At 41.5% G+C, this 57,671-nt stretch carries 43 protein-coding genes (1 of these 43 running past the window's edge); 20 read left to right on the top strand and 23 right to left on the bottom strand.

The genetic code is table 11. The annotated features are described in order from the left end of the window. The coding region (locus AB669_RS09575) for an S-layer family protein (protein ID WP_197082388.1) at positions 1 to 3,280 on the bottom strand (3,280 nt) is incomplete at its 3' end. A gap of 584 nt (positions 3,281 to 3,864) precedes the next feature. Next, complete coding sequence (locus AB669_RS09580) at positions 3,865 to 6,624, bottom strand: DUF5695 domain-containing protein (RefSeq protein WP_047799105.1); 2,760 nt, start codon at positions 6,622 to 6,624, stop codon at positions 3,865 to 3,867. Between the two features lie 528 nt (positions 6,625 to 7,152). On the opposite strand from AB669_RS09580, the gene AB669_RS09585 reads away from it, so the two are divergent. From AB669_RS09585 to AB669_RS09595, 3 genes are all read left to right on the top strand, one after another. Continuing rightward, positions 7,153 to 8,277, top strand: a complete 1,125-nt coding sequence (locus AB669_RS09585; RefSeq protein WP_047799535.1) for an AI-2E family transporter — start codon at positions 7,153 to 7,155, stop codon at positions 8,275 to 8,277. Between the two features lie 17 nt (positions 8,278 to 8,294). Further along, complete coding sequence (locus AB669_RS09590) at positions 8,295 to 8,816, top strand: hypothetical protein (RefSeq protein WP_047799106.1); 522 nt, start codon at positions 8,295 to 8,297, stop codon at positions 8,814 to 8,816. Positions 8,817 to 8,885: 69 nt separating this feature from the next. Next, positions 8,886 to 9,086, top strand: a complete 201-nt coding sequence (locus tag AB669_RS09595) for a hypothetical protein (protein ID WP_047799107.1) — start codon at positions 8,886 to 8,888, stop codon at positions 9,084 to 9,086. A gap of 98 nt (positions 9,087 to 9,184) precedes the next feature. Here the strand turns inward: AB669_RS09595 and argS are convergent, their stop codons facing one another. Beyond that, positions 9,185 to 10,957 (bottom strand): arginine--tRNA ligase, encoded by a 1,773-nt coding sequence (gene argS, locus AB669_RS09600; RefSeq protein WP_047799108.1) that lies wholly within the window; start codon positions 10,955 to 10,957, stop codon positions 9,185 to 9,187. Positions 10,958 to 11,102: 145 nt separating this feature from the next. Here argS and AB669_RS09605 point away from each other — a divergent pair, with 145 nt between their 5' ends. The 3 genes from AB669_RS09605 to AB669_RS09615 all read left to right on the top strand — a co-directional run bounded on the left by AB669_RS09605 (position 11,103) and on the right by AB669_RS09615 (position 14,114). Next, positions 11,103 to 12,551, top strand: coding sequence for an arginine deiminase family protein (locus AB669_RS09605; RefSeq protein ID WP_047799109.1), 1,449 nt, complete (start codon positions 11,103 to 11,105; stop codon positions 12,549 to 12,551). Positions 12,552 to 12,561: 10 nt separating this feature from the next. Further along, positions 12,562 to 13,473 carry a citrulline utilization hydrolase CtlX gene (ctlX, locus tag AB669_RS09610; protein WP_047799110.1) on the top strand — a complete coding sequence of 304 codons (912 nt, stop codon included), beginning with the start codon at positions 12,562 to 12,564 and terminating at the stop codon, positions 13,471 to 13,473. 62 nt (positions 13,474 to 13,535) lie between these two features. Further along, on the top strand, positions 13,536 to 14,114 hold the full coding sequence (locus tag AB669_RS09615) for an alkylphosphonate utilization protein (protein ID WP_047799111.1): 579 nt from the start codon (positions 13,536 to 13,538) through the stop codon (positions 14,112 to 14,114). A 101-nt stretch (positions 14,115 to 14,215) separates the two neighbouring features. Here AB669_RS09615 and AB669_RS09620 read toward each other — a convergent pair whose 3' ends face one another. Then, positions 14,216 to 14,449 carry a hypothetical protein gene (locus tag AB669_RS09620; protein ID WP_047799112.1) on the bottom strand — a complete coding sequence of 78 codons (234 nt, stop codon included), beginning with the start codon at positions 14,447 to 14,449 and terminating at the stop codon, positions 14,216 to 14,218. A gap of 190 nt (positions 14,450 to 14,639) precedes the next feature. Here AB669_RS09620 and AB669_RS09625 point away from each other — a divergent pair, with 190 nt between their 5' ends. Then, the gene (locus AB669_RS09625; protein WP_047799113.1) at positions 14,640 to 16,028 is read left to right on the top strand and encodes an arginine decarboxylase; all 1,389 of its coding nucleotides are present in this window, start codon (positions 14,640 to 14,642) and stop codon (positions 16,026 to 16,028) included. Positions 16,029 to 16,171: 143 nt separating this feature from the next. Beyond that, positions 16,172 to 17,068: a DUF72 domain-containing protein gene (locus AB669_RS09630; RefSeq protein WP_047799114.1), complete on the top strand. Its 897-nt coding sequence runs from the start codon at positions 16,172 to 16,174 to the stop codon at positions 17,066 to 17,068. Between the two features lie 45 nt (positions 17,069 to 17,113). On the opposite strand, the gene AB669_RS09635 is transcribed toward AB669_RS09630, so the two are convergent. Continuing rightward, positions 17,114 to 18,316 (bottom strand): MFS transporter, encoded by a 1,203-nt coding sequence (locus AB669_RS09635; protein WP_047799536.1) that lies wholly within the window; start codon positions 18,314 to 18,316, stop codon positions 17,114 to 17,116. 109 nt (positions 18,317 to 18,425) lie between these two features. Beyond that, positions 18,426 to 18,923: a DUF1579 domain-containing protein gene (locus tag AB669_RS09640; RefSeq protein ID WP_047799115.1), complete on the bottom strand. Its 498-nt coding sequence runs from the start codon at positions 18,921 to 18,923 to the stop codon at positions 18,426 to 18,428. Positions 18,924 to 19,048: 125 nt separating this feature from the next. Here AB669_RS09640 and AB669_RS09645 point away from each other — a divergent pair, with 125 nt between their 5' ends. The 4 genes from AB669_RS09645 (at position 19,049) to AB669_RS09660 (ending at position 25,032) form a co-directional block, all read left to right on the top strand. After that, the gene (locus tag AB669_RS09645; protein ID WP_047799116.1) at positions 19,049 to 20,752 is read left to right on the top strand and encodes an ABC transporter ATP-binding protein; all 1,704 of its coding nucleotides are present in this window, start codon (positions 19,049 to 19,051) and stop codon (positions 20,750 to 20,752) included. Beyond that, a complete protein-coding gene (locus AB669_RS09650) occupies positions 20,733 to 21,785 on the top strand; it encodes an exo-alpha-sialidase (protein ID WP_082120642.1) in 1,053 nt (350 codons plus the stop codon). Before AB669_RS09645 ends, AB669_RS09650 begins: the two co-directional genes overlap by 20 nt. A gap of 95 nt (positions 21,786 to 21,880) precedes the next feature. Then, positions 21,881 to 24,013 (top strand): ribonuclease R, encoded by a 2,133-nt coding sequence (gene rnr, locus AB669_RS09655; protein WP_047799117.1) that lies wholly within the window; start codon positions 21,881 to 21,883, stop codon positions 24,011 to 24,013. A 44-nt stretch (positions 24,014 to 24,057) separates the two neighbouring features. Next, on the top strand, positions 24,058 to 25,032 hold the full coding sequence (locus tag AB669_RS09660; RefSeq protein WP_047799538.1) for a polyprenyl synthetase family protein: 975 nt from the start codon (positions 24,058 to 24,060) through the stop codon (positions 25,030 to 25,032). Positions 25,033 to 25,353: 321 nt separating this feature from the next. On the opposite strand, the gene rpmA is transcribed toward AB669_RS09660, so the two are convergent. Then, positions 25,354 to 25,767 (bottom strand): 50S ribosomal protein L27, encoded by a 414-nt coding sequence (gene rpmA / locus AB669_RS21790; protein WP_082120644.1) that lies wholly within the window; start codon positions 25,765 to 25,767, stop codon positions 25,354 to 25,356. A 54-nt stretch (positions 25,768 to 25,821) separates the two neighbouring features. After that, complete coding sequence (gene rplU, locus AB669_RS09670; RefSeq protein WP_039476071.1) at positions 25,822 to 26,133, bottom strand: 50S ribosomal protein L21; 312 nt, start codon at positions 26,131 to 26,133, stop codon at positions 25,822 to 25,824. A 540-nt stretch (positions 26,134 to 26,673) separates the two neighbouring features. On the opposite strand from rplU, the gene AB669_RS09675 reads away from it, so the two are divergent. The 6 genes from AB669_RS09675 to AB669_RS09700 all read left to right on the top strand — a co-directional run bounded on the left by AB669_RS09675 (position 26,674) and on the right by AB669_RS09700 (position 32,689). Then, positions 26,674 to 27,507, top strand: a complete 834-nt coding sequence (locus tag AB669_RS09675; protein WP_047799118.1) for a prephenate dehydratase — start codon at positions 26,674 to 26,676, stop codon at positions 27,505 to 27,507. Between the two features lie 30 nt (positions 27,508 to 27,537). After that, on the top strand, positions 27,538 to 28,677 hold the full coding sequence (locus tag AB669_RS09680; RefSeq protein ID WP_047799119.1) for a chorismate mutase: 1,140 nt from the start codon (positions 27,538 to 27,540) through the stop codon (positions 28,675 to 28,677). Between the two features lie 71 nt (positions 28,678 to 28,748). Beyond that, a complete protein-coding gene (gene aroA, locus AB669_RS09685) occupies positions 28,749 to 30,017 on the top strand; it encodes a 3-phosphoshikimate 1-carboxyvinyltransferase (protein WP_047799120.1) in 1,269 nt (422 codons plus the stop codon). Positions 30,018 to 30,086: 69 nt separating this feature from the next. Next, positions 30,087 to 31,184, top strand: a complete 1,098-nt coding sequence (gene aroC / locus AB669_RS09690) for a chorismate synthase (protein ID WP_047799121.1) — start codon at positions 30,087 to 30,089, stop codon at positions 31,182 to 31,184. 28 nt (positions 31,185 to 31,212) lie between these two features. Then, positions 31,213 to 31,821: a DUF1684 domain-containing protein gene (locus AB669_RS09695; protein ID WP_047799122.1), complete on the top strand. Its 609-nt coding sequence runs from the start codon at positions 31,213 to 31,215 to the stop codon at positions 31,819 to 31,821. 115 nt (positions 31,822 to 31,936) lie between these two features. Then, positions 31,937 to 32,689: a LytTR family DNA-binding domain-containing protein gene (locus AB669_RS09700; protein ID WP_053058353.1), complete on the top strand. Its 753-nt coding sequence runs from the start codon at positions 31,937 to 31,939 to the stop codon at positions 32,687 to 32,689. Between the two features lies 1 nt (position 32,690). On the opposite strand, the gene AB669_RS09705 is transcribed toward AB669_RS09700, so the two are convergent. Together AB669_RS09705 and AB669_RS09710 are read right to left on the bottom strand one after the other, a co-directional pair. Next, entirely contained in the window at positions 32,691 to 35,012 is a 2,322-nt protein-coding gene (locus tag AB669_RS09705; protein WP_047799123.1) for a tetratricopeptide repeat protein, read from the bottom strand. Positions 35,013 to 35,202: 190 nt separating this feature from the next. Next, complete coding sequence (locus AB669_RS09710) at positions 35,203 to 37,623, bottom strand: thiamine pyrophosphate-dependent enzyme (protein WP_047799124.1); 2,421 nt, start codon at positions 37,621 to 37,623, stop codon at positions 35,203 to 35,205. 170 nt (positions 37,624 to 37,793) lie between these two features. Between AB669_RS09710 and AB669_RS09715 the strand changes: the two genes are divergently transcribed. Beyond that, entirely contained in the window at positions 37,794 to 38,195 is a 402-nt protein-coding gene (locus AB669_RS09715; RefSeq protein ID WP_047799125.1) for a DUF1573 domain-containing protein, read from the top strand. 62 nt (positions 38,196 to 38,257) lie between these two features. Further along, positions 38,258 to 39,457: a pyridoxal phosphate-dependent aminotransferase gene (locus AB669_RS09720; RefSeq protein ID WP_047799126.1), complete on the top strand. Its 1,200-nt coding sequence runs from the start codon at positions 38,258 to 38,260 to the stop codon at positions 39,455 to 39,457. Between the two features lie 109 nt (positions 39,458 to 39,566). On the opposite strand, the gene AB669_RS09725 is transcribed toward AB669_RS09720, so the two are convergent. The 13 genes from AB669_RS09725 to AB669_RS09785 all read right to left on the bottom strand — a co-directional run. Then, the gene (locus AB669_RS09725; RefSeq protein ID WP_047799127.1) at positions 39,567 to 40,061 is read right to left on the bottom strand and encodes an SRPBCC domain-containing protein; all 495 of its coding nucleotides are present in this window, start codon (positions 40,059 to 40,061) and stop codon (positions 39,567 to 39,569) included. Positions 40,062 to 40,065: 4 nt separating this feature from the next. Continuing rightward, on the bottom strand, positions 40,066 to 40,389 hold the full coding sequence (locus AB669_RS09730; RefSeq protein WP_047799128.1) for a helix-turn-helix transcriptional regulator: 324 nt from the start codon (positions 40,387 to 40,389) through the stop codon (positions 40,066 to 40,068). Positions 40,390 to 40,955: 566 nt separating this feature from the next. Further along, positions 40,956 to 42,890: a sialate O-acetylesterase gene (locus tag AB669_RS09735; protein ID WP_047799129.1), complete on the bottom strand. Its 1,935-nt coding sequence runs from the start codon at positions 42,888 to 42,890 to the stop codon at positions 40,956 to 40,958. Continuing rightward, on the bottom strand, positions 42,887 to 45,091 hold the full coding sequence (locus AB669_RS09740) for an alpha-galactosidase (protein ID WP_047799130.1): 2,205 nt from the start codon (positions 45,089 to 45,091) through the stop codon (positions 42,887 to 42,889). Before AB669_RS09740 ends, AB669_RS09735 begins: the two co-directional genes overlap by 4 nt. A 10-nt stretch (positions 45,092 to 45,101) precedes the next feature. After that, the gene (locus tag AB669_RS09745; protein WP_047799131.1) at positions 45,102 to 47,114 is read right to left on the bottom strand and encodes a hypothetical protein; all 2,013 of its coding nucleotides are present in this window, start codon (positions 47,112 to 47,114) and stop codon (positions 45,102 to 45,104) included. 5 nt (positions 47,115 to 47,119) lie between these two features. Continuing rightward, positions 47,120 to 49,453, bottom strand: a complete 2,334-nt coding sequence (locus tag AB669_RS09750) for a glycoside hydrolase N-terminal domain-containing protein (RefSeq protein WP_047799132.1) — start codon at positions 49,451 to 49,453, stop codon at positions 47,120 to 47,122. A 2-nt stretch (positions 49,454 to 49,455) separates the two neighbouring features. After that, positions 49,456 to 50,241, bottom strand: a complete 786-nt coding sequence (locus AB669_RS09755) for an SDR family NAD(P)-dependent oxidoreductase (RefSeq protein WP_047799133.1) — start codon at positions 50,239 to 50,241, stop codon at positions 49,456 to 49,458. A gap of 17 nt (positions 50,242 to 50,258) precedes the next feature. Then, the gene (locus tag AB669_RS09760) at positions 50,259 to 51,911 is read right to left on the bottom strand and encodes a sodium:solute symporter (protein ID WP_047799134.1); all 1,653 of its coding nucleotides are present in this window, start codon (positions 51,909 to 51,911) and stop codon (positions 50,259 to 50,261) included. Positions 51,912 to 51,936: 25 nt separating this feature from the next. Beyond that, positions 51,937 to 53,160, bottom strand: coding sequence for an enolase C-terminal domain-like protein (locus AB669_RS09765; protein ID WP_047799135.1), 1,224 nt, complete (start codon positions 53,158 to 53,160; stop codon positions 51,937 to 51,939). 2 nt (positions 53,161 to 53,162) lie between these two features. Further along, positions 53,163 to 54,374: a DUF4998 domain-containing protein gene (locus AB669_RS09770; protein ID WP_047799136.1), complete on the bottom strand. Its 1,212-nt coding sequence runs from the start codon at positions 54,372 to 54,374 to the stop codon at positions 53,163 to 53,165. A 30-nt stretch (positions 54,375 to 54,404) separates the two neighbouring features. Continuing rightward, a complete protein-coding gene (locus AB669_RS09775; protein ID WP_047799137.1) occupies positions 54,405 to 55,631 on the bottom strand; it encodes a DUF5000 domain-containing lipoprotein in 1,227 nt (408 codons plus the stop codon). Between the two features lie 33 nt (positions 55,632 to 55,664). Next, the gene (locus AB669_RS09780) at positions 55,665 to 57,596 is read right to left on the bottom strand and encodes a RagB/SusD family nutrient uptake outer membrane protein (RefSeq protein WP_047799138.1); all 1,932 of its coding nucleotides are present in this window, start codon (positions 57,594 to 57,596) and stop codon (positions 55,665 to 55,667) included. Beyond that, on the bottom strand, positions 57,596 to 57,671 hold the final stretch of the coding sequence (locus AB669_RS09785) for a TonB-dependent receptor (RefSeq protein WP_047799139.1). It continues 3,215 nt past the right edge of the window; the window shows 76 of its 3,291 coding nt (coding positions 3,216-3,291); its start codon lies off the right edge, out of view; it ends in the stop codon at positions 57,596 to 57,598. Before AB669_RS09785 ends, AB669_RS09780 begins: the two co-directional genes overlap by 1 nt.

Consider the following 57,671-nt stretch of genomic DNA (forward strand, 5'->3'; position numbering starts at 1 on the left):
CTTGAGTTAAAGTATGGGATGCGGTAAGTGTAATGCTCGCACCCGGAGCCAGACTAGAAACAGGAGAACCCGCAACAATTGCATTGGCATCGGTAACTACCAAATTGCTTAAGGTGACATTACCGGTATTTTTAATAACCAGGTTATATTTTAAAACACCTCCTGCAACCGACGGAATGGCTCCATCAATCGTTTTGACTAATGTTACACCCGGTAAAATAGAAATATTAACATTTGCGCTTGCAGTTTGAGCAGTTGGAAGTTCAGTAGTGTTAACACTGGCCACATTACTAATTTGTCCGCTTGCAGCAGTCGGGTTGCCATTGCTATTCAGATCACTTTGGAGCACTGTATAAGAACCTGTGTAAGTCCAGACTTCGTTCTTTTCCAGAATCTGATCTGTATTGCCGCCTGTTTTCGCAGGATTTGACAAAACACCACCAAGTAAAGCATCTGTAACGACAACATTATTTTGATTTGAATTCCCGGTATTTTTAACAACTATCGTATAAGGAATTACATCTCCAGCCTGGCTAACAGAAACCAACGGTGTTGTTTTGGTGATATTCAACGAAGAACAAACAGGTATAGTTGTGGTGATCGTAAATGCATTACCAACGCACCCTCCGGCAGCCGTGGAAGTTGGAGTAACAGTATAAATAATAGTCTGAATGGCATTGCTCTTATTTATCAGCGTCTGACTAATGCTGTTGCCTGAACCGGCAGATGCACCTGCTACTTCTGCATTGTTGTTTACCGTCCATGTGAAAGCTGAAGGCACACTGTTTCCACCTTTACCTGTGTTATTCAGATTTGATGTTTGGATATTATAGTTAAGAACGCCATCACATGCTAAAGTAACGGCATCGCTGAAACCTTGCGGGCTTGGATAAATGGTTGCTTTTACTGCGGTTCTTACTGCACTTTCACAGCCATTTAACGTTTGCGTAGCATAATAGGTCGAACCATTTACCAGGGTGGTAGATGAAGCCAAAGCTGTTCCGTTAGCTGATGCAGAATACCATTTAACTGCTGTACCTGCCGCAACAAGATTAGCCACAGTAGCATGCTCAATCTCACAGAAAGTCTGATCTGATGCCGTTGGCGCTGCCGTTTTAGTGACCATTATTGTTACTTGCGATGTAGCCGGCAAACATGGGGTAATTTGTCCGACACTACTCACTGTAAAAGTTCCTGAGGCGGTAGGCGTTCCACTTATGATCAGCTTTTTGGCTACAACATCATTAACAGCAATCAATCCAGCCGGAAGAGTCGTGTAACTCACATCCGTGGCCGATCCTCCCCACGCAAATTCAATAGGCGTAATCGCGGTAGTCTCGCAAACTGTCTGGTTAACGTTTCCTGTCGTTGTTAATGTAGCCGAAGGATTGATATTTACACTTGCACTAACTGATGCCGGAGAACAGGTTGAGGATTGACCAAGAGTTGATACGGAATAGGTTCCACTGGTTGTTGGTGTACCACTAACAGTTAACACTTTGCCGTTTTTAGATGCAGTTAAACCCGCAGGTAATGTAGTATAGGAAACATCAGTTGCACTACCACCCCAGGTATAGGTTGAGCTTATCGATGTGCCTGCACAAACCGTTTGATTTTCGCCCGATGCCACTAATGTTGGCGCTTCATTTATTGTTATCGCTCCTGCTAAACTCACAGCATTACAGGGTGAAGTTTGTCCCGTTGTAGAAACCGTATAAGTTCCACTTGCAGTTGGGATACCGCTTACAGTTAAAACCTTCCCACTTTTTGTTGCACTTAGCCCAGCAGGCAAAGCTGAATAAGAAACATCAGTTGCTCCGCCACCCCACGTAAAGGTTGAACTAATTGCCATTCCGGCACATACATTCTGTGTATTTCCACTTGCTGTAAGTGTTGGCGCCTGATTTACCGTTACATTATAAGTGGAGGATTTCGGACCATTGGACCCATGGGCTATCGCAGTCACCGTCGCTGTTCCATAGAAGTCAGATGCCCAGGTTACTGTGGCCGTCGCTGTGCCCACATTTGACGCAGTTGTCATTGGCGAGGTGACTACCGTTCCTGCAGTATTTGGACTTACTGCAAAAGCCATAGAGGTGGCAAAAGCAGAACTTGCGGTATATGTATTCGCACCTGCTCCCTGACAGCGGATATTGTTTCCTGAAGTAAAAACAGGAGCCGCAACATCAGGGGCTATATTGATGGTTACGATAGCATCGTCGCACGTAAGCGTGCCATTAATAGTAGTACAAATGGAGTAAGTAAATGTATCCTGTCCGTAATATCCGGCGGCCGGCGTATAGGTTAACGTTCCATTAGCGTTCTTCACAATTGTACCGTGTGCTGATGAGGTAGGTACTGTATAAGACGACAATGAGGCTTGATTGTTAGGAATGTCATTATTTAGCACATCAATAACTATTGGCACGCCTAATGTTGTGGCCGCCAGATCGTCATTTGCCGTCACCAGCGTAATGAACTTTGTATTAAACGCCAGAAAAGCTGGATCGCTGCTGCCCCCTAGCTTATAACGCAGAACAAGCGGTTTCTGATAATTAAAGGAAGTGATCCCAAAAGCACTGGCATCGGCAGCCCATATCCGAATAGGTCTGTCTGTCTTAATAAATCCTGGCTGTATAACGCCAGTATTGGGGTTATAAAAATCCGGAAGCCAGTTACCCATGGATGATATTGCAGATTGATCTATACTAATTTTGTTCCCAACCAAAACACCATTAGCATCCTCAAAATACACTTCATCCAAAGCACCGGTCGCCTGAGCAACCTGCGTAATTACAATATCAGGAATACCGTCCCCTATCTGAGAATCATCAGCAATCGCACCGAAATTGAAACTCAAAGGCTGTGCAGTAGAAGGAATGTTTGTGATACATGAGCCCATATCCAATCCCCTGATTCCTCTTGTCAATATCTGGGATACTGTGACAGGAACAGAATATGGGTACACTCCTCCGTTATCTACGCCATCTTCCAGCTGACCTAGCCCTACAAAGTTCGATGCTGTACCTGGCAAGGGAATGTCTTTCACAGGAAATGCCTGATAGCTTCCAGCTGTAAAACTTATTTTTGTTGCAAGTAGTAAATCGTTAACTCCGGTAGAATAATTTACACCATTCCACTTAAAGCCCAGCAGGTTATGCTTATTATCCGGTTGCACTGAATTAATCGCACCAACCGCAGACGTCCAGTACCCTTTGTAATCTGTGTATAAAGCAGTTGCACCATATTGCGCAGCAACTTCCGACCGCTCGAATACCATGAGCGATAAAAACAAGGTGATAACTTTAAAAAAATTGGATGATTGGTTTTTACAGCGTTTAAATTTATTCATTACTTCCTACCGGAAAGATTCCTTATATATAAAAAAAAAGACGTTACTAATAATACCAGATCAACTCATATGCATGCCAGACCATAAGTTTTGCCAGATTTCAACCATTCTACTATACACTGATAGTGAATATGTTCAGACAAGACATGGATTCAGGGGCTACATATAGGGGGACAAAAGTATATTTTACAATCAGGCAATGAATATCTCTTAACAAGCATTTCAAAAGCACATAAATACACTCTTTTCTGTATTACCAATACTACAAAGTAAATAAATAATGGTCTTATTTTTAAACGTGGTGGTGGGCACTGCGGACTTGCAACGTAATTATTTGATAATAATCAACAACTTTTAGTTCACAACTCATGTCCGTGGACAAAACAAACAGTTAAATGGTATTGCTTCGGAGTGAAGCGAATCACCTGATAATTTCAAAACCGTTCACGATGTTGCCGGTTCATCGTGTACATTTTGATGCAAGGCAGTATAGTTGGAAGTCGCGCGCTCTGCTAGGGCTTTCCTATAGTTACAGTTAAACTACCACTTGAATTTAGCGGGACATCATAAGCACCACGAGCAGATAGCTTTTGATTAAAGATCATGTAACGATCTGACGAATTCTCATCAACCGCCTGTTTAATCCTCAAGAGTGCCTTTGGGGTATTTTTTGTAGCGATGCCCAATTTTAAACTGACAGTTTTGGTTACCGCATTGTAGGTCGCCATTTCAATAGTACCTGCATCGGATGTAATCCATAATCCGACAGGAGCAATAAATACCGCAGATTTAGCTGATGTAGTAAGAACGACACTGATGTCGTTGTCCTTCTGTATAATATTTCCTCCAAATGATAACCAGCCGAATTCATCGTGATTGATGAGGTAGGTTGCGGTGTTAACGGCATAACCAAAAAATCCGGATCCATAATCTCCTGAAATGCCATCATTCTCTAAAGTAGACGGGTAAGCATGAAATGCAGCAGGCGCGAAACCTTCTTGTGTTATATTCGAGATAGCCCCCAGCAAGCCTGCATAGCCTGCTCGTAAGAGATAAAAATCAGCGGGATTTTTTCGGTAATCGGTTAATACAGGAATCGCATTAAGTGCCGATCCATAGTGATGGATCATCCGCTCCACCCGTTGTAATTTTCCGCCATAAAGAAAATCCCAATACCTCCGGGCATTTCCATTGTAAGCCCAGTGTGGCACAACAGGCATATAGGCCAATATTGCATCTAGTGTAACTTTCGCCTTATCCTGGTAGCCAAAATAATCCGACCACATGTACACTTCCTCCTGCCCTGTCGAATCCCAGGGCATTTCACTACCAAACGGATATTCCAACGACCGCCAGTGATCGGCCCTTGCTTTCATTACTTTCTCAAGCTTTGCTGCCTCTTCCAGCATCCCCTCATTTTTCAGGTCATTCAGAATCAGGTAAAATACCGTTCCTTCCATTTGGCCAAACTGTGCATAGTAAGGTGCAATAGTTACCATAGCCAAACCTGTTTCTGCAGCATCAATTAAATGTTGCTTCCAGCTGTTTGCATCCACCAAACCTTGATAGTTTCTGGCCAGGCGATACATTACCCAATGGGCAGCCGCGACATGCGGGTAGTTATAAGATCGCTCCAGGTTGTCCGCTTCCTTTTTAGGCCATGCCGACCAGGTTTTGAAATTCAATGAATTTGAATACGTTCCTTTAGGAAGAGAGTCTGGCGCATAATAAAATAAGCTTTTCCGTACCCCATATTTTTTAGGCCCTTCTTTAAGCTGAATTCTGCCAAACATTACCGTGTCCACAAAAGTCTTCAGTTTGTCAACCTCCGTTTGATCAGGCCTAACCAATTGTTTCATGATTGCGCCTAACCACGATCCCGCACCGCCTTCATCACTTAGGCCAGCAATCCATGCCCGGTTATCTTGTCTAACCTGTTCCTTTTTTTCATTGTCATAGGTAATTACAGATGGGCTACGTTTAAAAATTGAATCTGGTTCACTAAACCATTGTTTCGTAGTCAAAAAATGGCCATAGCTATTGATCACATCCTCTTCAGATTCGATAACCTTATAGCTGATCGTCTGTGTCAAACCGTCCCGATAGGTAACCGATAATCTTGCTCTGCCCCATGTCAACCCTTTCAACTGATAAGCTTTCCATCCGCTTTTGGTGGTTGGCAATGCTTTGATCTCAATAGCTTTATCAGGAAAAACGCTGATGGCTCGTACCTCCTTGGGGTATTTCAGAAAAAGCTTTCCATTTACATTTTTAGGCAGCACATAACCTGGTACAGAAATCGCTACCGGCTTATGAAGCTGAATCAATCGTGGCTCGGTGTCCTTTGCACTTCCTGAAACCACAAGCTGCAACGCATAATTTTTGGTTTCACCTGGCTTGATTACGGCTGATGTAGGGATGTTCCACGGGTTTGCATTTTTCCACTCATTTTCCGCAAATGCTTTACTGTGTACCATCCATTCGTAAAATCCTTCAAAGGCAATGCCCCGGGGTGTTTTATCGTCGTTTAATGGATTATAGGCTTCAAAGGGAGTATTCTTTACCGGAATTACCAACAATGAAGGGGCTTGTCCGCTCAACCGGGTAACTTGCAAATAGCCGGCATCGTTTCCGATGTAAGGATCATAAAATACATTATTGGCATGGGTCTGCTCCAGCGTTCTCCCTTCCAGGATATTGTCAAAGATCATCGGAATACCAAGCGCACCGATCTCTACAAAACGTTCTGTTTTATTTTTGATCTGAAAGCGGAGCACCAGCTGGCCACTTTTCATCTCCCAAATTCTGGTGATCTGCAGGGGAATATCGGCTGGAAGCGTTGCATCTAAATTAGCCGCAACGATTGTCTTTGGAAGTACAACATTTCTTACCGGATGTCTTTTAGCTGCCGTACTATAACTTTTCCAGGCGCTCTCGCCCGAAAAACGTAATCTTAAGTTAATATCGCCGAGATGATAAAGTCCATCGCTACTTCGCACCTTTAAACTATCAGCAGGTATAAAATCGAAATTCCTGGTCGATTTAGGTTGCAAACCCGCCACAGTCTGTGAAGAATTTACCAATCTTAACGTTAAAGCGCCAGCATCAAATGTCGAAATGCCCTTCTCCAAACCTAACGTTGATGGCTGTTTAGATAGTTTTTGCCAGGGTGATTGAGCAAAAGCCATTGCGCTAAACAATCCGCTGATGAATAAGATTAAGGCAATATTTCTATTCAATCTGATTACGCAGGGTAAATAAATGTTCTTCATAAATCATGGTTTGCAGTGCCGCACCTTCCATAAAAGTAGGCTTAAAATATCAAATGCGCCAATTTCGTAATCTACGGGTGAAAAAATGAGAAGAATGGGATTATATCAGATCAAATTCAACATCAAAAAAATAGAATAAGGGAGCAACCGAACATGGAATCATGCCCGCCGCTGGAAATTAACTGATAAGGAATGACGACTATTCCACTTTGTTATCTTGTGGCAACGATACAAAAACCTTTTCAGATCCTTTATTTGCAGGTGCCATTTGATAGAACAGAAACCAATAAGTAAATATCATGATCAGCAAACCTAAAAGCAGATTATAAATATCTTTATTTTTCATAACAGCTTCGTTACAAAAACGATGCCGATAAAAGCATTGAATTGAAATTGTTTTAAAAAAATGTAAATGATTTTATTCCTGTAAATAATAGAGGGTTTCATCTATCCAAAATGTGTGCAAACACCCATATTAAAAACATTTCTGAGCATAATGTGTTTACAACGAATCAGAATAAGCTTTTTATGAATAACAATTTACCCCTTACCGTTAAGCGCACAATAGAACTTATCGGGCTAATGGCACTGGTGACTGTACTCGTTATAGGTCGAGACATTATCATGCCTATGTTGATGGCTTTTTTCATCAGCATCATGCTGCTCCCGATCTACCGGTTTCTGAAAAAAAGAAAATTTCCCGAGTCTCTGTCTATTATACTGCCTATTTTGCTGGTTGCAATTTTTGTAGCACTAATCGTGTGGTTTTTTTCAAATCAGATTGGTGTACTGGTGAAAGATTTCCCACAAATCAAGGCAAATGTAACCCAGCATATCAATTCGCTAAGTGATTGGATCAGCAGGATTACCAAATACAATAGTGCCGACCAAAAAGCCTTTATACAAGATAAAAGTGATGACCTGATGAACATGGGAACCTCGCTTGCTGGTGGTGCAGCCGTTACATTAAGCGGAATTTTTGTTTTCATCGGTCTTTTACCGATTTACATTTATCTAATGCTGTTCTATAAAGACATTCTTTTGAGGTTCATATTTATGTGGTTCAAAACCGATCATCACCCGAAAGTGAAAGAAGCAATCTTTGAAACCGAATCAATCATTAAAAGTTACCTTCTGGGACTTTTGATTCAAATCACATATATGACTATTCTTCTTGGTGGAATTCTGATGCTGATTGGTATTGAACATGCATTATTAATTGGAGTGATCTTCGCTATGCTCAACCTGATCCCTTATGTGGGTGCGTTAATTGGCAATATAATCGGCGTATTATTAACCCTCGCATCGTCACAGGAAATTGCACCTGTCCTGTATGTACTGGGCGTAATTGCTTTGGTTCAGTTTCTCGACAACAATATTCTAATGCCGAGGATTGTCGGATCTAAAGTTAAAATCAACGCCTTGTTCGCCATCCTTGGTGTGTTTATTGGCGGAACTGTTGCAGGCGTTTCAGGAATGTTCCTTGCATTACCAGTTATTGCTGTTTTGAAGATTATCTTCGATCGTACAGATATGTTCAAACAATGGGGTGTTCTGCTGGGCGATGAAAGACCGGCGAAAAGTCCGATGACATTTTCCAGCTTCAGGAAAAAGAAGCCGGTACCTGTTAAAAGCGGTATTGAAAACGAATAATTAACAAGTTATATATTATGAAAAAAACATATCTAATTTTAAGCACCATTGCAATTTTGCTTTCCGCATGCGGCTCAGATGATAAAAACAAAGTTAACGAAAGTGATACTACGCTTTTATCTGAAAAAACCAGCGCGGCAATAAAAGCTGATCCGGTTACCGGTAAACTCAGATTAAACGGTGAAGCTAAACTTGGTCAGCCCATTAGCATAAAATTCTCAGTATATAATAATACTGATACTGTGGTCAAATTCTGTAAATGGCATACGCCTTTCGAGAAATTGTTAAGTAAATACCTTGATGTTGCATTTGAAGACCATACTGACATTAGTTACCTGGGGCCGATGGCCAAGAGAATGATGCCCCCACCTGCTGAAAGCTACACATCTTTGAAAAAAGGTGACAGTACAAGCACAGATTTCAATCTTGCAGATGGATATGCCATTACAAAAGCTGGTTCCTATACCATCAAATATAACGCAGCAACTGTTAGCGGCATAGTAGTGCCTGACAGCTTGAAAATCAATGTAGTAAATTAATCTTTATGTAATGTAATTAAAACCATTTACATGCATCCAATGTTGAGTTAATATATAAAAACGAAAAACATGGGACTATTAAAAACAGCTATATTAGGTGCTGCAGTATATGCAGGGTTTAAATACGTAACCAAAAAAGATCCGGTTACTGGAAAATCAATCGTTGATGATCTCAAAGATAAAGCTCCGGAATGGAAGGAAAAAGCTAACAATTACAAACGTGAATTCGAGACTAAGATTTCGTACGCAAAAGATGATCTGGGTATTTAAACCGCTCGCATGGGAATAAAAAAGGTCGCCGTTGTAAAAACCAACGGCGACCTTTATATTTTTATTCAGGCATGGCAAACCTTAAATATCCAGCTGGCCTACATCCGTTCCGGCGATATGATTCCCAATATCAACATACCGGAATTAATGATATCAGCAGTTTTTTTGCAAAGGTTTAAACGAAACTGTTTTGCTTCACCTGCCTCAGTTTTCACAATTGGTGGAACTTCATGGTAGAATTTATTGAACAATTTAGCAAGTTCGTATAAATAATTTGCCAAACTTGCAGGACTATAAGCCTTCGCAGCGATGGCAATCTCAGCCGGATATTTGGCCAATTGCAAAATCATTTCAAGCTCCACATCAGAAATACCAGCAAAGCCAGAATCATTAACAGAAAACCGGTAATCCGCTTTTGCTAATAAAGATTTTATCCTGGCATGCGTATACTGAATAAATGGACCAGTATTGCCTTGAAAATCAATACTCTCCGCCGGATTAAACAATAACCGCTTTTTAGGTTCCACCTTTAAAAGGAAATACTTCAAAGCACCTAAACCAATATTCTTATAAAGTGCTTCCTTATCTTCTTCTGCAAAATCATTTGTTTTACCCAATTCCTCAGTTTTTTCCCTGGCAGTAGCAACCATGCTTTCAATCAGCTCATCAGCATCCACTACAGTTCCTTCACGGCTTTTCATTTTACCATTTGGCAAATCAACCATGCCATAAGATAAGTGATATAAACCTTTAGCCCAACTTTTACCCAGCTTCTCCAGAATGAGGAACAATACCTTAAAGTGGTAATCCTGCTCGTTACCTACCACATAAATCGACTCGTCCATATTGAAATCATCGTGTTTCATTTCTGCAGTACCTAAATCCTGCGTAATGTAAACCGACGTTCCGTCTGCACGTAACACCAGCTTCTGGTCTAAGCCATCTTCAGTTAAATCTATCCAAACAGAACCATCTTCTTTTTTAAAGAAAACACCTTTTGCCAAACCTTCTTCAACGGTACCTTTCCCAAGTAAATAAGTGTTACTCTCATAGTAAAACTTATCAAAATCAACACCGAGGTTTTTATACGTCACATTGAAACCAGCATAAACCCATTCATTCATGGTTTTCCAAAGGGAAACCACTTCTTCATCCCCCTGCTCCCATTTCAAAAGCATTTGCTGAGCCTCTTTAATCAGTGGTGCATTCTTTTTTGCTTCTTCCTCTGTTTGTCCTTCAGCTTTTAATCCGTCAATTTCTTTTTTGTATTCTTTATCGAAGATTACATAGTATTTACCAACCAGATGGTCGCCTTTTAAGCCTGAGCTATCAGGTGTTTCACCATTGCCCCATTTCTGCCAGGCTAGCATAGACTTGCAGATATGGATTCCCCGGTCGTTTACCAGATTAACTTTAACAACATCATATCCGTAAGCTTTTAACAATTCTGACACCGAATAACCCAGAAGGTTATTCCTAACATGCCCCAAATGCAGCGGTTTGTTGGTATTTGGCGAAGAATACTCAACCATTACCTTTTTACCATTTGAAGGATAAACGCCGAAATCCGGAGACAGAACTTGTTCGTTGAATTGTTTAAGAAAGTAGCTTTCAGCAATACTTAAGTTGAGAAAACCTTTGACCACATTAAACCCGGTAATGTTCTCTACGTTAGTTACCAGATATTCCCCAATTTCGGTTGCCGTTTGCTCAGGCGATTTCTTAGATATTTTAGTAAAGGGGAATACAACAATTGTTGCCTGTCCTTCAAATTCTTTGCGGGTTTCCTGTATATTGATTACACTTTCAGCAACTTCTTCATTATATAGTTCAAAGATTGCCTTCTGTGCTTCAGTAATAATAAAATTCATGGGGTAAAAATAGGGATTAAAGCGGAAAGCTGAAAGACCAAAGCTGAAAGACTCGGGCAATAAAACAATCCCCGTACTTGCTACCTGTTATCCGCCACTTGATACTACATAAAATTCTAATAGCTTTGTAACAACTAACTTATTTATGAGCGAGCAGAATACAGATTTTAAAGTAGGCGTAAACACCGAAATTGGCCGGTTACGTAAATTATTGATTCATAGTCCCGATAGCGGCCTTGGAAAGGTAGTACCTTCTAAGGCGCAAGACTGGCTGTTTGAAGATATTGTACATTTAGATACCATCCGAAAAGGCGAATACGACTACTATATCAAACTGTTAATGTATTTCCTTGATCCCGAAAAAATAAAAGGAAAGCTTGCAAATATCGATTCGGAAGAGGGAAACCGGAATTTCTTCAAACCCAATCATCCTGATTTCCATCATTCGAAATCTGTCATAGAAATTCAGAATCTATTAAGCGAAATGTTGGAAAATGAATCGATCCGGAAAAAATTAGTTGCTGCTGTTTGTGCCATTGAAGGCTGTACCTATAAGGTTCAGATACAGCTTACAAACACAGATCCTAAAGAGCTTGCTGAAATCTTTATATCCGGCACGCTGGCCAATGATACCATGATCTTTGCACCAATTCCAAATCTGATATTTACCCGTGACGTAGGTACAACCATAAATAACCATATTCTTTTAAATAAACCTGCAAAAAAAGCACGGGTCCGCGAAACACTTTTGATGCGTTATATTTTCTTTAATCATCCCCTGTTTGCAAATTATCAGGATAAGGTGCTGGAAATCCCCGACGTAACCATGCATTTCCTGCGCCCGGGTGATGAACCCGCTTTCAGTACCACTTTGGAAGGTGGTGATGTGATGATGGTAAGTCCGAATCATGTGCTCATTGGCTGCAGTGAGCGTACCTCTGAACATGGCGCTAATGAAGCGATAAAACTGCTTTTTGAAAACGATGTGGTAGAAAAGGTCACCGTAGTTAAAATACCGAGTAAACGTGACTATATGCACCTGGATACTGTATTTACACAGGTGAAACGCAATACCTGGGTAATACTGAATTCAATTGCGCACTCACCGAAATATAATCCTTTTGAACCCATTAATTTCTTAAAAGAACCTGAAAAGCTCGAAGCGACCACAGCAATTCAGTTTACCAAAGCTAATCCTCAGGCACCCAAACATTTTGAGCATGTAGAAGCTTTATTGAATGACATCAGTCAGAATGACCTGAAAAGCAATGAGCCAACCAAAATCATCTACAGTGGAAACAATACCTTTCCATATGATTCCAGGGAACAATGGACCGATTCGTGTAACCTTCTCGCAATAAAAGAAGGAGTTGTATTAGGATACGATAGAAACGACAAAACGGTAGAAGCTTTCAAAGCCGCCGGCTTTAATGTTGTTGATGTGAAAGATTTGATCCAGGACTTAGAAGCTGGTAAAGTAGATATCGAAACCATTACGGATACATTAATTTTAATGCCATCAGCAGAACTCTCCCGCGCACGCGGAGGCTTTCACTGTATGAGCTTACCAATATTGAGGGATAATTTAAGTTAAAGAAAACATAATGCAAACAACAAGCCACCTCCTAATGATTCGCCCTGTTGATTTTAAGTTCAACGAGCAAACTGCAGAAAACAATAAATTCCAGGTAGCCTCTCAACACGCTAATGTGCAGGCACAAGCGCTAAAGGAATTTGACAATTTTGCAGAATTATTGAGAAATAACAACGTTGATGTGAAGGTAATTGATGACACGCTCGAACCGGAGACACCTGACTCAATTTTTCCAAATAACTGGGTTTCATTTCACGAAGACGGATCGGTTTATCTTTACCCTATGTTTTCCGAAAACAGAAGACAGGAGCGCAGGCGGGACATCCTGGATGAGTTAAGTAAACAATTTGACATCAAACACGTCAACGATTTAAGTTTTTATGAATTTCAGGAGTCCTATCTTGAAGGAACAGGCAGTATGGTGTTGGATCGGGTAAACAAAATTGCCTACGCCTGCCTAAGCATCAGAACAGATGTAAGTGCGCTGAATAACTTCTGCCAGCTGGCTGAATATAAATCGGTGATTTTCCATGCTGTTGATGGAAGTGGATTTCCGATCTACCATACCAATGTGATGATGTGTCTCGGAGATCGCTTTGCCGTGATCTGCCTTGAATCGATTCCCAATCAGCACGAAAAAAGCTTCTTGAAACAGGTACTGAGCAGTTCAGGTAAAGAAATTATTGAAATTAGCCTTGACCAGATGAATCGTTTTGCAGGCAATATGCTACAGGTTTCGAACAAAGACGGGGAAAGCTTACTGGTGATGTCGGCCCAGGCCTACAATTCACTAAATAATGAAAAGATCCATGCACTTGAAAAATACAGCCGCATCATTTATTCAGCAATAGATACAATCGAAACAAATGGCGGCGGAAGTGCCAGGTGCATGCTAGCAGAGATCCATTTGCCTCAGATGTAAGCAGGATCATTTGCGCTATTCCGATAAGTTTTGCTACTTTCGCCGAAAATCTGAATAGCAATATGTCTTTAGCACAACAACTACAAACACGGTCTGGCAATAAATGCGAGTTGTGTACTTCAACTAATCACTTATCTATTTATGAAGTACCGCCAACGAGCAATCCAAACGCCGACAATAGCATTCTGGTTTGTAATATCTGTTTAAATCAGATTGAAAAAAGAGAACAACTTGATGCCAGTCATTGGAAAGCCTTAACTGAAACGATGTGGTCGGAATTTACGCCCGTACAAGTGGCAGCATGGAGAATGTTAAGTCGTTTAAGAAACGAAGGCTGGGCAGCTGATAGTTTAGATATTCTGTACCTGGATGATGAAACTTTAGAATGGGCAAAGAAAACAGGCGACCACGAGCAGGATGGTACAGTAGAATTCCACCAGGATAGTAATGGAACCCGGTTATACGAGGGAGATACCGTTGTGTTAGTCAAAACACTGGATGTAAAAGGCTCTACCCTCAGTGCGAAGCTGGGTACAGTGGTCAAAAACATCCGACTGGTTCACGATAATACGGAACAAATTGAAGGTAAAGTAGAAGGCCAAACCATCGTAATCCTCACCAAATATTTAAGGAAAGGTTAAAATTCTTAGCTCATTGCGGGTTACAAAACAATCTGTATTAAAAGAGAGATTGCTTCGTACCTCGCAATGATAAACAGTTATTTAACGACACTCGTGTAAATTTACCAAACCGGCGGTGCATAAAAATTCTGGAGGTTTTCACAGTTAAAACCATATCTGGTTAACAGGGAAACCGCATCACCAATTTTATCAACACTCGAGTCGATTCTTAAAATTTTATCTGAATCAGTCAGATCGACACTCCAGGTAGCGCCGGAAAGTAAATTATTCAGGTGCTGAGCAATCTTATTCAGTTCAACTCCTGTTTGAATGTTCGTTTTGAAAATTGAGATCATGATGTAGAATTTAATCGTTTTTGTTAAGGTTTAGAGGGGTAGACGGTTGAGTAGCGGAATTACTTTAAAAAAAATGAAAATAATTAGCAACGCATTTTCCTATGCTCCGTTTCCTTACCGTAAAAATATTTTCAATAAAGATTAATTCTCGATTTAAAATTACATTTTTGCAAAAATTATTAATAACTAAATGCAGAGTTACTCAGAATTTCTCGATCTAAGCGTTGGCTTTCCGCAGGAAGGCTTTGATGTGTTGGATGATGAATTATATTTTCAGGACTTAAACCTGATGGAAATGATTGAAACCTACGGTACTCCCCTACGTTTCACATACTTACCGCTGGTGAGCAAGAAAATTCAGCAAGCGAAGATTCTTTTCCAGACTGCCATATTAAAGAATAATTACCGTGGCGATTACAAGTATTGCTATTGTACCAAAAGCTCGCATTTCAGACACATTGTTGAAGAAGCACTGAAGAACAATATTCACCTTGAAACTTCCTCTGCTTTTGACATGCCAATGGTAGATGCCCTTGAGAAGAAAGGTCACTTAACAAAAGATACCACCATTATCTGTAATGGCTTTAAAACTTATCAGTACAAGCAATATATTATCGATATGTTGCACGACGGTTATAAAAACATCATCCCGGTTTTAGATAATAAGGAAGAATTTAACCTGTATGATGATGAGGTTGAAATGGAAGAACCTTGTAACCTGGGTATCCGGATTGCTGCAGAGGAGCAGCCAGATTCCCAATTCTATACCTCCCGTTTAGGGGTACGTATGGAAGATGTAATCGATTTTTATAATAATAAGATCGTTCACAATCCAAATTTCAAAGTGAAATTACTTCACTTTTTTATCAATTCGGGAATAACCGATTCTCCTTATTACTGGAATGAACTGGAAAAATATGTAACCCTATACTGTAAATTCAAAAAAATCAATCCTGATCTTGATACGCTGGATATTGGTGGAGGTATGCCGTTCAAAGATTCACTGGTATTCGATTTCGATTACGAATACATGGTAAACGAAATCGTGAAACGGATTAAGGAAATCTGTGCTATTCACGATGTAATGGAACCAGATATTATTACTGAATTCGGTAAGTACACTGTGGCAGAAGCCTCCGGAATTTTATATAAAGTATTAGGGCGTAAGCAACAAAACGACCGTGAGCGTTGGTTAATGCTGGATGGTTCTTTCATTACTAATTTACCCGATGTATGGGCATTAAATCAAAAATACATCCTTCTTCCAATCAACAACTGGGATGCTGAATACGAGCGTGTCAATTTAGGTGGTATTACCTGCGATGGTCAGGATTACTATAACCAGGAAGCCCACATGAATAGCGTATTTATGCCTAAAACCCGTAAGGTTCAATACCTGGGTTTCTTTCATACTGGTGCCTATCAAGAGGTATTGAGCGGTTACGGAGGTATTCACCACTGTTTACTTCCAAGTCCGAAACACGTGCTAATCCGCAGGAACCGCGATGAAAGTTTCAACTTCGAGGTTTTCGGAGAAGAGCAAAATAGTAAGCAGGTATTGAAGATTCTGGGTTATTAACCTGGTATAATAAAATTTTAAATCAGAAAGCGCTGGGTAATCACTCAGCGCTTTTTTTGTTCATTGGTCATTATGAGGTACGAAATATTTCTTTGCCGTATTTTCTTTATTAACTTAGCAGACAGTTAAAAAACTACCACATTATGAAATTCGGACAAGTAGAAGACCCTTCCATTATAGATTTCACCCTACCGGCAGATGCGCCGGAAACAGCCGCAATTTTAGCTGCAAATAAACCCAAACAAAAGTTTCACGCATCTGTGGGTTGTGCAAAATGGAACAAAGCTGATTTAAAAGGTTTTTATCCAAAAGGAACCAAAGATGAGTTGACCTATTATTCTACTCAATTCAATTCAGTCGAACTTAACTCTACTTTTTATGGCATGCCAGTGAGCGATCAGGTAATTACCTGGAAAGAAAAAACACCTGCTGACTTCAGGTTTTTCCCCAAATTAACCAATACTATAAGTCATTTCAAAAGGTTAATCAACGTCAAGGAACCTGTTGAACAGTTTTGTGATGCCATCAGCAACTTCGAAGACAAGCTAGGAATGACCTTTCTTCAGCTGCATGATAATTTTAAACCAAAAGATTTTGACCGGTTAAAAATAGTGGTAAACGAATTTCCTAAGGTAATTCCCCTAGGCGTAGAAGTTCGAAACAGAGAGTGGTTCTCCAATACAGCCATCGCAAAAGAGTTTGCCCAGCTATTTGAGGATACTGGCATAGCCAATATCATTGTGGATACTGCCGGACGCAGAGATATGCTCCACATGCGCCTTACCACGCCGACAGCTTTTATACGCTATGTGGGTGCCAATCACGAAAGCGATTATTCCAGATTAGATGAATGGGTAGACCGTATTGTAAGCTGGAAAGAACAAGGACTTCAAAATCTCTATTTCTTTGTTCACCAGAATGTAGAGTTAGCTTCCCCTCTTCTATCTGCCTATTTTATTCAAAAATTAAATAAAGCCATTGGAACAGATTTGAAGATTCCGAAAATGGCTGATGACAAAACCCCACCAACTCTATTTTAAGAATTAAAAAGGTCTTGCGATATTAAAACAGCAAGACCTTTATCATTAGTTAGCCACCTGTAAACGTTGCCGTTTATATAATATAGCGCTGGCCAGGATTAAGCCTAACACCACAACTCCTAAACTAAAAGGGAAAAGATAGTTCATACCAAATCCGGTCGATATTGCACCCAGCAAAGGCCCGGTAATGCCTAAAGAAAGATCAATAAATAGGCCATAATTCCCCAAAGCCGATCCCTGACTGGATGCTGGAACCAATCGAACAGCTTCTACCCCAAGTGCCGGAAAAACAAGAGAAAAACCCAATCCCGCGATTCCTGCACCGATAAAAGTAAACGTCGGATTTACCGACAAGGCAATGATGCCTAACCCGACCACTTCCATGCTTAAGCAGGCAATAGCAGTTTTCATACCACCATACTGATCAATGGCCCTGGCAAAAATTAACCTACCCAAAACAAACATCACACTAAAAATCGACAGGCAGAATACCGCACCGGCCCAGTGTAAATAAGAATAATAGATAGTGATGAAGGTAGAAATCGCTCCAAAACCTATTCCGCCTGCAGCTAAACACAAGCCATAGGGCGTAACCTTTTTTAATACATGCAAAAATGACTGAGGGGCCTCTTTACTCATTCCAATAATATTCAACTTGCTATTCGCATAAGCCAGACCAGCAATACCGATCAGAATAATAAATATGGCAATATACTCAATGCCAAATGCACTACTGATCAGCACGCCTAGAGGAGCACCAGCAGCGAGTGCACCATAATTACCAATTCCGTTGTAACTGATGGCCCTGGCTGTATGTGCCGGGCCCACTTTGAGTATTGCCCAATTGATCGGACTCGCGCCAACCAAACCTTCAGCAAAACCGGTAACCAGTCGCATTATTACTAGAAGTATCAAGCTTAGCATCCTATACTCACTTAAAAAAGCGACAGCTAACAACACCACACCGCTCAGAATAAAACCAGCCATACTCATTAAAACGGCAGGCTTAGGCCCCTTCTTGTCTACAATTTTTCCAGCAAAACCACGAAAGAGAAAAGTCGCAGCATACTGTATACTGATGACTACTCCGGCAACCATTGTGCTATAAGCCAGGTTGGCATGAAGATACTGCGGCAATACCGCTAGTGTTAGTCCAATCGTGAAATAGCCTAAAAAAGTGAAAGCCACATAACTCACGATGGTTAAGTTGATATTTTCGATGACGGATTTTTCGGATTCGGAAGGCATAACAATAATTGAATTGCTAATTTCCTTAAAATCCTGCAATAGTACAGGCTAAAATTAAGAGTTTGACTTTCAAAAAACAGTTAGTGTATATTTAACACGAACCTGCCTGTTATAGCCGTTGATAATCCGCCTCAATCGCTTTCGTTTCTTCCTCTCCCGGCATAATATTATAGGCCGAAAAGATAATATGGTTTTTATCAATAATCTCCAGCTCTGTACGCCAGCCAAAAAGCTGATCGCCATATTCCGGATTTCCCCATGAACCTGTTATGGAAAAACCATTGGCTGTGGCATCCCCGGTGGCCTGCATAATCTGCGTTCCCATATGAAAACTGTCAATCCAGGCGAAAGTGAATTTTTGATAAGGAATATCGAAACCTATTATCATTTTACCTGACAGTGGTTTCCCATTCAGGCTGCTGACGTAGTCATAAGAGATGAAACGACCTTCTAGAATAGCCGAAATTTCAGCTTCAGATGGAGATTCGTCAGCAAGTACATCAGGTTCAAACCAGGTTTTAATAGTCCCAGTCCACTTTCCAACCAAATTATTGAGTCTATGGTGAGCACCATCAATTATTGATTGCTCAAATTTGTTCTTTGCCATATTCAAATATAAAAAATATTGCGTCAATCTTCAGCGAACAAAAATGTAGTACGAACTCTCAAATTCTGTCAAAAAATTAAAGGAATCAATATAATTCCAACAGAAAACATTACAATTGTAATCTGATGCTAAACATTGAAAATTTAAATATCGATTTCTATAACCAGGAAGATAAAACCTGGTTTAAAGCTGTTAAGCGAATCGGTTTCAATATCAAAAAAGGAACTGTTTTAGGCATCGTAGGCGAGTCAGGTTCAGGAAAATCAGTTACATCTTTTTCCATCATGCGTTTGCATGATGAACGTACAACTAAAATTACAGGGGAGATTAAATTTGATGGCATCAACATCCTAAATCTCAGCACCAGCGAGATCCGCCAGATCAGGGGAAATCAGATTTCTATGATTTTCCAGGAACCGATGACCTCTTTAAATCCGGTTTTCACCTGTGGAGAACAGGTTGTAGAGGCCATTATACTACACCAAAAAGTCGACCGACGAACCGCCAAAAGTAAAACCATTGCGCTTTTCGAGGAAGTTCAGTTACCCAGACCCGAAAAAATATTCGACAGCTACCCGCATCAGATATCAGGAGGCCAGAAGCAACGCGTGATGATAGCGATGGCCCTGAGTGCAAATCCAAAACTTTTGATTGCCGATGAGCCCACTACAGCGCTAGACGTTACCGTTCAGAAAACCATTCTTCAGTTATTGTTAAAACTCAAAGAAGAAAGGGATATGGCCATGATATTTATCTCACATGATTTAGGGGTTATTAAGGAGATTGCCGATGATATTGCAGTGATGTACAAAGGGGAAATTGTAGAACAAGGTTCTGCAGCATCGATATTCCAGCACCCGCAACACCCATATACCAAAGGCTTGCTGGCCTGCCGCCCTTCTCCTGCCCTGCAACTAAAAAAACTACCTGTCGTTGCCGATTTTTTAACCGGAAAAATTGAGGATAGCCATGCCCATTTGCAGGCATCAAATCAGTTTACGGCAGAAGAAATCGACCTCCACAGGGCGAAGCTTTATCAACAGGCACCGCTGCTGCAGATCGAAAAATTGTGCACCTGGTACCCAGTAAAAAATGGGTTTTTTGGTAAAGCAACTGATTATGTTAAAGCTGTAGATGAGGTAAGCTTCAATGTCTTTCAGGGTGAAACACTGGGATTAGTCGGAGAATCCGGATGCGGCAAAACCACCCTCGGCAGAACGATACTGAGGCTCATTCAGCCTACATCAGGCGATATTATTTTCAATGGTCAAAACATAACGAGCATTGGTAGTACTTACCTTCGAAAATTACGCAGAGATATACAGATCATCTTTCAGGATCCCTATGCATCTTTAAATCCAAAACTGACAGTCGGACAATCAATTCTGGAACCACTTCAGGTTCATAAAATGTTCAGCAACGATTCAGAACGTAAACAAAAAGTACTTGAACTTTTAAACAAAGTAGGTTTAAAAGCAGAATATTTTAACCGTTATCCACACGAATTTAGTGGTGGCCAACGCCAGCGGATTGTTATTGCGAGGGCATTGGCACTGAAACCAAAATTTATCATTTGCGATGAATCTGTTTCGGCCCTGGATGTATCCGTTCAGGCACAGGTACTCAATCTGCTCCGGGATCTGCAACAGGAATTCGGCCTGACTTACATTTTCATTTCACATGATTTAGCGGTAGTAAAACACATCTCCGACCGGATTCTGGTGATGAACAAAGGGAAAATTGAAGAAGAAGGTTTTCCTGAAGAAATATTTTATGCACCTAAAGCTGCTTACACTAAAAAACTCATCGATGCCATTCCCGCCAGCTAAAAGCTTTACAATCCTGCTTACTACCCTACTGCTCCTTGCTAATTTCAGGTCTGAAGCCCAAAACAAGCTGCAAATCATATCAGACAAATATATTTTTGAACAGGCCCCCTTCGAGGCCTGTCACGCTTCGACTTTGATTGCACTAGATAAGCAAACCCTAATGGCGGCATGGTTTGGTGGTAAACACGAGGGCAGCGATGACGTCTCGATATGGTCATCCGTAAACCGAAAAGGAAAATGGAGCGCACCTGTAGAAATTGCGAACGGTATACAAAATGACACTTTGCGTTTTCCCACCTGGAATCCCGTACTGTTCAAATCAAAAAATGGCATCCTGTATCTCCACTATAAAATTGGTATCAATCCCCGAAGCTGGTGGGCAGTATACAAAACATCGAATGATAACGGAAAAACCTGGTCGCAGGCCACTAAACTGCCGGATGGTTTTCTGGGTCCGATAAAAAATAAACCCGTACAACTCCGCAACGGAGATATCCTTTATCCTTCAAGTACCGAAAGTCAGGATGAAAAAATCTGGAATATTCATATTGAGAAAACCGATGCGGCAGCTAAAAACTGGAAAAAGATCATAATCGATTGCGACACCTTTGGTGTAATTCAACCTTCCATACTCACCTATCCAAATGGCAAACTGCAGCTATTGTGCAGAAGCAGACAAAATGTAATTGTAGAAAGCTGGTCGGCCAATAATGGTGAAACCTGGTCGAAGCTTACAGCAACAAAACTACCTAACCCCAATTCCGGAAGCGATGCCGTTACCCTGCGAGATGGCCGACAACTCCTGATATACAATCCGCTTTCTGCCGGTAAAAACTGGTGGGAAGGCCGTTCGGTATTAAAGCTGGCCATCTCAGATGATGGGAAAAACTGGACTGACATCTATACGCTTGAAAACCACGAAAAAGGTGAATATAGTTATCCTGCAATTATTCAGGATAGCAATGAAGTGATACATTTAAGCTACACTTCCATCAGAAAAAAGATCAAATACCTAAGCTTTAAATTACAATAAATCAATGATCTTATTAGGGGTAACACATTTTCCAATCCCCGGTTTACCTAATCTCCCCATCTTTTCTGTATCTTCGGTAAATTCAGTTTTAGCGTATGGCAAAGAAGAAATCGGCGAATATAAAATTAGTTCTTAATCAATTGGTTAGTGATGTTTTCGAAAAGAATAACAATCAGCCATTAAATTATAAGCAGGTTTCGGCCAAGTTAAACCTAAATGATCAGGAATCAAGAGAAACTATTCTCGAAATATTAAAGGAAGGAAAAGGCACTGGTATTTTCCTTGAGCCTGAAAAAGGTAAGTTTAGATTGAAAGACCTTCAAAACTTTATTATTGGAACGGTTGATATGACAGCAGATGGATCTGCTTACATTGTACCTCAGGATGAATTTGAAAAAGACATATTCGTTGCCCCCAGAAAACTTAAAAATGCACTTCATGGCGACACGGTAAAAGCCTATGTTTTTGCGAAGAAAAGTGGCCGCAAAAATGATGGGGAAGTTGTTGAGATTATCAAACGTGCAAAATCAGACTTTACCGGTGTCATCAAAATATCAGATCGTTTCGCTTTTGTAATCGCTGACGATAAAAAAATGATGCACGACATCTTCGTTCCGCTTGCCGATACACACGAAGCAAAAAGCGGCCAACGGGTATTGGTTTCATTAACCGATTGGCCTGAAGGTGTGAAAAATCCTATTGGTATCGTAAAACATGTTTTAGGAAACCAGGGCGAGAATAACACGGAAATGAACGCGATTCTTGCGCAGTACGGATTTCCACTCGAATTTCCGGCACAGGTAGAGAAGGAAGCAAATGCCATTCCTGAAGAAATACCGGAAGCTGAAATAGCCAAAAGAAAAGACTTTAGAAAGGTTCTCACTTTCACCATAGACCCTGCAGATGCTAAGGATTTTGATGATGCCATTTCATACCAGAAACTTCCGAATGGCAACCATGAAATCGGGGTTCATATTGCTGATGTTTCCCATTACGTATTACAGGGCACAGAACTCGATAAGGAAGCCTACAGTAGGGCAACTTCTGTTTACCTGGTCGACCGGGTAATTCCCATGCTTCCTGAGCGCTTAAGCAATGGTGTATGTTCTCTCCGTCCTCATGAAGATAAACTTTGTTTTGCCGCTGTTTTTGAGCTGGATGAACACGCAAATATCAAGAATGAATGGTATGGCCGTACGGTCATTCATTCAGACAGGCGGTTTAGCTATGAAGAGGCCCAGGAAGTTATTGAAAATAAAGCCGGCGACTATGCAAATGAAATATTAAAATTAAATGAGCTGGCTTATATTCTTCGCGAACGCAAATTTCAGAATGGCGCCATCAGCTTTGAAAGCACAGAAGTAAAATTTAAACTTGATGAAGCAGGAAAACCCATCGGCGTTTATGTTAAAGAGCGTAAGGATGCCCATAAGCTTATTGAAGATTATATGCTATTAGCTAACCGCAAAGTGGCAGAATTTATTGCCACAAAGGTTAAAGGAAAAAACAAACTCACGTTCGTTTACCGGGTGCATGATTCTCCAAACATGGAGACCTTGAATACCTTTGCTACATTTGCTTCCCGCTTTGGCTACAAAATCAATACAAAATCAGATAAGGAAATTGCTAAATCTTTAAACCACCTGATGGCTGATGTTGAAGGCAAGAAGGAACAAAATATCCTTACTTCGCTAGCCATCCGTTCGATGGCAAAAGCGATTTATTCCACCAAAAAGACCAGTCATTATGGCCTAGCCTTTGAATATTATACCCACTTCACCTCTCCTATTCGCCGGTATCCGGATGTAATGGCGCACCGCCTTTTACAAAGTTACTTAAATGGAGAAAAATCAGCTGATGCAGAATTCTACGAAGTGGCGTGTGTTCATTCGTCGGCCATGGAGAAAAGGGCTGCTGATGCAGAAAGGGCTTCAATTAAATATAAACAGGCCGAATATCTCGAAAACAATATCGGAACCGAATACAAGGGAATTATTTCTGGTGTAACCGAATGGGGAATGTATGTGGAAATTGAAGAAAATAAGTGTGAAGGTATGATTCGCCTGCGCGATATTTCCGACGACTTTTATGTATTGGATGAAAAAAATTACTGCATCGTAGGCCAAAGAAAGAAAAAGAAATATCAACTGGGTGATGAAGTGATGATTCGTGTGAAAAAGGTAGATCTTTCTAAACGTCAAATTGATTTTACACTAATTCCTGATTAAAAATTAAGACATTTGTGCCCGAATTCACAATGTTTAAGCAACGCATGCATACAACAGAACAACTACAACAGATTTTAGATACAGCAATACAAAATTTAAAGTTTCCTGATCATCCCAAACAACTTTATGATCCGATTACCTACATCATCAATCTCGGAGGAAAACGTGTTCGTCCGTTGTTGGTTTTGATGGCTACGGAACTATTTGGAAAAGATGCCCATGAAGCCATACATGCGGCAATGGCCATTGAGGTTTTTCACAACTTCACACTTGTGCATGATGATATTATGGACAATGCTCCATTACGCAGGGGAAGACAAACGGTACATGAGAAATGGAGCATCAATACTGCCATTTTAAGTGGCGATGTGATGATGGTGGAAGCCAATAAAAATCTGGCCAAAGTCAACCCAGTTTTTTTAAAGGATGTATTAGACACTTTTAACGCTACTGCACAGGGCGTTTGCGAAGGTCAGCAACTGGATATGGAGTTCGAAGAACGTGATGATGTGAGTATTGATGAATACATCAACATGATTCGTCTAAAAACAGCAGTTCTGCTGGGTGGTGCTTTAAAGCTTGGAGCCATTATAGCCGGTGCATCAGAAAAAGAAGCTGATTTGATCTATCAGTTTGGAGAAAATATCGGCATAGCATTTCAATTACAGGACGACATTCTGGATGTGTATGCTGACCCTGAAAAATTCGGGAAACAAGTTGGTGGCGACATCATTGCCAACAAAAAGACTTTCTTATTGTTAAAAGCATTTGAACTGGCAGAGGGAGATGTCAAAGAATCATTGGATACCTGGACCACCTATAAAGAGTTTGATATTAAAGAAAAAGTTGAAACAGTAAGGCAGGTGTACGACACTTTAGATATTCAGAATATCGCCAAAGAAAGTATGAACCGTTATTTAGACAAAGCTTTAAATGTTTTTCAGCAAATTTCGGCAAGTGAAGAAAGGAAATCAAACCTGCTTACTCTGACCAATCAGTTAATGGCAAGGGAATACTAACATCCATTTTGATAAATAGCACCAAAAATAAAAGACTGTCCCTTTAGAGACAGTCTTTATTGTTATTACTTGTTGGGTTAAGCTTGTGTGAGTTTATATTTAATTCAGAAACAAGAAATTTATTTCGCGAAACACATCCCCTTCGGATGTTGTTCGGAGATCAGACAGGTGTATGACACTTACACCTGATCAAAATCTGAAAATAAAGCCTTTGACATCATCAATATATTTTTGATACAGCAATGCTTTCTCAGCTTCGTGCGAACAAAAAAAGGGTATCCAAATAAATGAATACCCTTTTTAATGATTGTGGCTTACTAATTACTCTGCAACTGCAGCTTCTTCAGTAGCTTCGTCTTTTTTAACAGCTTTTTTTGCTGGTGCTTTTTTAGCAGGTGCTTCAGCAGCAACGTCTACAGCTTCAGTTTCTTGTTTTGCAACTGGTGCTTGTTTAACTGGCTCAGCTACAACTTCAGTTTCAACATAAGGAAGAATAGAAACATAAGATTTGTTGTCAGCTTTCTTTCTGAAAACAACTGTTCCATCAACCAATGCGAATAAAGTATGGTCTTTACCAATACCAACACCTTTATCAGGGTGGTGTTTTGTACCACGTTGACGTACTATAATGTTTCCTGCGATAGCTAACTGACCACCGAAAACTTTAATACCTAAACGTTTACTATGCGATTCACGTCCGTTCTTCGAACTACCGGCTCCTTTTTTGTGTGCCATGATTTTATATTTTGTAACTCGCTAAAGAAAGCGAATTATTGGGTTAACAATTAATTATAACGTGATATCAGAGATCTGAATCTTAGTGAAAAACTGGCGGTGACCATTTTTCTTTTTGTAACCTTTTCTACGTTTCTTGTGGAAAACGATTACTTTATCACCTTTCAAATGAGATACGATCTTAGCTGAAACTTTAGCACCTTTAACTGCAGGAGCACCTACAGTGATAGCACCACCATTATCAACCAACAATACATTATCAAATTCAATACTAGCGCCTTCATCTCCTTGCAATCTGTGTACAAAAAGGTGCTGGTCTTTAGCAACTTTAAATTGCTGCCCTGCTATATTTACTATTGCGTACATTGTTTAAATATTAGTTTTTTAATTTTTATTTAACGAGGTGCAAATATAGAACAAATTCAATTAACACACAAACACATATCAAAATTATTTTATGTAATTTTCACCAGAGGATATTATACCTTATCGAGTCAATGAGGCCACGCAATGAATTGCCATACCTTATATATGCATACCTTCAAATTATTAAACCGTAACCTTGAATATATCAAGCCTAATAAACTCAAAGGCTGAACAAGCTTATTCATTAGCCGTAAAAAAATAACCCATAAACATTCAGTAAATCGAGAATCTGTACCGAGACCTAAAACAGTCTAAATGAAAAAAAATTAAAATATTTTCATTTTCCTATTGACAAATTAAATTTTGTTACTACATTTGGCTCATTCAATAACAGAAAATGAAATTATTCAACACATATTACTTTGGTTACTTTTACTTTTTTAGTAAGAGCCGGGGCTAATATGCAAAAAGATATATAAAAATATTAAATGTATAAAAAGTCCCGGCAAACAGCCGGGACTTTTTTTGTTTTACACAAAAATGGACACGACAAAACGAGTAGCAATTCAGGGTATTAAGGCTTCTTTTCACGAAGAAGCAGCATACAAGTTCTTCGGAAAAGAGATCGAAACTGTTGAATGTAATTCTTTTAAAGAAACCTGCGATAAGCTGGAAAAAAACGAGGCTGACTTCGTGGTGATGGCCATAGAGAATTCCATTGCCGGAAGCTTACTACCTAACTATACATTAATCCGCGATTATGGCTTCTCTGTTGTGGGTGAAGTTTACCTGCCAATTCAACTACACCTGATGGCACTGCCGGGCGTGAAATTTGAAGACATCAAGGTGGTAACCTCCCATCCTATCGCGATCCGCCAGTGCATTGATTTCTTTTACGATTACCCGCACATCAACATTGTGGAAAGTAATGATACTGCGGCATGTGCTAAACGCATCCAGGAGGAGAAACTTACTGATACCATGGCTATAGCCAATAGCTTAGCTGCTGAATTGTACGGACTGAACATTCTCGAGCGTCGCGTTGAGTCAAATAAAAAAAACTATACCCGTTTTCTGATCCTTAAAAAAGAGAAAACTGATGAAGGAAAAAAAATCAACAAATCGTCGATTTGCTTTCAGGTTGGCCATAAGGCCGGATCATTGGCCACAGTATTAAATGTATTTGCTGAACAAGACGTAAGCTTAACAAAAATACAATCTATGCCAGTACTTGGGAAAAGAAACGAATACTACTTTTACGTTGACCTTGAGTGGCCCAGCACAGAAAAGTATGATAAGGCCATCCGGAAAGCATTAAAATACACCACCAACTTCAACATCCTTGGTGAATATCAAAAGAACGATAAAGTTTAACAAAATTAAAAATACTACAATTCCATAATCATGAAACTTAATTTAAACATCCAACCACTAAACACCTGGTTAAACGTTAACAACGAACCATTAATTATCTCGGGCCCATGCAGCGCCGAAACTGAAGAGCAATTATTAACTACAGCACATTTATTGGCTGCTACTGGTAAAGTATCGGTTTTAAGAGCTGGTATCTGGAAACCACGTACACGTCCGGGAGAATTTGAAGGTATTGGAAGTATTGGTTTAGAGTGGTTGAAACGTGCAAAAGCAGAAACTGGTTTGCCTACTGCAGTTGAGGTTGCAAATGCAAAACACGTTGAAGAAGCTCTAGCTGCAGGTGTAGATATTCTCTGGATTGGTGCACGTTCAACAGTAAACCCTTTCACTGTGCAGGAAATTGCCGATGCTTTAAAAGGTCATGATGTTCCTGTATTAATTAAAAATCCTGTAAATCCGGATTTGCAGCTATGGATTGGTGCTATAGAGCGTATTAATGGCGCTGGAATCACTAAAATTGGTGCCATCCACCGTGGTTTCTCATCTTTCGAGAAGAGCTCTTTCCGTAACGAACCGATGTGGGAAATGGCCATCCAGTTAAAAACACTTTGCCCTGATCTTCCGATTATCAACGATCCGAGCCACATCTGTGGAAACCGCGAATTGATTCCTTATATTTCTCAAAAAGCTTTGGATTTAGATATGCAAGGTCTGATGATCGAATCACATGTTGATCCTTCAGTTGCCTGGACAGATGCAAAACAACAGGTTACTCCGGCAGCTTTGGCAGAACTTGTTGACCGCTTAACCGTTCGTGAGCCTGAAGCACCAAACGAAGCTTTCGCTGATAAACTGGCCGACTTACGTAAATCAATTGATAAAATTGATGATATCTTATTGCAAAAACTGGGTGAACGTATGTCTATCGTAGAGAAAATCGGCGAATTCAAACGCGATAATCAGGTTACTATTTTACAAGTTAACCGTTGGGATGCGATTATACAAAAAGGCCATGCCTTTGCAAAAGCTTTAAAACTAGATTTGAACTTTACAGAGAAATTCTTAGAATTGGTACACGGCGAATCTATTCGCAAGCAAACTGAAATCATGAATGCCGGTAAAGCAGAAAAAGGTATTGCTGCAGAACAACATACTGAAGTAGGCAAATAGATTTGAAAAAAGTACATCTAATGCCGTTTATTTTAACCGGCATTAGATTTAGCGCATAAAAACAGAATAAAATGGCAAAAAATGCCTTAGTCTCCTTTAAAGGCGACAAGATTATTAATACGGAAATCCAATTAACAGGTTCGAAAAGCGAATGTAACAGGGCATTGATCATCAGTGCACTGAGTAAAAAACTGGTTAAAGTTGAAAACCTGTCGAATGCAGCCGATACGGTAACACTCGATGGGATTTTAAATTCATTGAAAGACGAGGCCGAAGCTCCTGCTCAGGACTCTCAGCTCGTAGATGTTGGTCCGGCCGGAACTGCCATGCGTTTCCTTTCGGCATATCTTTCTGCAAAAAACGGGAACTTCCTGTTAACAGGTACGGAGCGTATGAAACAGCGCCCAATTGGGATACTTACTGAAGCTTTGAAAAAAATCGGAGCAAACATCTCCTATGCGGAAAGCGATGGCTTTCCTCCCTTAAATATTACAGGTCCTTTCGACCAAAAAACTTCTGAAGTTAAAATCAAAGGCGATGTGAGCAGCCAGTATATTTCTGCCCTGCTGATGATTGCACCCATATTGCCACAAGGATTAGCCCTTGAAATTGAGGGAGAGCTTACTTCTAAGCCTTATGTTGATATGACACTTGATATGCTTGCTGAAGTAGGCATTGAGCACCAATGGAACGGTAATACCATTTCAATTGCTCCTCAAGCATTTAAACCAGGTAATCTCATTGTAGAGCCAGACTGGAGTGCCGCATCTTATTGGTACAGCATTGCAGCGTTGGCCGATGAAGCCGAAATCAGCCTACCTGCATTGAAAGAAAAAAGTTTACAGGGCGATAGCCGGATTCAGAAAATCATGAAGATTTTTGGAATTGCAACAGATAAAACTGAAAAAGGAATCTTCATCAGTAACTTAGGCTTATCACTCGAAACCAATCAGGTCCTTGATTTAAAAACCTGCCCTGACCTGGCACAAACGATTATCGTAATTGCAGCAGCTCTGGGAAAAAACATGGCCTTTACAGGTTTAGAAACCCTAAAAATTAAAGAAACAGACCGTATTGCCGCTTTACAAAATGAACTGGCAAAAATCGGTGTGACGTTAACTGAAGACAATCTGGTATACACCCTAAATACAGATGAACTTCATTTCCCTGAAAAAATTACCATTGCAACTTATGAGGACCACCGTATGGCGATGGCTTTCGCCCCGCTTGCACTATTAATCAATGAAGTAGAGATTGAAGAAATGCAGGTAGTTGAAAAATCATATCCTCATTACTGGGAAGATTTAAAGAAAGCGGGATTTGATGTTAGCATTAAATAGCAGGTATGAAATCTCAAAATAACGGATCATTCAATTATTCAATCAATCTAACACTCATTCATTAACTATATGGCAGGCAACTCATTCGGGCAACTATTTCGCATCACGACCTTTGGCGAATCTCATGGCGTAGCCATTGGGGTAATAATCGATGGTTGTCCAGCGCAGCTCGACATCGATATGGATTTCGTTCAATCTGAACTGGACAAGCGCAAACCTGGTCAATCGAAAATAACCACTCAGCGAAAAGAAAGCGATACCGTACAGGTATTATCGGGTATATTCGAAGGTAAAAGTACAGGAACCCCAATAGCACTTTTAATTCCAAATGAAGACCAGCGTTCAAAGGATTACGGCCATAATGTTGATGTTTATCGCCCGAGTCATGCAGATTATGTTTACGATGCAAAATATGGCATTCGCGATCACCGCGGTGGTGGCCGTTCATCGGCACGCGAAACAGCAGCACGTGTAGCTGCCGGAGCAATTGCCAAACTCTTTTTGAAACAACAAGGAATTGAAATTTTTGCCCATGTTACCGCTGTTGGAACAATAGAAGCCCCAAATCTGGAAAGCAATGATTTGACTGCACTATTGGATATCAGGGAGGAAAATATTGTTCGTTGTGCCGATCCGGCTACGGCAAATGAAATGATTGAATTTATTGATTCCGTTAGGAAAGACGGCGATACAGTGGGTGGAAAAGTGAGCTGTGTAATTAAAGGCTGTCCTGCAGGTTTGGGCGAACCGGTTTTTGATAAACTTCATGCCGACCTGGGCAAGGCCATGTTAAGTATTAATGCAGTACACGGCTTTGAATATGGATCGGGATTCGCCGGAAGCGAACTAAGAGGTTCACAGCACAATGATATTCCCCTGCCAAAAGCAAGCGAAGCCAATACTTTTAAAACCACAACCAATTTTGCCGGCGGGATTTTAGGGGGCATTTCAAATGGAATGGATATCACCTTCAAGGTGGCTTTTAAACCTGTAGCTACCATTATGCATAATCAGCAAACCATTAATGCTGCAGGTGAAGCTGCAGAAATTAAAGGAAAAGGCCGCCACGACCCTTGTGTGGTACCAAGGGCAGTAGTCATTGTTGAAGCCATGGCGGCTTTGGTTCTGGCAGATCAGTTTTTAAGAAATAAAGCGAGTGTAATTTGAAATTAAGTCGCCTATAAAAAATGGTAATATGAAAATCCTTTCAATACTACTTCTTTTCTTTAGTTTAAATTCCTTTGCACAGTCTCATACAGATCAGATTTCAAAACACCGGGAAAACTATAAACAGGATTTTGTTAAAGACAGCTATGCGCCATTAAAAGAAAGTGATCTTCCGAACCTACATTTTTATGATGCAGACAGCAGTTATAGGGTTACTGCAAATGTGGAGATCTTAAAAAATGAAAAGGTTTTTAAAATGCCGACCTACGATGGAACGAGCAAAGAATTTTATCGCTATGCCAGGATTAGTTTTATCTTGAATGGCAAAGCTGTAAGCATGACCTTGTATAAAAACGTAGCCTTATCCGGCAATCCGAAGTACAAAGATCTGTTATTTCTTCCTTTTACAGACGAAACCAATACCAAAGAGACCTACGGCGGCGGAAGGTACATTGACCTCAGCTCAAAAGAAATAGCCGATAACAAGATTGAAGTGGATTTTAATAAAGCTTATAATCCATATTGTGCATACAGCGACGGTTATAGATGTCCTGTTCCGCCTCAGGAGAACGACTTAGAACTGGAAATAAAGGCCGGAGAGCAACTTTATACCGGTGATAAAAAACATAAAAAGTAGCAATTGAGTTATTTTACAAATAAAACGGCTATATTTTGAAGATTTGTCTTGCTGACGCATACTAAGTGACGTTTTAATATTACATTTGGGAGTTCCAAATATTTGTTTTTAAAAAATGAGCTACAATTGCCTGATCGTCGATGATAATGAAATAGAAAGAGACTTAATTGAGTTCCAGCTAAAGAAAATTCCATCCCTAAACATTGTAGCTAACTGTGCCAATGGCATCGAAGCTTCTCAGGTATTATCATCAACACCGATTGACATTGTTTTTTCTGACATTGATATGCCAGACTTATCAGGAATGGATTTACTCAAAAGCCTCAAAAACAAACCCCAGTTTATTTTTATCACTTCGTATAGCGAATATGCAGTTGAGGGCTTTAATCTGGATGCAATAGATTTCATTGTTAAACCAGCTTCTTTCGACCGGATATTAAAAGCAACGAATAAAGCTATCGAATATATCGAGCTAAAAAAGAATGCAGAAAGGCATTCCGAAAAAGCAAACGGCGACTACGAGCTAAAAGATGATTACTTCTTCTTTAGAGAAACAAAAGGCATTACCAAACTCAGGTATGACGATGTGATTTACATTGAAAGCATGGGCGATTTTTCAAAATTGTTTACTCATGACGATAAGCACATTATTCTGGTAAGCTTGAAAAATCTGGAAAAACAGCTGCCATCTGCCCTTTTTTCACGTGTTCATAAGCAATACATTATCAATATCAATCATATTGCTACGCTTACGAATCATGAGGTACATCTGAACCATAATTTTGTGGTTCCGATTAGTGCTGCAAACCGACAGGAGCTGCTGGAGAAATCTATTGATAAGAAAATCTTATCCAGATTTATGAAGTAAACTATCTTTTAAGCTCAATAACAAAATTACTTCCAACGCCATCATTGACGTGTGCTGATACCTTACCATCCATTAAGCCGATGAAGGTTCGGCATAGCAGTAAGCCCAGCCCCGTTCCCTTTTCCTTATTGGTACCTGGTGTACTTATACCTGCCCCAAGATAACCTGGCTTATTAAAATGTGTAATCTGCTTCTCCGTTAATCCTATACCGGTATCCGCTATCTTAAGATTGATTTGCGTGGCCATACTTTTCACGCTGATCTCCACCACTCCTCCGTTTGGTGTAAACTTAATGGCATTAGTAATCAGGTTTCTGATGACAAGCGCAAGCATGTTAAGGTCTGCCTTGCAAAAGGTTTGTTGAGGTACTGTGTTGATAAGCGAGATGTTCTTTTCGTGCGCCGTAGCTGCCAAAGTATTGCTTACATCCGTGCTGAGCTCATGCAAATCCAACTGCTGCAAATAGGGGTTGAAACCCTGCATCTGGCTTGCAGCCCAGTTAAGTAAATTCTCCATCATTGAAGAAGTATAACTTAAGTTATTTTTAAGGGTTGCCGCGTAACGGCGTAGCTTTTCTCTTTCTATATCACCTTCTTCCAAGAGCTGGATAAAGGCAATTAATGAATTAACAGGTGTACGCATATCATGACTTACGACACTGAATATTCTGTCTTTTACTTTACTGAGTTGTTCAAGTTCTCTTTTTTGGGTATTTATGATTTTATTTAGTCTGTTGGTTTTCCGTTGACTAAGATATATCAGCAAGGCAATGATGAATATCAACGTAGCAGCGGTGGTTAAAAACACCTTGATCTTCCAGTCAATTTTTATCTGCTGGTTTTGAGAAAAGATTTTTTTATCTTTTTCGGACGCAGCGAACCGGGCCTCATTGGTTTCCTTTTGCAACTTATTTTCCTGAGCAAGGTGTTGTAGGTCTAACGCAAGCTTAGCCTTTTGGAAGGAAAGCAGATCCAAAGCTTTCTCTTTATCTGCCAGAACCAGCTGTTGCCGCCGCAATTCCAGCTGCTGCTTTTGCCTTTTAAGTTCACCTTCTGATATGCGTTGTTTCATCAGGTAGTCATTCTCTTTCACACTAAAATCCAGTTCTAACTGACGCTTAATAATTTCCCGTTTCTTATCCTGATCAACAATTTTATCCCTCACAGTAACATACTGCCTGAAATAAATGAGCGACCGGTTATAGTCTTTAAGTTTTTCATAAACACGGCTCAAACTTAATGCAGCCTGCTTTTCATTCTCCAAAAGGCTATTGTCCTCGGCAATTTTTAAACACTCGGAAAGTAGTTTAATGGCTTCTTCTGTATTATTTTCCTCCTGATAAAAATCACCCAAAGCGTATAAGCTGGAGGCATATCCATCCTGGTTCTCGCCATCTTTATTGATTGCTAACGATTCCCTGTACGCTTTAATAGCACCCTCTTTCTTCCCTAGAGATCGGTAGAGATCACCGATATCGCTTTTGCAGGTTGCGATTAAACCCTGATCTTTTATATCTTCGGCTACCCTTAATGCTTTAGTAAAATAGTCGAGAGCCAGCTTATTTTTTTGCGCAGGCATCATATTCATTTCGGCAAGTTCCTTATCCGAAGCATGGAAATAATTGGTACCTATTGCTTCATACACTACCGAAACCCCGCGAAGATTATCCTTATCCTTTTGAAAAACCTTTAATGCTTTACTGAGGTAATATACAGCCTGACTCTGATTGCCCATATGCTGATACACAGTTGAAACATTCGTGTAGCAACTCGCCATATCTTCTTCATTGCCTAACTTCTCATATATTGCAATCGCCTTCTGATTAACATCCAGAGATTTAACATAATCGGGAATACTAGAATACAATGCCCCCAGATTGAGGTTTATTCCGCCAACCATGTCGAGGTTTCCGATTGCCGAAAAATCAGCTAAAGCTTTATTGTAATTCTCTTCAGCCTTCAAATAACTCGAACGGCCATGAAATCCCAATGCACGCCTGTAAAAAGCGTATGCTGAAAATTTCTTTAGATTTTTTTCGTGTGCAAGTTCAATTACTTTATCAATGTAGCTATCTGCAGCTTCTCTTTTCTTTAAACCAATATACTGGCGGTAAATGGTTTCTAAAATTTTAAGCTTTATAGAATCGCGTTTTACATACTGATTATCCAGTCGTAGAGCACTATCTAACTTTGCCTGAGAAACGACATAGCGTTGTTGGGCAAGGGAAACCTTGAATGAAAAGGCAATGAAAAATAATAAAATCCAGCCTTTATCAGGTAACACAAAACGAATTACACAGGGGCCTGACGATGAGCAACTCATGACTAAAAACGCAAAGATCTGTGAAAGTCAGCTGGATAGGAATCGCAAATCGGAGCCTTTGGAAGGCAAAACCTCCAAATCCGGTTAAATTTAAACATCATATACACTTTAGGGACAAAGTATAAATGTATATAAAATTCCGATTACAAAGTAACCGTATTTTTACCTGATTGAAAATGGCATTAAGAACTTAAAATATAGCGGGGAACCTGGCAGGGTTTGCATCGTGCATCATCTTATAAATGGTTTCAATAACATCATCTACAGAAGGTTTGCTAAAATAGTCGCCATCCGAACCGAATGGAGGCCTGTGAGCTTTAGCAGACAACGTTCTGGGCTGCCCGTCAAGATGAAAATAACCTTTTTGCGTTTCCAGAATGTTTTGCAGAATATAGGCAGAAGCGCCACCAGGAACATCTTCATCCACCACAAGTAGTTTATTGGTTTTGGCAAGCGACGCCACACAAACTGCGGTGGTATCAAATGGTAAAAGGGTTTGCGGATCAACAATTTCCACTGAAATACCCATGAGCAATAACTCTTCCGCAGCTTCCTGAACCACTCTTAAAGTCGAACCGTATGAAACAACTGTAATGTCAGTTCCTTCTTCCACTACTTCAGCTATGCCAAGGGGTACGGTAAATTCTCCAACATTTGTCGGCAGCTTTTCTTTTAAGCGGTAGCCATTTAAGCATTCAATTACAACTGCGGGTTCATCAGCCCTAAACAGTGTATTATACATTCCTGCAGCCTGAGTCATATTTCTGGGCACACATAAATGCATTCCCCTGAGCGAGCCAAGCAACATGGCAATTGGTGAACCAGAATGCCATATCCCTTCGAGGCGATGTCCACGTGTGCGCACAATAACCGGTGCTTTTTGTATTCCTTTTGTCCGGTAAGCCAACGATGCAAGATCATCACTCAACACGTTCAGCGCAAAAATCAGGTAGTCGAGATACTGGATTTCAGCAATTGGTTTTAAGCCGCGAAGGGCCAAACCTATTCCCTGCCCCATGATGGTCATTTCACGGATCCCGGTATCGGTAATCCTGAGTTCTCCAAATTTCGCCTGCAAGCCGGCAAAACCCTGGTTAACATCTCCAATATTTCCTAAATCCTCCCCAAATGCAACTAACCGTAAATCTCGTGAAAAATTCTCATTAAAGCAGGCGTTCAGGATTTCCCTGCCATCGATCATTTTAGACTGATCGTCATAAGCAGGCGCTACAACAGGAATCATTGCCGGTCTGTCATTGCCATCAGTATGCAATTTCGAGCTATAACGTTCATGATTCAATTCTTGCTGGGCTTTATACCATTCAAGGAGCGCCGCTCTTTCAGGCGTAGCGAACTTTGCAGACAAACGAATGGCTTTACGGGCCGCAACAATTACATCTTTACGTTGTGCGTCAGCAGTAGCAGCTAAACCTGTAGCTATTTTTGCCAATTCAGGTTGTTGTGCAGTCATCGCACTAATGAAATCGACAACCTGTTTATGCTCTGGCTTTATGCTATCTAAGAATTCATTCCAGGCTTCCTTTTGCGCGTTGCGAACGAATATTTTCGCGTTTTTTTCTACAGCTGCAATTTCATCCTCGGTTGCTATTGCCGATTCCAGCATCCACTCACGCATTTTCACAATACAGTCGTGCTCGGTTTCCCAGGTTAGGCGGTCTTTAGATTTGTAGCGTTCATGCGATCCGGAAGTGGAATGTCCTTGAGGCTGAGTGAGTTCGGTAACATGAATCAGTACCGGCACATGTTTTTCACGACAAACGTGAATCGCCCTTTCATACACCTCGCATAAAGCCGGATAATCCCAGCCCTTAACCTTATAAATTTCATATCCGGCGTTCTTTTCGTCACGCTGAAAGCCTTTTAAAACCTCAGAGATATCCTCTTTAGTGGTTTGGTACCTGGCCGGAACAGAGATGCCATAAGCATCATCCCAAATGGAGATCGCCATAGGAATCTGTAAAACACCGGCAGCATTGATGGCTTCGAAAAATACACCCTCCGAAGTTGATGCATTACCAATGGTACCAAAGGCAACTTCATTACCTTCAACAGAAAAGTGCTTTAAATATTCTAACTCTTTATTTTCGCGATATAGCTTTGATGCATAAGCGAGCCCTACCAGGCGGGCCATCTGACCGCCTGTAGGAGAAATATCTGAAGAACAGTTTTTAATTTTTGTAAGGTCATTCCAGCTACCATCTTCATTTACCGATTTGGTGGCGAAGTGGCAGTTCATCTGCCGCCCGCCTGAAAAAGGATCAGCGCCTTCAGTTGGATTGGCGTACAGCTGAGCAAAAAATTCCTTAATAGTTGAGATGCCCGTTGCAAAAGCAAATGTTTGATCACGATAGTATCCAGAACGCCAGTCACCAGCCTTGAATGCTTTGGCCATGGCGATCTGAGGAACCTCTTTACCATCACCGAATATCCCAAACTTCGCCTTTCCCGTTAATACTTCCCTACGCCCTAAAACACTCGCCTGTCTACTCTCATACGCTATCTTGTAGTCGTTTAGCACAATAGACTTAAAGTCGTTAAAACTTAATTCAGAAGCATCAATGGCATTGGTAACTATTTTTTCATTCTGCATCGTAATCAATATTGGTTTTGGCAAATATATATAAAATTAAAAGTTTGCCTTTATGAAGCTTTGTAAAATTATATATGGACTGGTAAAATATTAATGGAATAGTTTTTGTTTTAGATGATAAAACAATAAATTTGTTTTAAGAATTTTAAATATAATAACCATCACATAACATGAAAAAGATCTTAGTATTATTCGCTTTTGTATTGGGTTTAAGTGTTGCCGTAAACGCGCAGACTAAACCTGCTGAATTCAAGTTTGAGGCTGAAACACATGATTTCGGTAAAATTGTCTTAAACAAACCTGTAACTTTTGATTTTAAGTACACTAATATTGGCGACGAGCCATTAATTATCAGCAAAGCTGAAGCAAGCTGTGGCTGTACAGTTCCAAAATATACCTCTACTCCACTTAAAAAAGGTGAAACTGGTGTTATTTCGGTAACGTTTAATGCAGCGGCTGGCCCGTCTACCTTTTCGAAAGCAGTAACCATTTCTTCAAATGCTAAAACACCAATTAAAGTGCTTTACATTAAAGGTGAAACCGTTTCAGCTCCTGCTTCGTCATCTAAGTAATTATTTGAACAACAATATTCAAAAAGTCCCGATTTTCATCGGGACTTTTTTATTTTTGCACCATGCCACAAATTTCACAAAAAGGCCTGCAGATGCCTGCTTCGCCAATCAGAAAACTCACTCCATTTGCCGACAAAGCTAAACAGGACGGAAAAAAGGTTTTTCATCTAAATATTGGTCAGCCCGATATTGAAACACCCGAAATCATGCTGGATGCCATTAAGAACATTGATTTCAATGTTTGGGCTTATACACCATCAGAAGGTACTCTGGCTTATAGATTAAAGCTTACAGAATATTACAATAAGCTGGGTTATAACATTACACCTGAAAACATCCTGGTGACCGTTGGTGGTTCTGAAGCGATTACCATCGCCATGCAGACTTGTGTAAACGAAGGTGATGAAATCATCATCCCTGAACCATTTTACGCCAATTATAACGGCTTTGCCTGCATGAGTAATGTCGTTGTAAAACCCATCCTATCTTATATTGAAAATGGCTTTGCGCTTCCTCCTATTGCTGAATTCGAGAAACTGATAACAGAAAAAACGAAGGCAATTATTATCTGCAATCCAAATAACCCGACAGGATACCTGTACTCCAAAGAAGAATTGGATGCTTTGAAAAGTTTATGCTTAAAGTATGACCTTTTTCTATTCTCAGACGAGGCTTATCGTGAATTCTGTTATGATGGACGCGAATTTATCTCACCAATGCATTTGGATGGCTTAGATGAAAATGTAGTGATTATGGACACGGTTTCTAAACGTTATAGTGCATGTGGTGCCCGTTTAGGCTGTTTAATTACCAAAAACAAGGCCGTTATAGCTTCAGGTTTGAAGTTTGCACAGGCCAGGTTAAGCCCCGGAATGGTTGAACAGATTGCGGGAGCTGCAGCAGTAGATACCCCGGATAGCTATTTTGAGAAAGTAAATACGGAATACACTTTACGCCGTGATACGCTCGTAGGGAGATTAAATAACATCAATGGTGTATTTTGCCCTAACCCTGGAGGTGCTTTTTATGTAGTGGCTAAATTTCCGATTGATGATGCAGATAAGTTTTGCCAGTGGATTTTAGAAGAATTCAACCACAACAACCAAACGGTAATGATGGCACCGGCTACCGGGTTTTATTCAACCCCTGGTTCAGGAAAAAACGAGGTTCGCATGGCCTACGTATTAAATACCGATGATTTAAATAGCGCAATGGATTGCCTTGAAATTGCGCTGAAAGAATATCCTGGAAGAGTTGACTAATGTTTGACCGGTTCTTTATAGAATTGCTTTTCAACAATAATAAATCATACAGAAAACCCCACATCTTTGAGTATGTGGGGTTTTTTATTTAAAGAAACTGAGCTACAAATTAAGATAATGAAGCCAGTAATTTTTCCAGGTTGTCGATACTCATTTTAAAACCTGTTTCGAAGCCCATTTCAATCATTTTTTCCAAACGCTCAAGCGACTCGTTTACGATGATGATAGTTACTTTTGTAACGCCCTCCACTTCACTAAAAGTATGATCCCAGTCAGAACCTGGTAACTCTGGATTCTCGTTTGCATCTGCAAAAGCGTTATACAACCTGAAATTGGTTTTAGGGCTAATGGATGTGTACTCCTGAAGTGCCCAACGCTCCATGCCCTCCGGACTTATCATGGCGTAAAATCTTTTCCCACCTAATTTGAAATCCATGTATTTTGTTCTGGCCGACCAGGGTTTAGGTGCCTGCCACTGATCCAGCAATTCCTTTTTCGTAAATGCATCCCATACCAAAGGGAGTGCTGCTGCAAACTCTCTGGTGATCGATACCGTTTTTGTGGCCTTGTCAACGGTAAAATCAAATAATAAATCGGTTTTCATATTTTTATTTTTTAGATTGTTTTTTCATGTTTGCTAATAACACATCCAGTTGATTGAAATTAGTTTCCCAGATGTTTCTGAACTGTTCCAGCCATTTGTCAATCTCTTTCATCTTTTCTACTTCAAGGGAATAATAGATCTCTCTGCCTTGTTGCTCCTGTTTAACAATTTCGCACTCTGTGAGGATGCGCAGATGTTTTGAAATAGCCTGTCTCGTGGAATTAAAGTTTTCAGCGATGGCATTCGGCGTCATCGCCTGGATCGCAATCAATGTAATGATAGCGCGCCTTGTTGGATCAGCTATCGCCTGGAAAATATCTCGCCTCATCGGTTATTAATTAAAGTATATGAAACTATTCAGTTGCAAATATATATGCAACTATTTGGTTTCGCAAATAATTATTGATTTTATTTACCTCGGACCGGAGCAGCGACCATCAAGCTATGGTTTTATAAAAGTGCCCTGGCGATGGGTTTAAAGCAATTTAAGCAGCAAAAAGCGGGTTTAAATGGGTATACACTGCGTTTTCGCTGCATTTACCCAAACAATGTGCAAGGAATGTGCATACAATGTGCAAAGAATATGCATGGGTATTATCCGCGACGGTATTACCAACCTACCGGAAAACCTAAAGGATGGTAACATTTGAAAATGCAACCATCATCTCGAATGTGTTAAAATTTAGGTCAAACAAAATATTCTGTTATGCGTTATCTTATCATGTCACCATTCAAAGCAGCAATAATCGTGGGGGTAACCATAGGCCTCATTTCATTTATCGGATATAGAGCAATTAATCGTGTTCATCAGCTTCCTGCGAACAGATAGATTTGCTTTAAAAATCCTCCGTTAACATGATATATTAATTTATGGTATTAATGGCAAAATCAATACTATAGAGTTGTCCGAAACGGACCAGCGGGAAGTCCTGATTGGTTGGTTAAATTTCCATTCGGGTAATTTGCCCATGAATATTTTACTGCTACCGGTTTTGCAACCTGATCGCTCTGCAGATGAACATGTCCGTTTTTGATACTGGCTGTTGCCGGATAAAACACCTGGTCAGCTCCGGCAATAAGAAAGCCTTTTAAACTGCCCGACTTTGCCTGAATACCATTATTGAATCCAAAGGTTAAGATCAACTCGTTGTTTTGCTGAACCAATGATTGATAAACCGGGCCGGAGTACTCTACAGGTTTATGATAGGTTTTAGCTAGCGCAATCAAGGCTAGCCTTTTGCCAACATCCTGTTTGTTTTTCGGATGAATATCAGCTTCCTCCCCGATATCAATGGTTACGGCCATGCCCGTGTGTGGCAATGCCAGTGTTTTGAGCTGAGCATTACGAAGCATTGGCCAGGAGGTTTCGTCACCTTCCCCCCTACCATAGCCAGCCAGCTGAGCAAAGTAGAAGGGTAACGTTGGGTTTTTAAACTGCGTTCTCCAATCCTGAATCAATGCAGGAAAAAGGGTTTCATATTGAACAGCGCGGATGGCATTGGCTTCTCCCTGATACCAGATAACGCCTTTGATAGCGAATGAAATAAAAGGGTGAATCATGGCGTTGTATAGCACTGTTGGTCTGTTGGCACCCGAGTTAGCCTGAGGTATGGGTTTCAAATCTTTTAAATCGACACCGGTTTGATATTTCCACAAACCATTTATACTCACTTTTTCACCAGCACCCTGAATAAAAAGGTTTGAGGGCTCACCGTAAATACCACCGCCCCCGCCGCCGTCGAAAACACGTACGGTTATGAAATGGTCGCCGGGTGAAACCCTTTCTTTGGGCACCCGGTATTTACGTTCACGATCGTAGCCCTCCGATCTGCCGATTTCCTGCCCGTCGAAAAAAGTGATATCATTATCATCTATCGTTCCCAGCGATAAAATCAGCTCCTGACCTGTCCAGCTCTGGGGTATCGTAATTTTCTTTCTAAACCAGACTACGCCATCAAAACCAGGATTTTCTTTGGCGTCAAAAAACGCGGGCAAGGTCATCTCTTTCCATCCGGCATCACCGATATTTTTACCTGCCCAAACTGCTGTACCTGATTTAATCCCTTTATCCTGCAATTTTAAGGCTTCATTCCAGGCAGTAATTTGTTTTAAATAGTCTTCATCACCATTCTTTTGCTGAACCTGGGCAAGTGCGGTTTTAAAGTCGGGAAATTGCGATATGGTTTTAGCACTGGTCCACGCTTCAGCTACAGTACCACCCCAGGAACTGTGAATTAACCCTATCGGAATTCCGGTTTGTTTATACACTTCTCTGGCAAAGAAATATGCAGTCGATGAAAATTCCGGCACATTAGTCGGGGAGCACACATTCCATCCTCCATTCTGAACACTGAGATCATACGTTGGAAAATTAGCTGTAGTGTGGTTTACCTGCAGTAACCTGATGTTGGGATAGTTTGCAGCAGCGATTTCCGATTGGTAATTGCTGATTTTCCCCCAGCCGGCCAATGGCATTTCCATGTTCGACTGCCCTGAGCACAACCACACATCACCAATCAGTACGTTATCAAATTTTATTGCTGTGCCGGCTGCAGAAAGCACCATGATATATGGCCCTCCATAAGCAGGTGTTTTAATTCTGATCTTAAAGTTCCCGGCTTTATCTGTACGCTGCGCATATTTTTTTTGATCCCAGGAACAGGCCAGCATTATCAGATCACCTGGATTTGCCTTTCCCTCCATATTGATTTCAGCTTTTTGCTGCAATACCATATTTGAACTGAAAAAGGCGGGCAGCGTAACTTTCGCCTGCGATGCAGTATAGGAGCAAAACAACAGGCAAACTAATGCTAATTTAATTCTGATCATGATTTAACCTCCTCCACTTTAATCACTACACTGGTTCGGTCTGCTTTAACATTTGGATTGAAACCCACTTTCATCAAAAAATCACCACTGTAAATCGTCTTGGAATCGATGCTTGACTGAGTACCCGGATACAAGTTGATTTCGGTTAAACGGTATTTTTTATCAGGGTTCAGTCCCTGCATCCTGATTGGCAATTTACTGCCTTCATCGTAACGGCTATTCACCAGGTAGTTAAAAGTGACCGCAGCAGATTGGTCTGCGCTGACAAACAACATGGAGGCAACGCTGCCTTCAGCAGGATTTGCCAGGCGATATTGCTCGCCTTGCCAGATGGTTTGCTTGATTTCATTATAATTTTTAATCGCAAGCTGGCAAAACTTAAGGTCATTTTCCGGCAGTTTACTTACCACAATATCGAAACCCAGTTTCCCCATCATGGCTACATCGGTGCGGAATTTAATTGGCTGCTTACCCCAATCGGTAACATGGTTGGAGCTGGCGATAGCCGGATAAAAATAGGAATACTCCCACTGAATGAAAATACGTTCGAGGGGATCGGTATTATCGCTTGGCCAGAATTCAGTAAAATATTTAAGCGCCGCATAATCTACCCTTCCACCTCCGCCCGAGCAAAGCATCATCGGAACTTTAGGATACTTTGCCCTGATCCTTTCCAGAACCTTGTATAAGCCCTGCACGTATTCGATGTAAAAAGCGGCCTGATCCTTTAAATGGGAAGAATAGGCATTATAAATAACTGCATTGCAGTCCCATTTGATATAAGCAAGAGACGGATTCTTGGTAAAAAGACCGTCTACAATGCCAAATACAAAGTCCTGTACTTTTGGATTAGCCAAATCCAGTACCAGTTGATTCCGGAAGTAATATTCGTCCCTTTTAGGTTGCTTCACCACCCAATCGGGATGTTTTTCATAGAGTTCGCTTTTGGGATTCACCATTTCCGGTTCTATCCAGATGCCGAATTTCACATCATTCTGACCGGCTTCTTTTACCAGTGAACTGATTCCGTTGGGCAGTTTCTGTTTATTCTCCTGCCAGTCGCCTAACCCTGCATGATCATCATTACGTGGATATTTATTGGCGAACCAGCCATCATCCAGTAAAAACATATCTACGCCAAGGGTTTTGGTATCTTTCAGTAACCCGGCCAGTTTCTGTTCATTGAAATCAAAATAGGTGGCTTCCCAGTTGTTTAGCAAGGTTAAGCGGTCGCCTTTACCATCCAGAAGTTGGTAGTTGCGCGCCCAGCTTTGCAATTTCCGGCTAGCGTCGCCTTTACCTTTGGTTGAGAAAGTATAGAGAAATTTCGGTGTAACAAAAGGTTGGTTAGCCTTGAGCTTAAAGTTGGATGCATAATTGTTTATACCGGCAATAATCCGAAGGTTATCCTGATAATCCAGTTCGAGATCTACACGGAAATTACCACTCCACTCCATTGCGCCGTATAAAACATCACCCTGGGTTTCAGTTGCCGGAGCGTTGAGTGAAACCATAAACCCAGAAGGCTGAAACAAGTTTGCCCGGGTACCCAGTTTGCTATCCAGCGTTTTAATACCGTGGGTAAGGCGGCTTTCTTCAGGCTGCATCTCCTTTGCCCAATCGCCATGGTATTGTTTCAGAAAATAACTTTTACCCTTCAGGTATAGATTTGCGGAAGCGAACTTTTCTAAAGTAACCGCACCTTTTTCACTGTGACTGATTTCGGTCCATTGTTCAATTACATCTTCCTTAAAGAAACTCTTATAAAACAGTTTAACCGTGAAGTTGTATACCGGATCTTTTAAGGTAAGTGTAGTTAAACGAACATTGTCGTTGATATCTTCAGCTTGCTGTTGAACGAAATTCAGGTTCAGGCTTTTGTTCCCGTCAGCGTGCGTTACACTGATAGCCGGTTCGGCCAGGTTACGCGAGCCAGAAGGCGTATAAGCTGCATTTAACTGACCCGTGTATTCTGTTGTTTGTTTATAGGCAGCATTTACCTGAGCGTATTCGGCAGGCGAATGCAACTTTTCACCGAAATAAATGGTGTTTACATCCTTGCCTTTCACGGCTTCGAGTACCATCGCGTTATGGGCGGTTTCAATGCTGATGATTTCCTGTGCAAGTCCTGCCTGGCCAATACCAAACAAACCGAGTAACAGGATTTGATGCTTGAATGTAGATATAATAATTGCTTTCATTGGTGTGTATTTATTTTAATGTGATTTTAAGCATGGTTGCCTGAGCTGGCTGGAGTGCTTGCTGATGATAGTTTATGGGGTTGATGGGTTGATGGCTTATCAGATCTTCGATGGATACAATCGATTTTTCATCAATGCCTAACCTGGAATAATCGATAGGTGCTATAGCAGAGCGGTTTCCATAGTTGAAAAGTGCCACATACCTCACCTTGCCCTGTTCTTTTATAAACTGGTTTGATGCACTCTTGCCCCGGTTGCCGTCCACCGGTTTAAAAGCTTTCCCATCACGAATAATCTGAAGCAAATCCTGATCCTGAAACAGCTTTTGGGCATTGGCTTTCCATGGTCCGTTGGCTGAGAAATCATCCCCAACAATTAAAGTTCCGGTTACTATGGCTGATAGCGTTCGTGAAATATTTGCAGCCTCGCCTTCATTGCCCAGAACAACATGGTCTGCATCGATATAATGATACAGATAAGTTTGCCACCAGCCGTTAGTTACACTGTTTAAGGTGTATTCAGTATCTTTAATGCTCTTGAAAGCATCGCAGGCGATCCGCCTCACCTGAACATACCTGCCGGAAGCTACACTTGGCGATATGGCGGCATAAATCAGCATTTTGTTATCCAGGCATTGCAGCAAATATTCCATTCCAACCCTATAGGCCTGCATGCCTGTGCTAACCTTTGGATTATAAAACTGGGTAGATTCTACTGCTGCATGACCCAAAAAGTCTATTTTAATCATTTCAAACCCACAGGCTTTGAGATTTGAAATGACTGACCAAATTCTTTTTTGTGTGCCCGGATGTGTCGGATCCAAGGCTCTTGCACCATCAAAATCATGGAAACCACCCTCCACTTTCGTCCACATTTCGCCAAAAGTAAAATCACTGCCGGGTGCTTTTCGGTTTGCTCCGCCCTGAAAGCCCCAGTCTGTAAACGGTGCCCAATAAATGCCGGGCTTTAAACCCTTGCTTTTACAGTAATCAGCAAACTTCTTTAATGCCGAATAATCATTTCCTTTAAGCAGGTTATCCCAGTATGAATCCAGATCGATGTAGGCGACATTGCCCATGCGGAAGCTTTTCAGGTTTTCGGCAAAAAAATCCACCACCTGAGTTACCTTTTCGTAGGAGAGCTTTTCTTGCATTACACCCCAGCTATTCCAGCCTACAGGTGTAGCTCCTGTCCAGTTCGCCACAATTGGCTTTTCAGTTTCACGAACGGTTTTGGCATAGCTTTCCATACCTGTACGCCAGTCGTCGAAATAGCCAAAAAGAATGCCTGAGGAAGAAATTGAATTTCCTTTCAGGTAGCCATGTGCTGATCGGTCGCGTGTAAGCTCGTAGCTGGTATATCCACATTCAACGGCCAGTTCTAGGTGCTGCGGGACGGGCAGACGAGTCTTCAAAGCGGTTTTCCACTGGTCATGGTTCAAAGTACCGATCACATAACCTTTTCTGGTACGGTTATCATAAACAGAAGTAACTTCCGAACTGACATGCTCTTTTTCCATGCTGAGCAAGTTCGCCTGGTAACTGATGAAGGTATCGTTATCAAAAGGAACCATTAAACCCGTTTGATTCGTAAAATCATCAGCAGCAGTTAACTTTCCTTTAAGGGGAAACATTTGGTTGCTGCTTAAAGCCGTACCCGAAATGGAAACTTTAATCACGAAAAATTGATGGTTGGAGTATGCAAAAATCGATTGGATGAAAGTCACTCCGGATTTGCTTCTGCCCGTAAACTGATACTGCTGACCGGTTCCGGTATCATTCTTAAAAGTCTTTTTCACAATTGTGCGCCGATTGAAATCACGGGAGCTGATCATTTCATTGTTGACCAGCACTTCAGAATAACCATCTTTCAGTACCTGTTTTCCGTTTACAGACACATCAAAAGTCCCTTTTTCGGCTTTGTAATCGATAAAGGAATTTTTACCGAAAGGAATTTTTTGTCCGAAAACTGACGCATTGCTAAAAATAAGGAAAAGGCAAATTACCTTCAATAAATTGTTCATGGCTATTACGATTTCTGACTGGTCATATCAACCATTTTACCGTTAATTTTAATTTTTATTTTAGTAGGTACCGGGCCATAGACCTTATAGGCAGTTACTTTTCCATCCTTCCATTCGAAATCTACCGTTAGGTTCCCGCGGGCTTTTACGCCGGTAATTTTACCCGAAGCTTTCCACTCCTGAGGGATAGATGGCAATAATTCGATAAAGCCATCGTGACTCTGGATCAGCATTTCGGCAATGCCAGCCGCTCCGCCAAAGTTACCATCAATCTGGAAAGGTGGACCGGCAGACAGCAGATTCGGATATATCCCTCCTCCTGCACCATAGTTAATGTCTGTTTTAATGGTGGGTTTCATCAGTTCGTGCAGCAGTTTGCCCGAACGTTCCCCATCCTGTAACCTGGCCCAGAATAATAGCTTATAGGCAATCGACCAGCTTGGTCCGTCATCGCCCCTAACTTCCAGTGATTTTTTTGCCGCTTCTGCCAGTTCCGGTGTTTTAACCGGAGTAATTAATGATGCGGGATAAAGCCCGTATAAATGGGAAATATGACGGTGTTGGGGTTCGGTTTCCTTGTAATCCCTTATCCATTCCATGATCCGGCCGTCTTTGCTGATAGTTCCGGCAGGAGGTACAGCTTTTAACTTCTCCGACAGAAACTTACTGAAGTCCTGATCAACGCCCAGGGTTTTCGCCGCATCGATCACATTTGTAAACAATTCTCTTACAATCTGATTATCAATGGTTGGCCCCATGGAGATGCTGGCTGTTTTTCCGTTAGGAAGATAGAAAGTATTTTCAGGAGAAACGGACGGTGCGGTGACCAGCCAACCCGTTTCAGGATCTTTAACCAGCGCATCGGCATAAAATTCAGCCGAACCTTTCAATATGGGATAGATTTTTTTGAGATAAGCCTGATCATTGCTAAAAGCATAATGATCCCATAGATTGTTACATAACCAGCCCGACCCCGCATTTGAAGCACCCCATGAGGCACTTTCACCAGGTTCGGTGAAACCCCATACATTGGTGATGACATGGGCGATCCAACCTTTGGAATTGTAATAGGCTTTTGCCGTTTTCTCTCCGTTTTTCAGCATTCTTCCAACTAAATCCGCCAGTGGCAGGTTCAACTCAGATAAGTTACTCACTTCAACGGGCCATTGATTCATCTGGATATTGACGTCGAGATGGTAATCGCCGTTCCATGGGGTATGAACCTGGTTAGCCCACAGCCCCTGCAAATTTGGCGGCAATAAACCTACTCGGGTGCTGCTGATGCTTAGATAGCGGCCAAACTGATAAAATAGCACCGGAAAGCCAACATCGGCTTTCGGGTTTTTATTGTAGTTGACTAAACGTTCATCAGTTGGGATGGTGTCTGTAATGTTGTTACCAATCTTTAAACTTAAGCGGTTGAATTTTTTCTGATAGTTACGGATATGGTTTTGTTTTTGAATGGCGTAAGTTTTGGAAAATGCCGATTTTAAGTCGAAATTCACCTTTTCTTTAAACCCCGCATCCATAAAATCCGTACCGGCGGCGATGTAGATCAGTGCACTGGTGGCATTTTTAACAATGATTTTATTGTTTTTGACGGTTTGTGTACCTCCCGTTAAGCGGGCTTTTACGCGACTGATATACTGCATGCCTTTGCCATCTATGCCGTTGTCCAGTTGTCCGCTCATGATCAGTTCCCCATTTGCAGCAGCTACAATTCCCCGCTCCGGACGAGATATTTCGATATCAAAATTCAACAAGCCTGGTTTGGAGGCCGTTAACCTGATTACATCTACATCATCATCAAAACTCGTGAGGTATTCGCGGGTGTAGGCGGCGCCATCGATGACAAAGCTGGTTCTGGCCACAGCCTGAGACAGCGAAAGTTCACGTTGATAAAGGCTTGCATCTTCAGCGGCATTTTTATGGTTTGGATAAGTAAAATTAAGCTTTAAATTACCCAGCAGCTGAAAGCAGCCATAATTGGTGCCACCTGAACCCGGACCTTTACAAATGAAATTTTTATTAACCAGATCCTGAGCCAGATCGTTCTTGCCTGCTAAAATAAGTTGCCTGATTTCTGGAAGGCTTTTATGGGCTTCATAGTTGTTGGCATCCTGTGGGGCTCCCGACCATAATGTAATGTCGTTGAGTACTATGTTTTCGGTATTGATTCCCCCGTCAGGCATCATACCCAGGCGGCCGTTTCCAAGCGGAATGGTTTCTTCCCAACGCCGGGCCGGTTTATTATACCAGAGTTTAAGGTTCTGCTGCGCAGCAGCATGCTCAATAAGGAACGAGCAGAAAGACAGCAATAATATCAGTTGATTTCGCATAACTAAATAGTTTCCAGTTGATTTATTTTTTTATATCCCAGTTCGGCCCCGCCACTTACCGGCATAATGATTCCGGTGATAAAGCGGGCTTTATCGGACGCAAGAAACACACAGGCATCAGCTACCACATCGCCGCTGGGGCAATACCCTAAGGCATGTATACCATCAAGGTAGTGTTTGATTCCTTCTACATCATTCTGTGCTTTACCCCACTCCTCCAGCATATCTGTCCACACGCCAGCCGGGGCCACTGCATTGACACGGATTTTATATTTTGCATAATCCAATGCCATCGATTTGGTAAGCGCGTTGATTGCGCCCTTGGTAGCGGAATAAGCAGCATGATTTTCCTGTCCTATTTCCCCAACCAGACTACTCGTATTGATGATACACCCATGGGATTTGATCAGTGCTTCAAGACCGAATTTTACGGTGTGGTAAACACCCTTTACGTTAACATTAAATAAGTCATCCCATTCCGAATCATCTGTTTCATGAATATTTTTTGAGGGATAGGCAATACCTGCATTGTTATGAATCACATCTATCTGATGAAAACGATCGAGTGTTTTCGCGACGGCATTGCGGATATCCTGTGCATTTGACACATCGGCATGAATGCCAATATGTGGTGCGCCTAAAATAGAAAGCGCACGATTAATCGAAGCCTGATCATTGGAAATGATGGCCAGCTTTGCACCTTCTTCTGCATATTTTAATGCGCACTCAAAGCCGATACCCTTTGAGCCGCCTGTTAGAAATACAACTTTGTTTTTTAGTAAATGCATCTTGTATTTAAAATTAGTTATCTGAATAAATAGAATAGAACCGCCATGCTGATGAACAATATGGCGGATAATGTTTTATAGTTGCCCAATCCGGGCCAGCCTTTTGCTGTTAGCGGTGATTTCCATGAAGCCCAGTATAACGTAGCACTTTCGTGGGTATGTACAACAGGGTAGATATAGGAAAGTATAATCTGTAACAGTACACAAAATGTAAACAGGTAAAAAGCCATCATCATAAAAGGGATTGCTGCGAACCAGGTATCTGTCCACAATTTATTGATGGTAAACACCACTGCTCCCAGGGCAGAACCGAACCACAGGGTAATTTTTGCTGATGCCGCAGAGGCACCTTTCCAGAAAATCCCTAACAGGAATACGCAGGTAATTGGGGGAGCAATGTGAGCGATGATGTCATTGATCCCGCTAAAAATACTTTCGTACCGGTTGAGTAGTGGCAGTAAGCACAGAGAGAACAGCAAGGCTATACCTGCGGCAATTTTACCGGTTTTAACCAGTTTCCGATCGTTGAGGTTGGGGTAATACCGGGCGTAGATATCATAGCTCACCATGGTTGAAATTGAGTTTAACGCGCCCGATACCTGGCTCATTAAGCCGGAGAGTAAAGCAGCAACCAGCAGACCAATAAGGCCGCTGGGCAGTAGTTGCGTAATCATCAGCGTGTAGATGCCTTTACTTTCTACTATTGGCTGACCATTGCTGCCCATCGTCGTAATGCTTGAAAGATCGAGCTGGCCGGTTTGCGCCAATGTGTAGGCAAAAAGGCCCGGAATGATGAATATAAATACGGGCAGAATTTTGATGAAGCCACAGAATAACGTACCCACGCGGGCATGATTCTCATTTTTGGCTCCCAGAACGCGTTGCACAATGGTTTGATCGGCGCACCAATACCAGATGCCCAATACCGGGTAACCTAAAAATACGGCATACCATGGCATTCCTGATGGATCGCGGGCCGGCCTTAACATCGAAAGTTTTACGCTTTGTCTTTCAGAATGTAAAACCTCAACCATGGCATTCCAGCCCGACATTTTATGATAGCAGGCAAAACAAATGACGCCTGCCCCCAGTAACAATACTACGGTTTGAATGGATTCGGTTACTACAACGGCCTTCAAACCACCCACAATAGTATACATGGCCGTGATGATACAGATGACCACAACGCTCAGATATATATTTACGCCAAACAGGGTTTTGAGTACAATACCACCTGCAAGCATAGAAAATGCGATGTGGATGATGATGGCTGAAACGATAGATACAAACGTTAACCAGTCCCTGCTCGAACGATCGTAACGTTTCTCCAGGAAATCGGGTAAGGTAGATACGCCTGATTTGATGTAAAAAGGAACAAAAAACAGGGCGAGCAGTATCAGGGTAAAGGCAGCCATCCATTCGAAATTCCCGCTAAGTAAACCGGTATCAAAACCACTTTGTGCCAAACTAACCAGGTGGACGGTTGATATGTTTGTAGCGAAAAGCGCCAGACCGATTGCCGGCCACTTTAGCGACTTACCGGCCAGAAAATAGCTGCTGGCTTCATTTTTTTGGCTTTGACGGCGGTGCCTGATGCCCACCCACAATCCGATGAACAGAATGAGAAGGATATAACTGGCACTAATGATGATGTCAACGGTCTGGATCATTTTAAATTGATTTTAATAATTGAAATTACAATTTAAGATCGCAACTGCTGCCTGTATTTTGTGGCGTAATGTATAAACCGTTTTCTAAACGGACCGGATGAATAAAACGCGCTTTTAAATGTGGGATGTGTTCTAAAAATAAAGCCTCGTGACCTAAGGCGATGTGGTTAAACAGCACCAGGTGTTGATGGAGCTGGCCCATATCCCCTACATGCGGTACAACGGGAATATTAAATTTTCTGCACAATAAACTTACTGCCAAAAACTCACTTACCCCACCTACCCGTACGGCATCTACCTGCATAAAGCCAGTACATTTTACCTGCAGATAATTTTTGAACACGATCGCATTTGGCACATGCTCGCCCAATGCGAGTTTAACCGGGGCAATTTTCTGTGCCAGGGTTTGATGTGCCAGCACATCGTCGGGATGCGTTGGCTCTTCAATCCAGTAAGGATTCATTTTACTCAGTTCGGCACAAATGGCTAATGCCTGAGGCAGGTTCCATTGCTGATTGGCGTCGAGCATGATTTTAATGTCATCACCTACAACTTCACGAACCATATTGGCGCGGCGGATATCATGCTGCGGATCTTTCGATCCGACCTTAAGTTTCATGGCAGTAAAGCCCGTTTCCAATGCCCTTTTAACGTTCTGTTTTACCTGCTCATCAGGATAGTTGAACCAGCCAATGGAGGTATCATATCCGGGGTAACCCACATTTAAGATTGAAGTGCGGGAAGACTGTGTAAGCTTATTTTCGTTTATTAAATCAATGGCCTGCTGCCGGGTAAGCTCATCTTCCAGGTATGAAAAATCGATAGTATTCGCCAGTTCTTCCGCTGAAAGATCGATCATTAGTTTCCAAAGCGGCACACCTCTCTTTTTTGCCCACAAATCCCAGCAAGCATTGGTAACGGCGGCCAGTGCCAGGTGAACAATACCCTTGTGGGGGCCAAGCCATCTGAATTGCTGTTCATTAGCAAAAGACCTGTAGGTTGTGCCAAAGCTCGCCATCAATTCTTCGATGTCCATTCCGCGTAACTGGCTTGCATAAAAACCGGCGGCTTTGCAAACCAGATCGTTTCCTTCACCTAAAGTAAAAGCAAAGCCGGTACCTGTCAAACCGTTATCATCTTTTAAGTTTACCACGGCATAGGAATAGATGGGGTCGCGATGAATGGCATCACTTCCCGCACCATTTCCCAGTGGGAATCTCGCATCTCTTATCTCGATACTTTTAATCATAATTACTGCTTATTCCAAAAAGTGAGCTCGCTCATATTGCTGTAGCCTGAACCGGTTACGGTATGCAATACTCTGATGCGGATGTAACGGACAGGTGGCGGGTTAGCGATCAGGTCAAATTTCATGGCATTTTTACCATCATCTGTCCGGGTGATGTCTTTCAGTAAGGTCCAGCCTTTTGCAACAGCTTCAGCCTTCCAGCCGGAATCATCAGCCCTTAAATTTGTGGTGGCATTGGTGAGGTCATTGATCCCCCACACTTCAAAACGATCAGGATTATTGCAGCAATCCCGGCCAACTTCCTCAATCTGGGCCAGGTTGGTGTAAGTTCTTCCCATATCGAAGGTGAGCACGTGTGCAATATAACTGCCATCACTGTGAAAGATGTTCGGGTAGCCCTGCGGACCATTGCTATTGTCCCAAAGCTTACTGATGCTTGTACCGGATTCGTAGGTATTCACATCATTGGGCAGGCGAACTTCCCTGAATAATGATTTATCACATTGTGCAAAAGTGAATATTTTTGGAAAGGTGGAAAAGTCGCTTACGCTGAATACATCCAATGAGCCTAAAGATGGGATATAGGAAGATTTATAAAGCACATCAGTTCCTGATTTATAATCATTTAAGGTAATCGACATATCCTTTGCTGCCAGCGTTTTCTCCGTAACCACATTGCTGGTATTGGTATACCGGATAGTGGTACCTACGTTGATGGTATCAGGTACATTAAAATTCAGCTGAACGGAACCGTTGGCATTAACAACGTAAGGCTCGGTAGCGTTGAACGGGCGGTTTAACAATGCACCCTGATATAGAGGCCCGTAAACCCTTACGTTGGGCGCTTCAATAGGAATTGATTTCCGTCCCTGTGCGTCGTAAGACAATACGGTGAACGTATAAGTATACTCACTTAGGTTCGGAATAATCACTTTAATGGTATCCAAAGGACTATGAGAAGTGGAGTTTACAGTTATTGAATCGACATTATTATTCCACTTGATTACATATTTGGTTACGCTTGGATCGGGACTCGGATTAAACCATAATCCTGTACGCAGGTTACCGGCTTTAGCTACAATTTTTGAAACTTTTCCGGGGTAAACGGTTTCGCCGTTTTTAAGGAACTCCTTGAAGGCGACATCATCTTTAGTACAACTGATGATGATGGTTGCAATAAGCAGCACCGCTAAAACTATATATCTGTTTTTCATTTTTTCTCTACTGATTAATTTGAAGAATAATTATCGGGCATCACCGTAAAACGCCATTTCCATAGCGTGCGCAAAGGTGCCGCTAGACCATGTTGTGGATACGCTTAAACGTACATAGCGGACTTTTGGACTTACCAGCGGAACATTGAAACTTACACCTGCTTTAACAAAATCATTATCGGCAGTGGTGTGTGCAACCGGCGTAGCGCCAGAAGGTGGCGGCGGATAATTGTAATTTCCCAGGTTTGTCCAGTCGCCGATTACCGTTCCTTCAGGAGCAGACATAGGCAGGCTGGCATCTCTCGGAGCCGTTGCGTTTGATCCCCAGAGTGAAAATACTTTTGGATTACCATGCCCGTAAGCAAATTTATCCCCTCCGTCCGGGCGTTCCCAAAGAATGAAACGACTCAGTTTGGCACTTACGCCCAGGCCGAATGTAGCAATAGCAGGCATGGCACCGCCTGGCGCAGTATGCCAGCCATTTGAACTTCCATCGGTTCTTCCATCCCATAAATAGGGTAAATCCCATCCATAAGCAATTACGCCATCTGATGGCAGGCGGTAAGAAGTAAACTTATTTCTATCCAGAATCGATTCAAAAAGCGGGGTGATTGTTTTATAGGTGGTATCAGATATATTTCCGTAATTATCAATAACATAATAGCCAATTCTCTTTTCAACCGGCTGGTAACCGCGAACTGAATAATCTATTGTAGCAAGTTTGGAGAAATTCTGGTCAATCACATCAGACACATTGCCTTCAAAGCCTAAAAGGATCACGCCTAAATTTGCTTTACCCGGGTTGGTGCCGGTGATTTTAATCCCGCCGAAATCTGCCTGGGCATTAATGGTAGGTTTTACCAGTAAGTATGGTGGCGTATCCGGGCTCACTTTAACAACCAGCGGATCAGACTTCACATTGGCCCTGCTCACCGTGTAAAGTGTAACGTCGTATTCTTGCTTTTTAGCAAATCCCTCCACCGTGATGGTGTCGGAATAGTAGCTTGATTTGGTTTCCCGCGTGGTAACGCCATTTATTTTATATTGCGCCAACACGTAGAGAATATTTTGAGAATTAGGAAGCGAGTAGGTAATATTGGCTCCCCCATTATAATTCTGCACTTTAACGTTGCTTACCACCGCCGGCTTGGTCATATCTGTTGAGGCCGGCTCATTATAGGTTTCCATTTTTTCGCAGGCCATTAGACAAACGATTGAAAACAACATGAGCGCAATCCATTTATTTATATTTTTCATTTTCTTAAACTTAAGATTAACATCATATTTTAACTACCAGAAGGGATTTTGCACCAGATTTGGGTTCACGACCAAATCATAGCTTTTAATTGGCCACAGATAATCTTTAATTCCAAATACAGGGATAAACTGAGTAGCCGGGCGGTAATAATTAATCGCATCGGCATTATTGATGCTCCAGCCCTGTACCGGCGTGGTAAGCACTGCCTGCAATTCTTTCCATCGTCTTAAATCCCATCCGCTGTGCCCTTCAAAACACAGTTCAATTCTTCTTTCCTGATGAATGATTTGCCTCAACCCTTCTTTGGTATTAAACTTATTCGGGTTTCTGGAGTAGTTTGTCCATGAAGCCTGAATCCCTCTTAAACCCGCCCTTGCCCTTACACGGTCTGCATAGGTAAAAACTTCGGTTGTTGGTCCGCCTACTTCATTTAAAGCTTCTGCATAAAGCAGATACAGGTCAGCTAATCTGATTAATGGCATACGGTAAGCGAAGGTCTGAAAACCATCATCATACACCGAAGCATAGCTAACGAGTTTTTTGGGCCAGTAGCCGGTGATGTTCAAACGGATATTATCACTGGGCGCTGCAAATCCCGAACCCCTTGCAGATACATGGTATAGGGGGCGCTGGGCATCATTCTGGTTGATGCGGCCATTTCCAAACCAGATGCCGCCATCGAAAGCCATATCGGCATAAAAACGGGTTTCGCGGGCAAAGTGTCCTTTAATCGTTTCATAGCCTTCCTTGATATAATACCTGCTGGCATTATCGCCAGCCATAATGGTATTTCTACCTGCATAGTCCCAGGTTTTATCTTCTGTGATTGGCACCCCGTTTACGGTATAAAAAAGCTCTTGTGTAGCAATAGGCGCAGAAAACGTTGAGGGGTTGGAAAATGCATTGACAGCCGAATTTGCGGTAAGCCTCGGGGTAGCGAAACCCTGATACCCGAATGCCGGATTAGATGCCCAAACGATTTCTGAATTGAGTTCCCATTTTTCGGTAACCGCATTCTGAACATCCAACTCTCTTTTTAACGAGTCAGACAGCGTTCCGATCGTTGTTGGCGAAGAAAAAGTATACAACTTAATACCTTCCCCTTCGGCAGCAACGATCGCGGCTTTGGCTGCATCAGCTGCTTTGCGCCATTTTTGTGCATCAAATGCCTGCGGAAACAGGCTAATGCCATCCTTATCCCTGAAAGATGCATAATCGGGGTTACCATTGAAAAGCGGACTTGCAGCAGTAGCTAAAACATCAGCTTTTACCGACAATGCAATTACGCTGGTTGCACGGCCCAGCTCAGTTGCCTGATTGGAAATGGTAGCCGGCAGGTCGGGAATGGCTTCATCTAAAAGCGACACAATATAATCTACAGATTCATCTACAGTGGAACGCTTAATTCGCACTTCATCAGTACTTGCTGAAATGGACAGATTGGTTTTGATCAATGGAATAGGTCCGTACATTTTAAACAGCAGGTAGTGATAGTATGCTTTCAGGAACTTCGCCTCGGCTATCCATCTTTTCTTATCATTTGCCGAAAGGTCGATGGGTTTATCGATGTTTTCCAGCATGATATTACATAGCCTGATGGAGCGGAAAAAGCTATAGCTCCCTTCGTTACCATCCCAGGCATTTAGCCCTGGGTTTGCCGTATTCTGTGTACCACGCAACAGGTTAAAGCCTACACGGTTAAAACCTAAATAATTGTCGAGCGAATTGGAATAAATCAGCTCTCCGGAAGTGGTAAAACCAGGGTTGGTAGCCATATCAGTAGAGCGCTGGAGATAAGCATAACAACCATACAGGTAATTTTCAGCTTCATTTCTGTTTCTGAAGGCATAATCCAGTGTGCCCAGATTTTCAGGGGTAATATCGAGGTATTTTTTGCAAGAATAAATTGAACATAACAGTACCAACGCACAGATATATGTCGAATATTTTTTGATCGCTTTCATTATAGTGTTACGTTTAGGCCAACATTAAATACTTTTTGAATGGGATAGGCAAATCCATTACCCCCTTGTTCAGGA

The organism is Pedobacter sp. BMA, from assembly GCF_001027745.1.
Taxonomy (GTDB): Bacteria; Bacteroidota; Bacteroidia; order Sphingobacteriales; family Sphingobacteriaceae; genus Pedobacter.

What these genes read in the sequence shown, in the direction of transcription:
- AB669_RS09580 (WP_047799105.1), bottom strand. Translation starts at nt 6,624, where the DNA reads ATGAAGAACATTTATTTACCCTGCGTAATCAGATTGAATAGAAATATT.
- AB669_RS09585 (WP_047799535.1), top strand. Translation starts at nt 7,153, where the DNA reads ATGAATAACAATTTACCCCTTACCGTTAAGCGCACAATAGAACTTATC.
- AB669_RS09590 (WP_047799106.1), top strand. Translation starts at nt 8,295, where the DNA reads ATGAAAAAAACATATCTAATTTTAAGCACCATTGCAATTTTGCTTTCC.
- AB669_RS09595 (WP_047799107.1), top strand. Translation starts at nt 8,886, where the DNA reads ATGGGACTATTAAAAACAGCTATATTAGGTGCTGCAGTATATGCAGGG.
- argS (WP_047799108.1), bottom strand. Translation starts at nt 10,957, where the DNA reads ATGAATTTTATTATTACTGAAGCACAGAAGGCAATCTTTGAACTATAT.
- AB669_RS09605 (WP_047799109.1), top strand. Translation starts at nt 11,103, where the DNA reads ATGAGCGAGCAGAATACAGATTTTAAAGTAGGCGTAAACACCGAAATT.
- ctlX (WP_047799110.1), top strand. Translation starts at nt 12,562, where the DNA reads ATGCAAACAACAAGCCACCTCCTAATGATTCGCCCTGTTGATTTTAAG.
- AB669_RS09615 (WP_047799111.1), top strand. Translation starts at nt 13,536, where the DNA reads ATGTCTTTAGCACAACAACTACAAACACGGTCTGGCAATAAATGCGAG.
- AB669_RS09620 (WP_047799112.1), bottom strand. Translation starts at nt 14,449, where the DNA reads ATGATCTCAATTTTCAAAACGAACATTCAAACAGGAGTTGAACTGAAT.
- AB669_RS09625 (WP_047799113.1), top strand. Translation starts at nt 14,640, where the DNA reads ATGCAGAGTTACTCAGAATTTCTCGATCTAAGCGTTGGCTTTCCGCAG.
- AB669_RS09630 (WP_047799114.1), top strand. Translation starts at nt 16,172, where the DNA reads ATGAAATTCGGACAAGTAGAAGACCCTTCCATTATAGATTTCACCCTA.
- AB669_RS09635 (WP_047799536.1), bottom strand. Translation starts at nt 18,316, where the DNA reads ATGCCTTCCGAATCCGAAAAATCCGTCATCGAAAATATCAACTTAACC.
- AB669_RS09640 (WP_047799115.1), bottom strand. Translation starts at nt 18,923, where the DNA reads ATGGCAAAGAACAAATTTGAGCAATCAATAATTGATGGTGCTCACCAT.
- AB669_RS09645 (WP_047799116.1), top strand. Translation starts at nt 19,049, where the DNA reads ATGCTAAACATTGAAAATTTAAATATCGATTTCTATAACCAGGAAGAT.
- AB669_RS09650 (WP_082120642.1), top strand. Translation starts at nt 20,733, where the DNA reads ATGCCATTCCCGCCAGCTAAAAGCTTTACAATCCTGCTTACTACCCTA.
- rnr (WP_047799117.1), top strand. Translation starts at nt 21,881, where the DNA reads ATGGCAAAGAAGAAATCGGCGAATATAAAATTAGTTCTTAATCAATTG.
- AB669_RS09660 (WP_047799538.1), top strand. Translation starts at nt 24,058, where the DNA reads ATGCATACAACAGAACAACTACAACAGATTTTAGATACAGCAATACAA.
- rpmA (WP_082120644.1), bottom strand. Translation starts at nt 25,767, where the DNA reads ATGGCACACAAAAAAGGAGCCGGTAGTTCGAAGAACGGACGTGAATCG.
- rplU (WP_039476071.1), bottom strand. Translation starts at nt 26,133, where the DNA reads ATGTACGCAATAGTAAATATAGCAGGGCAGCAATTTAAAGTTGCTAAA.
- AB669_RS09675 (WP_047799118.1), top strand. Translation starts at nt 26,674, where the DNA reads ATGGACACGACAAAACGAGTAGCAATTCAGGGTATTAAGGCTTCTTTT.
- AB669_RS09680 (WP_047799119.1), top strand. Translation starts at nt 27,538, where the DNA reads ATGAAACTTAATTTAAACATCCAACCACTAAACACCTGGTTAAACGTT.
- aroA (WP_047799120.1), top strand. Translation starts at nt 28,749, where the DNA reads ATGGCAAAAAATGCCTTAGTCTCCTTTAAAGGCGACAAGATTATTAAT.
- aroC (WP_047799121.1), top strand. Translation starts at nt 30,087, where the DNA reads ATGGCAGGCAACTCATTCGGGCAACTATTTCGCATCACGACCTTTGGC.
- AB669_RS09695 (WP_047799122.1), top strand. Translation starts at nt 31,213, where the DNA reads ATGAAAATCCTTTCAATACTACTTCTTTTCTTTAGTTTAAATTCCTTT.
- AB669_RS09700 (WP_053058353.1), top strand. Translation starts at nt 31,937, where the DNA reads ATGAGCTACAATTGCCTGATCGTCGATGATAATGAAATAGAAAGAGAC.
- AB669_RS09705 (WP_047799123.1), bottom strand. Translation starts at nt 35,012, where the DNA reads ATGAGTTGCTCATCGTCAGGCCCCTGTGTAATTCGTTTTGTGTTACCT.
- AB669_RS09710 (WP_047799124.1), bottom strand. Translation starts at nt 37,623, where the DNA reads ATGCAGAATGAAAAAATAGTTACCAATGCCATTGATGCTTCTGAATTA.
- AB669_RS09715 (WP_047799125.1), top strand. Translation starts at nt 37,794, where the DNA reads ATGAAAAAGATCTTAGTATTATTCGCTTTTGTATTGGGTTTAAGTGTT.
- AB669_RS09720 (WP_047799126.1), top strand. Translation starts at nt 38,258, where the DNA reads ATGCCACAAATTTCACAAAAAGGCCTGCAGATGCCTGCTTCGCCAATC.
- AB669_RS09725 (WP_047799127.1), bottom strand. Translation starts at nt 40,061, where the DNA reads ATGAAAACCGATTTATTATTTGATTTTACCGTTGACAAGGCCACAAAA.
- AB669_RS09730 (WP_047799128.1), bottom strand. Translation starts at nt 40,389, where the DNA reads ATGAGGCGAGATATTTTCCAGGCGATAGCTGATCCAACAAGGCGCGCT.
- AB669_RS09735 (WP_047799129.1), bottom strand. Translation starts at nt 42,890, where the DNA reads ATGATCAGAATTAAATTAGCATTAGTTTGCCTGTTGTTTTGCTCCTAT.
- AB669_RS09740 (WP_047799130.1), bottom strand. Translation starts at nt 45,091, where the DNA reads ATGAAAGCAATTATTATATCTACATTCAAGCATCAAATCCTGTTACTC.
- AB669_RS09745 (WP_047799131.1), bottom strand. Translation starts at nt 47,114, where the DNA reads ATGAACAATTTATTGAAGGTAATTTGCCTTTTCCTTATTTTTAGCAAT.
- AB669_RS09750 (WP_047799132.1), bottom strand. Translation starts at nt 49,453, where the DNA reads ATGCGAAATCAACTGATATTATTGCTGTCTTTCTGCTCGTTCCTTATT.
- AB669_RS09755 (WP_047799133.1), bottom strand. Translation starts at nt 50,241, where the DNA reads ATGCATTTACTAAAAAACAAAGTTGTATTTCTAACAGGCGGCTCAAAG.
- AB669_RS09760 (WP_047799134.1), bottom strand. Translation starts at nt 51,911, where the DNA reads ATGATCCAGACCGTTGACATCATCATTAGTGCCAGTTATATCCTTCTC.
- AB669_RS09765 (WP_047799135.1), bottom strand. Translation starts at nt 53,160, where the DNA reads ATGATTAAAAGTATCGAGATAAGAGATGCGAGATTCCCACTGGGAAAT.
- AB669_RS09770 (WP_047799136.1), bottom strand. Translation starts at nt 54,374, where the DNA reads ATGAAAAACAGATATATAGTTTTAGCGGTGCTGCTTATTGCAACCATC.
- AB669_RS09775 (WP_047799137.1), bottom strand. Translation starts at nt 55,631, where the DNA reads ATGAAAAATATAAATAAATGGATTGCGCTCATGTTGTTTTCAATCGTT.
- AB669_RS09780 (WP_047799138.1), bottom strand. Translation starts at nt 57,596, where the DNA reads ATGAAAGCGATCAAAAAATATTCGACATATATCTGTGCGTTGGTACTG.